The sequence below is a fragment of the Pseudonocardia charpentierae genome, assembly GCF_031845345.1.
In the GTDB taxonomy this organism is placed as follows: domain Bacteria; phylum Actinomycetota; class Actinomycetes; order Mycobacteriales; family Pseudonocardiaceae; genus Pseudonocardia; species Pseudonocardia charpentierae.
Genome location: NZ_JAVREJ010000021.1, coordinates 1 through 56,680, shown reverse-complemented (window position 1 = coordinate 56,680; position 56,680 = coordinate 1). Strand labels below are relative to the sequence as shown.

Here is a 56,680-nt window from a genome sequence, read left to right as displayed (position 1 = left end):
CTGCACGACACTTACGGCTTCCCGATCGACCTCACGCTGGAGATGGCGTCGGAGGCCGGGCTGGCCGTCGACGAGCAGGGTTTCCGCACCCTCATGGAGGAGCAGCGGACCCGCGCCAAGGCCGACGCCAAGGCCCGCAAGACCGGGCACGGCGACATGGGCGCGTACCGCGCGGTGCTCGACACGGCAGGCGACACCGAGTTCCTCGGCTACACCGACCTGACCAGCGAGTCGCGGATCGTCGGACTCGTCGTGGACGGGGTCGGCGTGCCGGCGGCGGGGGCGGGCACCGCCGTCGAGGTCGTGCTGGACCGCACGCCCTTCTACGCCGAGGGCGGCGGCCAGCAGGCGGACGCCGGCGTCATCCGCGGCGATGGTTTCACCGTGGCGGTCGACGACGTGCAGTCGCCGGTCACCGGCCTGGTCGTACACCGCGGCCGGGTCACCGACGGCGAGGCCACCGTCGACGCGGTGGTGTCGGCCGAGGTCGACACCGGCCGCCGGGGCGCGGTGTCGCGCTCGCACTCCGCCACGCACCTCGTGCACGCCGGCATGCGCAAGCACCTGGGCGACGCCGCCGCTCAGGCCGGCTCGCTCAACGCCCCCGGCCGGCTGCGGTTCGACTTCACCTCGCCCGCCGGTGCGGTGCCCGTCTCGGTGCTCGACGAGGTCGAGGACGAGGTCAACGCCGTACTGCAGGACGACGAGGAGGTGCGGGCGTTCGTCACCACCCAGGACGAGGCCCGCCGCATCGGGGCGATGGCGCTGTTCGGGGAGAAGTACGGCGACCAGGTCCGCGTCGTGGAGATCGGCGACTACTCCCGCGAGCTGTGCGGGGGCACGCACGTGCACCGCTCCGGACAGCTGGGCCTGGTCAAGCTCCTCTCGGAGAGCTCGATCGGCTCGGGCGTGCGCCGGGTCGAGGCGCTGGTCGGCATCGACGCGTTCCGCTACCTCGCCCGCGAGCACGTGCTCGTCTCGCAGCTCGCCGAGCAGTTCAAGGCCCGCCCCGAGGAGCTGCCCGAGCGGATCGGCGGCGTGGTCGAGCGGCTGCGGCTGGCCGAGCGCGAGCTGGAGAAGGTCCGCGCGGACGCCGTGCTGTCGTCGGCCGGTGCGCTGGCCGACGGGGCCGACGACGTCGGCGGGGTCGCGGTCGTCGCCGCAGCCGTGCCCGAGGGTGTGAGCGGCAACGACCTGCGCGCGCTGGCCTCGGACGTCCGCGGCCGGCTCGGCGCCCGGCCGGGTGTGGTCGCGCTGTTCTCCGCGACGGACGGGAAGGTGTCGTTCGTGGTCGCGACGACGTCGGCCGCCCGCGACCGGGGTCTGGCCGCCGGCAAGCTCGTGCCCGCGTTCGCCCCCGCGGTGGGCGGCCGCGGCGGGGGGAAGCCGGACCTCGCGCAGGGCGGCGGCTCGGACCCGTCGGGCGTGCCGGCCGCGCTCGACGCGCTGCGCCGGGCCGTCGCCGCGGCGTGACCGGCCCCGACCGGGGCCGCCGGCTGGGGATCGACGTCGGCGCCGTGCGCGTCGGCGTCGCCCTCAGCGATCCGGACGGGGTGCTGGCCACGCCGTTGGCCACCGTCGCCCGGGACGTGGGGCACGGCACCGACCTCGACACGATCGCCGGGTTCGTCGCCGAGCACGAGGTCGTCGGCGTCGTCGTGGGCCTGCCCCGCACGCTGGCCGGGCGGGAGGGCCCGGCGGCCGATGCGGCACGGGCTTTCGCCGAGGCGCTGGCGGGGCGCCTGGAGGTGCCGATCGAGTTCTCCGACGAGCGGCTCACGACGGTCGTCGCCACCCGCCAGATGCGCGAGAGCGGCCGGAAGGGGCGGCGGCAGCGGGCCGTCGTGGACCAGGTCGCGGCGGTCGCCATCCTGCAGGGCTGGCTCGACGCACGTCGCTGACCCGGCACCGGCGCCGGGGGGCATCGGCGACACCCTGGTCCGACGGTTACGCTCCGGCGTTGTGATACGGATCGGTAACGCCGACTTCCACCCGTCCGGCCGTTGCGCGGCGCACCCGTGACGCGGCGGGCCGAGGTCTTCCCGTCGCGGCGCGAGGAGCTCGCGGCACGGCGGGCGGAGCTGCGGCAGCAGGCGAGCCGGCGCCGTCGTCGGCTGGCAGCGGCGGTCCTGGCGGTGTTGCTGCTGGTCGGCGGCGTGGTCGGCGGGGGCTACCTGCTCTACCAGGAGTTCTTCGGCGTCGCCGACTACGAGGGCGACGGCGGCGCGACGGTGGTCGTCCAGGTCGCCGACGGCGCGACCGGCGCGCAGATCGGCGGGGCGCTGCAGCGCGCGGACGTCGTCAAGAGCGTCGAGGCGTTCACCCAGGCGGCCGCATCGGAGCCGCGGATCCGCGCCGTGCAGCCGGGCTACTACCTGATGCGCAACCAGATGTCGGGCGATGCGGCCGTGACGCGGCTGCTCGATCCCGCCACCCGGGTCGGCCAGCTCGAGATCCGCGGCGGCGTCCAGCTCGACGACACCAGCAACCCGGACGGCTCCACGGTCCCGGGCGTGCTGACCCTGATCTCGAACGCGACGTGTGCCGAGCTGGGCGGGCAGCGCCAGTGCGTCAGCGTGGACGACCTGCGCTTGACGATGTCGGACGCCGACCTCACCGAGCTGGGCGTGCCGTCGTGGGCGCGCGACGACGTGGCGAAGGCCGAGCCGCGGCGTCGGCTGGAGGGCCTGCTCGTGCCCGGCGTGTACGACGTCAAGCCCGGCGCCCCGGCGCTCGACGTCCTGCAGGGGCTGCTGTCGGCGTCGGTGACCCGGCTGGAGAGCGACGGGCTGGTGAGCGGGGCGCGCGAGATCGGCTACACGCCCTACAAGGTGCTCATCGTGTCGTCGCTGGTGGAGAAGGAGGGCATCACCGCGGACATGCCCAAGGTGGCCCGGGTCCTCTACAACCGGCTCGGGGCCGGGCAGCGGCTGCAGCTCGACTCCACGGTCAACTACCCGCTCGACCTGCAGGCGCTGCGGACGAACGCCAACGACCGCGCCAAGCCGGGGCCGTACAACAGCTATGCCGTCGCCGGCCTGCCGCCGACCCCCATCGCGGCGCCCGGGAAGGCCGCGATCGAGGCCGCCCTGGCCCCGGCGGACGGCCCGTGGCAGTACTTCGTGCGGTGTCAGTCCGACGGCGCTTCGTGCTTCGCGGAGACGCTGGAGGAGCACAACCAGAACGTCGCCGAGGCCGTGGCCAACGGGGCGTTCTGACGCGCCGTCGTGCCGTGTCGTCGTGCCTGGAAGGCCACCTTCACGGCGTCTCACGTCCTGAAGGTGGCCTTCCAGACATCCCCGGGCCCCCGCTCACTGCCCGAACAAGCCCCGTGGTGGTCGGGGTGAGGGGACGGCCGTCTTGTCCGTGACGACCGCGGCCGTCGCGGCGAAGGCCTCGCCCGGCTCGACGCGGGCCGGGAACGGATCCGCCGCGACCCGCCGGGCCACCTCGTCCAGCGGCAGCTCGTGGTCGTCCCCGCCGCCGGCGACGAGCACGACGTTGCCGAACCGGCGGCCGTGCAGCACGTCCGGTGCTGCGACGACTGCCACCTCCGGGAACACCGCCACGGCGTTCGCGGCCTGCCCGCGGGCGAAGTCGAGCGGGGTCCGGCGGGGTTGCAAGGTGCGGGCGCCCGTGCCGTCGGCGAGGTTCGCGGCGTAGCACCCGCCGGGGCGCAGCACCCGTGCGACCTGCTGCAGGAACTCCACCGAGGTCAGGTGCGCGGGGATCCGGGCGCCGGCGTACACGTCGAGGAGTACGACGTCGCAGGAGCCCGGCGGTACCTCGGTGAGCCCGGCGCGGGCGTCGGCGACATGCACGTCGAGGCCGAGCCCGTCGGCGGGCAGCCGGGCCCGCACCAGGTCGACCAGCGCGCCGTCGAGTTCCACGACGCGCTGCGCCGAGCCGGGACGGGTGGCCGCGACGTACCGGGGGAGCGTCCACGCGCCGCCGCCGAGATGCAGGACGCGCAGAGGTGCGGGCGGCGCGGGGTCCAGCGCGTCGAGCAGGTGACCGGTCCGGCGGACGTACTCGAACTCGAGGTGGGTCGGGTCGGCGAGGTCGACGTGGCTCTGTGCGGTGCCGTCGATGAGCAGCGTCCAGGCCGACGGGCGGTCGGCGTCGGCCACGAGCTCGGCCGACCCGTGACCGACCTCGACCCGGACGACGGCCCCGGCGAGCCGCCCTCCTCGTGCAGGATCCACCGTGGAATCCTGCCCCCTGCATGCGCCGGCCGCGCATCCGCCGCCGAACGCGTAACACGCGCGACACGTGTGCGGAACACCCCGTTCCTAGCGTGATCGCGGATCCAGGACGAGCGGGCCCCAGCCGATGAAGGTCGGGCCGAGTGGGAGGTACGTGTGCTGCTGACGCCGCACGAGCAGGAGAGGCTCCTGCTGCACGTCGCCGCGGGACTGGCGCACCAGCGCCGGGACCGGGGGCTCAAGCTCAACTACCCGGAGACGGTCGCGGTGATCAGCTCGTGGGTGCTCGAGGGTGCCCGCGACGGCCGCAGTGTCGCCGAGCTGATGTCCGGCGGGCAGCAGGTGCTCACCCGCGACGACGTGATGGAGGGCATTCCGGAGATGGTCACCTCGGTGCAGGTCGAGGCGACGTTCCCGGACGGCACCAAGCTCGTCACCGTCCACCGGCCGGTGCAGTGATCCCCGGCGAGTACCTGCTGGCCGAGGGGCCCGTGCCGGTCGACCGCGAGCGCGCCGCGCTGCTGGTGGTCAACTCCGGCGACCGGCCCGTCCAGGTCGGCTCGCACTACCACTTCGCGGCCGCGAACCCCGCGCTGCTGTTCGACCGCGAGGCGGCCACGGGGAAGCGGCTGGCGGTGCCCGCGGGGACCGCCGTGCGGTTCGAGCCGGGCGTGGAGAAGACCGTCGAGCTGGTGGAGCTGGGCGGGACGAAGACCGTCCCCGGGCTGCGGCTGCCCGAGGTGACCGCGTGACGGCGTCGCAGGGGACCGGGCCCTGGCACGTCGACCGTGCCCGGTACGCCGAGCTGTACGGGCCGACGACCGGCGACCGCATCCGGCTGGCCGACACGGATCTCCTGATCGAGGTCACCGAAGACCGCTGCCGCGGCCCGCAGGGCGGCGACGAGGTCGTCTTCGGTGGCGGCAAGGTGATCCGCGAGTCGATGGGGCAGTCCCGCGCCACCCGCGCCGAGGGCACCCCGGACCTGGTGATCACCGGCGCCGTCGTGCTCGACCACTGGGGCGTCGTCAAGGCGGACGTCGGCGTGCGCGACGGGCGGATCGTCGCGCTGGGCAAGGCCGGCAACCCGGACACGATGGACGGGGTGCACCCGGACCTGGTGATCGGGCCGTCGACGGAGATCATCGCCGGGAACGGGATGATCCTCACGGCGGGCGGCGTCGACTGCCACGTCCACCTGATCTCCCCGACGCAGATCCCCGAGGCGCTCGGGTCGGGCGTGACCACCTGGGTTGCGGGCGGCACGGGCCCAGCCGACGGCACGAAGGCGACCACGGTGACGCCGGGCGCCTGGTACGTCACGCGAATGCTCGAGTCGCTCGACGCCTGGCCGATCAACATCGCGCTGCTGGGCAAGGGCAACACCGTGGGGCACGAGGCGCTGCACGAGCAGGTGTTGACCGGCATCTCCGGCTTCAAGCTGCACGAAGACTGGGGCTCGACGCCGGCTGCGATCGACGCCTGCCTGCGCGTGGCCGACCAGACCGGCGTCCAGGTCGCGATCCACACGGACACGCTGAACGAGGCGGGCTACGTCCAGGACACCCTGGCGGCGATCGCCGGCCGGGGCATCCACGCGTACCACACCGAGGGCGCGGGCGGCGGGCACGCGCCGGACATCATCACGGTGGCCGGGCAGCCGCACGTGCTGCCGTCGTCGACGAACCCGACCCGGCCGCACACGGTGAACACCGTCGACGAGCACCTCGACATGCTCATGGTCTGCCACCACCTCAAGCCGACGGTGCCCGAGGACCTGGCGTTCGCCGAGTCGCGGATCCGCCCGTCGACGATCGCGGCCGAGGACCTCTTGCACGACCTCGGTGCGATCTCCATGATCGGGTCGGACTCGCAGGCGATGGGCCGGGTCGGCGAGGTGCCGCTGCGGACGTGGCAGACCGCGCACGTCGGCAAGAAGCGCTGGGGAGCCCTGCCCGGTGACGGCGCGGCGGACAACCTCCGGGCCCAGCGCTACGTCGCGAAGTACACGATCTGCCCGGCCGTCGCACACGGCCTGGACGGGGAGGTCGGCTCGGTCGAGCCGGGCAAGCTCGCCGACCTGGTGCTCTACGCCCCGGCGTTCTTCGGGGTGAAGCCGTCACTGGTGATCAAGGGCGGGATGATCGTCCACGCGGCGATGGGCGACGCCAACGCGTCGATCCCGACACCGCAGCCGGTGCTGCCCCGGCCGATGTTCGGTGCCGACGGGGTCACGCCGGCGGCGACGTCGGTGCACTTCGTCGCGCCGCTCGCGCTGGAGGGCGGCCTGGCCGACCGGCTGGAGGTGAAGCGGCGGCTGGTGCCCGTGCGCGACACGCGCCAGCTCACCAAGGCGGACATGCCGAACAACGACGCGCTGCCGCGGATCGAGGTCGAGCCCGACACGTTCACGGTCCGGGTGGACGGCGAGGTCGTCGAGGCGGCCCCGGCGACCGAGCTGCCGATGGCGCAGCGGTACTTCCTGTTCTGACCCGGGCGGTTCCGGCTCCCGGCGACGCCGGGAACCGGAACCCGCCGCCGCTAACCCTGGTCCGGCTGCGGCCCGATGTACCCGGCGGCCACGGTGTCGTCGTCGAACGTGATCAGCTTCGGCGTCTTCTCGCCGAGCTTGTTGCCGCCGACGTGCGCACCGATCGAGCCGTCCGACAACGAGATCGCCTTGTTGTTCTTCCCGTCGAAGAAGTTGTCGGCGATCGTGACGTCGCTGACGTTCTTGAACTGCACGGCCTGCGCGGCGCCGGTGTCGCAGTAGTTGTTGAAGAACGTCCAGCCGGTGCTCGCCCCCGGGCCGTTCACGCCCTCGTCCGGGATCTGCGGGCCTTCCGCGATGAGGCACTGCGCCGCCGCGTTCTCGCAGCGGTTGCCCTCGATCGTGATGTTGCTGCTGGTCGGGTAGTTGTCGCTGTAATAAGTCTGCATGCAGTCGGGGTGCGGGCCGTCGCCACAACCCTCGTCGCCGCAGTCCGACCCGTCGCTGACGTCGCTGATCGTGTTGTGCAGGATCGTGATGTTGTCGCCGAAGAAGCGCATGCCGTCGGTGTCGTCGCCGCCGTACACGGGGTGCGTGATCGTGTTGTCGCGGAACGTGATGTTGTCGCCCAGCAGCCGTGCGCCCATGTTGCTCGCATCCTCGGAGATGAAGCCCTCGACGATGACGTTGTCGGTGGTCACGTCGATCCCCTCGACCTTCGTGTCGCCGCCGCCCGAGTAGATGACGGGCGACTGGGGGGTGCCGCCGTGGTTGATGGTCAGCCGCGCCGAGAGCTCGCCGGTGAGGCACACCACCTCACCCGGGCTCGCGGACGGAGGGGAGGAGACGTCGGACGTGGTCGTGCAGGTGATGTCGCCGAGGGGGCGGACACCCGCGTCGCCCGCAGGCGTCCCACCAGCGGCCGCCCCGGCGGTGACCGTCGTCGTCGCGGCCGCGCCGCCGACCGTCACCTTCACGTCCAGCGGTCCCTGGTAGCCGTTCGGGACCGGCACGCTCGCGTTGAGCCGGCCTGCCTGGTCCGTGGTGCCCTCGACGGTCGTCGCGCCCTGCGGGGTGGTGCCCGCCACCGCCGCTGTGGACCTCGCCGGGAACCCGAGCGCCTCCACCGCCACGAACGAACTGCCCAACGGCCTGCCGGTCACCTGGGGCACCGGAGCAGGGGCGCTCGGCGTCCCACAGGCCGTCGCCAGGATCGCGAGGAGCAGAAGGCAGACGCCGAGCGCCGGTGCGCGCAGGCCTGGCCGGGTGTGGCGGGGTATCCGGACCGGCACCGGGGCCGCCTCCTCGATGTCGCGGTTCACGCAGGTCACGACAATGAACCTACGCCGCCCCGTCGGTCACCCGCGTGAGGTGGGTGCTCCGGACGGACGCAACCCCTGCTCTGCATGATGAACCCTTGCCCTGCGCGCGGGACGCCGGATTTGGTGATCTGCCGGAAACAGCGGGCCGGTACGTTCATCTGCGATGCTCCCCCTGTTCCTGCTCGCCGACTCGCGCCTCCCGTCCGGAGGTCACGGGCACTCGGGCGGGGTGGAGGCGCTGGTCGACCGGAGGCTCGTGCGGTCGGTCGACGACCTCGCGCTCTTCCTCGCCGGGCGGGTGCGCACAGGCGGCCGGGTGGTGGCCGCCGCAGCCGCGGCCGCCTGCACCCTCGCGTCGGGGACACCGGACTGGGCGCCCTGGGACGCCGCCGTCTCCGCCCGGATCCCCTCGGCCGCGCTCCGGACCGCGTCGCGCGCCCAGGGAGCAGCGCTGCTGCGAACCGTCGCGCTCGCGTTCCCGACCCCCGCCGTCGCCGCGCTGCGCGCACTCCCGCGGGTGCACCACCCGCTCGTCCTCGGCGCCGCCGCCGCGGCTGCCGGCGCGGACCCCGGGCAGGCCGCAGCGCTCGCGCTGCACCACCTCGTCGGCGGCGCCGCCACCGCCGCGGTGCGGCTGCTCGGGCTCGACCCGCTGCGGGTCACCGCCGTCACCGTCGGAGTCGCTCGGGCGGCCGATCCCGTGGCCGCCGACGCCGCCGCGCTCGCGACGGCGGCCGTCGCCGCGGGCGACCCGGTGCTGCTCCCGACCGAGGGCAGCCCTCTGACCGACGTCCTGGCCGAACTGCACCGCGCATCGGAGGCGACCCTCTTTGCATCGTGACGACCTCATGTCAGAGATTCAGGCAGCCCACGCCCACACCCCGCTTCCCGCGGCGCCCGGGCGTGCCGTCCGGATCGGCATCGGCGGCCCCGTCGGCGGCGGCAAGACCGCCCTCGTCGCGGCGCTGTGCCGCACCCTGCGCGGCCGGATGTCGCTGGCCGTGGTGACCAACGACATCTACACCACCGAAGACGCCGACTTCCTGCGCCGCCACGGGGTCCTGCCCGACGAGCGGATCCGGGCGGTGCAGACCGGCTGCTGCCCGCACACGGCCATCCGCGACGACATCACCGCCAACCTCGACGCCGTCGACGAGCTGGTGGCGCTGCACGACCCGGACCTCGTGCTCGTCGAGAGCGGCGGCGACAACCTCACCGCCACCTTCAGCTACGGGCTCATCGACAAGCAGATCTTCGTCGTGGACGTCGCGGGCGGCGACAAGGTGCCGCGCAAGGGCGGTCCCGGCGTCATCCGCTCGGACCTCCTCGTCATCAACAAGACGGATCTGGCCCCGATGGTCGGCGCCGATCTCGACGTGATGCGCACGGACGCCGAGCGTCTGCGCGAGGACCGGCCGACGATGCTCGTGTCGCTGCGGGAGCAGCCGGACGCGGCGCCGATCGCGGAGTGGGTCACGGCCCTGGTCCGTGCCCGCCGGTCGTGAGAGCTCTCCGCCGGTGAGGGCCGGCATCCGGGCCGCCACCCGGCTGACGGTCGAGCGTGCCGCGGGCCGGCAGGTCCTGCGCTGGGCGCACGACTGGCCCGTGGTGTTGCGGCCGACCGGCACCGGCGACGAGCACGTGCATCTCGTGCACGCTGCGGGCGGCCCGCTCGGCGGCGACGACCTCGCGCTGTCCGTGGAGGTCGGTCCGCAGGCCCGGCTCACGGTGCGCAGTGCGGGTGCGACGCTCGTGCAGCCGGGCGCCGCGGCCACGGACACCCCGGCCCGCTGGACGGTCGACCTGCAGGTCGCCGCGGACGGGCGGGTGCACTGGGCGCCGGAGCCGACCGTGGTGAGCGACCGCGCCGCACTCGAGTCCGTGCTGCGGGTGTCGCTGGCGGCAGGGGCCGCGGCGACGGTTCGGGAGATCGTGGTGCTCGGCCGGCACGCGCAGCGCGGGGGCCGCTACGGCGGAGCGCTGCACGTCGCCGTCGACGGCGTGCCGCTGCTCGCCCACACCACCCTGCTCGACGGTGCGGACGCCGCGCTGTGTGGACCGGCCGGGACGGCTGGTGCCCGGGCGGTCGGTTCCCTCCTCTGCGCCGGCGACGTGCCCGTGCCCCCCGCGACGGCGGGGGAGGGCGACGGCGTGCGGTGGGCGTGGTCGGAGCTGGACGGTCCGGGCGCGCTGCTGCTGGCGGTGGGGTCGCCCGCCGCGGTGACCGCGGTGCTGGACGCGGCGGCGCAGGCCGTGAGCCTGCTCGCCGAGCGGGTGGAGAGTACGGACGGCCCGCTCGCCGCGGCGGTCGGCTGATCCGTGCGGCTCGGCCGTCAGCGGCCCTGGATGCCGCCGTACACGCGCTCGAACGCGATGGTGAGCACCACGCGACGGTCGGCGACCATGGCCGCTCGGTACCCGTCCCAGTCCGGGTGCTCGCCGGCGAGGGTGCGGTAGAGGTCGACGAGTGCGTCGACGGTCGCGTCGTGCGGGTCGGTGGCGGGCGCCGTGAGCTCCGCGTAGCCCTCGCCGACGGCCCACCCGGTCAGGTCGGGGGAGACGACCTGGTAGCTCGCCCGCGGGTCGCGGCGCAGGTTGCGGGTCTTCGCGCGGTCGTCGGTCACCGAGATCCGGACGGCGCGCCGGTCGGGATCCCACACGTGGATGACCACCGACGCCTGCGGTCGCCCGTCGCGCTTGAGCGTGATCAGACTGCCGCCGCGAAGCTCCGCGAAGAGGGCGAGAAGAGCGGGGTCGAACGCCATGGCGCGCTCCCGGTTCGGGGACGGGGGCCACGACCGGGCACTCGACGGCGCCCACGGCGGTGGACGCTGTACCGGTCCGGTCGTCCTCGTGCGGTCGCCGCGGGGAGGGGAGGGCTGCGGCGGACGGGATCATGCTTCGACCTGCGGTAACTCCTGTCAAGAGCAGGTGGGGTACCGGTTGCACGCTGAGCTGTGACGGCTGCTACGGGGCGAGCAGGATGAAGCCCTTCCAGACGCAGAAGAGCGCGAGCACGACGAAGCCGGCCTTCCACAGCTTCCGCGGGATGAGCGTGTCGTGGGCGAGCTTCGCGGCGTCGGAGCTGTTGTCCGTGCTCGACTGGGCTGCCGAGCGGAGGCCGCCGAACAGCAGGATCCACACCAGGCCGGCGGCGTACCCCGCCTGCAACGGCGGCGCGCCGTACAACGCGACGTAGCCGGTGGCGGTCGCGAACAGCAGCACCACGAACGTCGTCCACTCCTTCTCGGCCTTGATCAGCGCGAGGACGAGCAGGACGACCACCGTCCACAGCAACGGCCACGCCTTTCCCGCGGCCAGGAGGGCGGCGCCGCCGAGTCCGAGGAGCGGGGGCGTCGTGTAGCCGGCCGCTCCGAGAAGGATCCGGCCGAGGTTCCACCCGCGGTCCTCACGAGATGTGAGGCCAGAGCCGCCCATCTTCACCTCGAAGTACTGGACGCGGTGCCCGCTCGCGGCGCTGAACACCACGTGCCCGGCCTCGTGGGCGATCGTGACCAACGCGCCGACCGCGTCGTAAGCCAGGGCGACGAGCAGCAGTGCGGCGACGGCCGCGGCGCCCACCACCGTGGGGGTCAGCGCGGCGGTGATCTCGGGTGTCACGACTGGGGCTCGGCTCGATCTCTGCTGTCGTTATCGGCCTGGTGTTATCCGAGTTGTCCCCATGCGGTTCCCGCTGTCCACAGTTCGGCGGGACGTCTGGTGGCCCGGGTGAGCAGGACCGCAGCATGGCGTCATGACGACGTCGCTCACCTCGCTCGTGCTGGTCGTGGCGGGACTGTGCGCCGGTACCGGCGCCCGCCTGCTCCTGCGCCGGCTCCGCCGCGGCACGCGGGTGCCGCCGCCGTGGTGCGAGCTGGGGGTCGCGTCGGTGTGGGGCGCGTCCGGGGCCGCCGCCGTCCCCGTGCGCTGGCTGCCGGTGCTCCTCGCGCTGGGCTGGCTCGCGGTCGTGGCCGGGGCGGTCGACGTGCTGGCCGGGCGCCTGCCCGACGCCCTGACCCTGCCGGCACTGCCGGTGGCGCTGCTGCTCCTGGTGCCCGTCGGCGGCGACACCGTGGCACGTGGGGTGGTGGGCGCGGTCGTCGCCGTCGCGGCGCACGCCGCCGTCCACCTCGTCGCGCCCGCGGCGATGGGCGGGGGCGACGTCAAGCTGGCCGCGCCGCTCGGGGCCGTGTCGGCCGCGGTGTCCTGGGAGGCACTGGCGCTGGCCGGGGTGCTGGCCGCGCTGTCCAGCGGCGTTCTCGCGGTCGCGGTGCTGGTCCGCCGGGGGAGGGGCGGTGCCGTGCCGCACGGCCCGTCGATGCTCCTGGCCGGCCTGCTCGTGGCGGCTGCCGGTGCGCGGGGCCCGTGAGGCCCGGGGGATGATGGGCGGGTGCTGCGCTGGATCACCGCCGGGGAGTCCCACGGTCCCGCGCTGGTCGCCGTGCTCGAGGGCATGGTCGCCGGCGTGGAGATCACCACTAAGGAGCTGACCACCGAGTTGGCCCGGCGCAAGCTCGGGCACGGGCGCAGCCCGCGGATGGCGTTCGAGGCCGACGAGCTCGAGGTGATCGGCGGGCTCCGGCACGGCCTGACCCAGGGCGGGCCCGTCGCGGTTCGGATCGGCAACACCGAGTGGCCGAAATGGGAGACGGTCATGGCCGCCGATCCCGTCGACCCCGAGCTGATCGCGAACCGTGCGCGCAACGCGCCGCTCACCCGGCCGCGGCCCGGGCACGCCGACCTGGCGGGCATGACCAAGTACGGGTTCGACGACGCCCGGCCCGTGCTCGAGCGGGCCAGCGCCCGGGAGACCGCGGCGAGGGTGGTGCTCGGCACTGTCGCGAAGGCGTTCCTGCGGCAGGCGCTGGAGGTGGAGATCGTCTCGCACGTCGTGGCGATCGGGGCGGTCGACGCCCCGGACGACGACCCGGTGCCCGGGCCCGGCGACCTGGAGCGGATCGACGCCAGCCCGGTCCGCGCGTTCTCTGAGGCGACGGCCGCGGCGATGATGGCGGAGATCGACGCCGCGCACGAGGACGCCGACACGCTCGGCGGCGTCATCGAGGTCATCGCCTACGGCCTGCCGGTCGGGCTCGGCTCGTACGTGCAGGCCGACCGCCGCCTCGACGCGCGGCTGGCCGGGGCGTTGATGGGGATCCAGGCGATGAAGGGCGTCGAGATCGGCGACGGGTTCCGCACCGCGCACCGACGGGGCAGTGCGGCGCACGACGAGATGCTTCCCGGGGATCCCATCACCCGCGTGTCGAACCGGGCGGGCGGCATCGAGGGCGGCATGACCAACGGCGAGCCCGTGCGCGTGCGCGTCGCGATGAAGCCGATCTCGACCGTGCCGCGGGCGCTGCGCACCGTCGACGTCGCGACGGGCGAGGCGGCCACGGCGATCCACCAGCGCTCCGACGCGTGCGCGGTCCCGCGGGCCGGGGTCGTCGCGGAGGCGATGGTGGCGTTGGTGCTGGCCGACGCGGCGCTGGAGAAGTTCGGCGGCGACTCCCTGGCGGAGACGCGCCGCAACCTCCGCGCCTACCGGGAGGCCGGTCGCGGCTGACCGGCGGCAGCGGCGCAGCCCGTCGTCACGCAGCGCCGCCGTGAGATACCGGTCGGTCGGCGGGCCCGGGTCCTCTACCCTGGACCGTCGTGAGTCCCGAAGAAGGCCCGGCGCAGCGTCGGCCCGCTCTGGTCCTGGTCGGGCCGCCCGGTTCCGGCAAGACGACGGTCGGCCGTGTGCTGGCTCGCCGGATCGGAGTGGCGTTCAGCGACGTCGACGCGCTGATCGTGGAACGGGCGGGCAAGCCGATCGCGGCGATGTTCACCGAAGACGGCGAGGACGCGTTCCGGGCGTTGGAGCGCGAGGTCGTCGCGGAGGCGCTCGCCACCACGGACGGCGTGCTCGCACTCGGCGGGGGGTCGGTGCTCGCCGCCTCCACCCGTGAGCGGCTGCGCGGCCACCGCGTGGTGCTGCTGTGGGTCGGTCTCGCCGACGGCATCCGGCGCACCGGCATGTCGACCGCACGCCCGCTGCTCGCCGGCGTGAACCCGCGTGCGACGTTCAAGGCGCTGCTGGACGCGCGCGCCCCGCTCTACCGCGAGGTCGCGACCGTCGAGGTCGACACGTCGCGGCGCAGTGCGAACCAGGTCGCGCGCGCCGTGCTGGTCGAGGTCGCACAGGCCCATCCCGGCCTCCTCGACGACGCGGTGGTGCAGGCCGCGATGGAGGCGACCCCGCCGCACGGCACCCCCCGCCCCGGGGTCGACCGGCATCCGGCGGTGGACCCCCTCGACGTGCCCACACCGGTCGCGGGTGTGCCGCTCCCGCATCCGTTCGTCCGCCAGCACCCCTGATCCGTGTCCGGCGCGCCGCCGGCCGTCTCGTAGGGTCGGTCCATGAGCGAGGAAGGGCAGAGCGCAGGGTTCGCGCGCATCGACGTGGGCGCCGAGCAGCCCTATCCGGTGCTGATCGGCCGAGGGGTGCGCGGCCGGCTCGCCACCACGGTGGCCGATCTCGGCGCCGCCCGGGCGCTCGTCGTGCATCAACCCGCCCTCGCCGACGCCGCCGAGGCCGCCCGTGAGCAGCTCGACGCGGCCGGCGTCGACGCCCACCGCGTCGAGGTGCCCGACGCCGAGGAGGGCAAGTCGCTCGCCGTCGCGGGGTTCTGCTGGGAGGTGTGCGGACAGGCCGGCCTGACCCGCTCCGACGTGATCGTCGGGCTCGGCGGCGGCGCCGTGACCGACCTGGCCGGCTTCGTCGCCGCCACCTGGATGCGCGGCGTGAGGGTCGTCCACGTCCCGACCACGCTGCTGGCCATGGTCGACGCGGCGATCGGCGGCAAGACCGGCATCAACACCGCGGCGGGCAAGAACCTCGTCGGAGCGTTCCACGAGCCGTCGGCGGTCCTCGTCGACCTCGAGACGCTGGAGACGCTGCCCTCCGACGAGCTCGCGCCCGGTTCGGCGGAGATCGTCAAGGCCGGGTTCATCGCGGACCCGGTGATCCTCGACCTGTTCGAGGCCGACCCGGCCGCCGCGCTCGACCCGACCGGCACCGTGCTGCCCGAGCTGGTCCGCCGGGCGATCCGGGTGAAGGCCGACGTCGTCGGCGTGGACCTGCGCGAGTCGAGCCTGCGCGAGATCCTCAACTACGGCCACACGCTCGGCCACGCCATCGAGCGCCGCGAGGGCTACCGCTGGCGGCACGGCAACGCTGTGAGCGTCGGGCTGGTCTTCGCCGCCGAGCTGGCGCGGGCCGCGGGCCGCCTCGACGACGCCACGGCGGACCGCCACCGCAGCCTGCTCGCCGCCCTCGGCCTGCCCGTCAGCTACCCGGCGGGCGTGCTCGACGAGCTGGTCGACACCATGCACGGCGACAAGAAGGCGCGCGCGGGCAAGCTGCGGTTCGTCGTCCTCGACGGCCTCGCGGCTCCCGGACGTCTGGAGGACCCGGGGCGCGACCTGCTGGAGCGTGCCTACGCGGCGGTGAGCACGCCGTGAGTACGCGGTGAGTTCTCAGTAGCGCTCGTCGGGCGGGTAGACGTCCTGTCGCGGCGTCACGACCGGACGGCGCTGGCGGGCGAGGGCGATGCTCGCGACCAGGCCGAGCACGCCCACGACGGCGAGGATCCACCCCACCAGCTGCAGGTTGATGGTGCCGAGGTCGAAGGGCACCGCCAGCGCGAGGATGAGTCCGACGGCGATCATGCCGATGCTGGAGCCGATGCGCATGCTTCTGTGTACCCGCGACTCCACCGGCGCAACGTCGGGAGATGTCGGGCCGGCGAGGTATCTCGGACGGGCGGATCGTCCTCTTCGGAGCAGGTCCCGCCGTGTCGGCAGAGGCTCGCGGCGAGTTCGTCCGGAGGTGCCCGGTGACCGTCTTCCTGCCACCCTCCCTCCCCGGCACCGCGCCGCGGATGGACATCCACGAGATCTCGCGGGTGCGGGCCGCGGCCGGACACGCCCGCCGTGCCTTTCCGGGCCCGCTCGGCGAACTCGCCGAGCGGAGCTGGCGGCCTACGCCGACCTGGGGCGCCGCGGCGACCGCGACGCACTCATCCCGCGGCTCGTCCGGCAGGTGCTGGCCCTGCCCGTGTCGGCGCCGCCGTAGGCTGCGCGGGTGTCCCACGCCTCCCGCCGCGCGGCACTGCGCGGCCTGCTGCGCGCCGCCGACGTGGAGGCGCTGCTGGTCACGGACCTCGTCAACGTCCGGTACCTGACCGGGTTCACGGGATCCAACGCGGCGCTCCTGATCCACACCGACGGCGACGACTCCAGCCGGTTCTGCACCGACGGGCGCTACGACACCCAGAGCGCCGCGGAGGTCCCCGACCTGGAGCGGGTGATCGACCGGGGCGGGGCCGTCGTGCTGGCCCGGTCGGCGGCCGACCTGGTCGTCACGCGGCTGGGCTTCGAGTCCGACGTCGTCACAGTCGACCAGCACGAGGCGCTGGTCGACGCGGCCGGCCGTGCGGTGCTGCAGCACCGCACGCCGGGGTTGGTGGGCCGCCTGCGGCTGGTCAAGGACGACACCGAGACGGCCGCTCTGCGCGCCGCGTGTGCCGTCGCCGACTCCGCGCTCGCCGACCTCATCTCCGCGGGCGGCCTGCGTCCGGGGCGCAGCGAGCGCGAGGTCTCCTACGACCTCGAGACCCGCATGCGCAGCCGTGGAGCCGAGGGCCCGTCGTTCCCGACGATCGTCGCCGCCGGCCCGCACTCCGCGATACCGCACCACCGGCCGACGGATGCGTCGATGCGCCGCGGCGACCTGGTGAAGATGGATTTCGGCGCGCTCGTCGACGGCTACCACTCCGACATGACCCGAACGGTCGTGCTCGGCAGGGCGGCGGGCTGGCAGCGCGACCTGCACGGGCTCGTCGCGGTGGCCCAGGAGACGGGGCGCAGGCGCCTGACCCCCGGTACGCAGGTCGTCGACGTGGACGCCGCGGCCCGCGAGGTGATCGCGAGCGCAGGGTACGGCGACGAGTTCGTGCACGGGCTGGGGCACGGCGTCGGCCTGCAGATCCACGAAGCACCGCTGCTGGGCCCCACCGGGAGCGGCGCGCTGCAGGCGGGCATGGTCGTGACCGTCGAGCCCGGGGTCTACCTGGCCGGGCGCGGCGGGGTGCGCATCGAAGACACGCTGGTCGTCCGCGACGGCACCCCCGAGGTGCTGACCCGCTCGCCGCGGGAGCTGCTCGAGATCACCTGATCGCCGTGCAACCGGATGTGGCGTCACATCCGTCCTGTCGGTACCCCGACCGAAAGGTGGCCCGGAAGGTGACGCTGCCATGAGACGCATCGCCGCACTACCCGTCGCTGCAGCACTCGCCGGCGCCCTCCTGCTCGCCGGCTGCGCGTCCGGCAGTGCTCCTGAGCTGGGACGGCCCGCTCCGCCCAGCATCACCACCCGCGGGGTCGGCACCGTCGCGGGGACGCCGGACACCCTGACGGTCGTCCTCGGCGTGCAGACGCGTGCCCCGTCGGCGGCAGACGCGCTGGCCGACAACAACGCGCGGGCGACGGGCCTGCTCGACGTGCTGCGTGGCCGCGGTGTCGCCGACCGGGACCTGCGCACCAGCGGCCTGTCGATCTCGCCGACATTCGACACGGACGGCCGGATCACCGGCTACGAGGTGGCCAACGAGGTCACGGCGACCCTGCGCGACGTCGCCGGAGCCGGATCGCTCATCGACGCCGCCGCACAGGCCGCGGGCGACGCGGTGCGCGTCCAGCAGATCGCCTTCGGCATCGACGACGACGCACGGCCACGAGCCGAGGCACGCGCCGACGCCGTGCGGCAGGCCGTCACCCAGGCCCGGCAGCTCGCCGACGCCGCGGAGGTCGGGCTCGGCCCGATCCTGTCGATCACGGAGGTGACGGACGCACGGCCGCCGGTCCCGGCCGCGCGCACGGACGCCGCGGCGCAGGCGGCGGTCCCGATCGAGCCGGGCACACAGGACGTCTCGGTGAGCGTCGAGGTGGTGCACGCGGTCGCGACCTGACCGGGCACCTCGGGGAGCGACGTGCCCGTCCGGGTAGGCTCGTCGCAGACGACGGCGCCGGTCCGGGCGCCGGCACCGACACATCCCGGCGCGTGACAAGACCGCGCCCCCGCAGCAGACGCAGGAGACATCGCCCGTGGCATCGACGAACGACCTGAAGAACGGCCTGGTGCTCAACCTCGACGGCCAGCTCTGGACGGTCACGGCGTTCCAGCACGTCAAGCCCGGTAAAGGTGGCGCGTTCGTCCGCACCACGTTGAAGAACGTGCTCACCGGCAAGGTCGTCGACCGCACCTTCAACGCGGGAACCAAGGTCGACACCGCCACCGTCGACCGGCGCGACATGACCTTCCTGTACCGCGACGGCTCGGACTTCGTGTTCATGGACGGCGACACCTACGACCAGATCCCGATCCCGGAGGTGACCGTCGGCGACGCCGCGAACTACCTGCTGGAGAACCAGACGGCGATGGTCGCGACGCACGACGGCGTGCCGCTCTACATCGAGCTGCCCACGTCGGTCGAGCTGGTGGTGTCCCACACCGACCCCGGCCTGCAGGGCGACCGCTCCACCGGTGGCACCAAGCCGGCCACGCTGGAGACCGGCGCCGAGATCCAGGTGCCCCTGTTCCTCACCACCGGCGAGAAGGTGAAGGTCGACACCCGCGACGGCCGGTACCTCGGCCGCGTGTCCTGAAGCCGGGTAGCGGCATGCCCAGAGCCCGGACGAAGGCGCGCAAGCGCGCACTCGACATCCTCTTCGAGTCCGAGGCGCGCGGCGACGACCCCCGCCGGGTTCTCGTGCAGCGCCGCGAGACCGACGACGCCCCACCGGTGTCGGACTACGCGGCGATGCTGGTGGAAGGGGTCGTCGCGCACCGCGACCGCATCGACCAGCTGCTCGCCGAGCACGCGGAGGGCTGGTCGGTCGTCCGGATGCCCGCGGTCGACCGGAACCTGCTGCGGATCGCGGTGTTCGAGCTGCTGTGGGTCGACGAGATCGACGACCCCGTGGCGATCACCGAAGCAGTCGAGCTGGCCCGGACGTTGTCGACGGACGACTCGCCGCGGTTCCTCAACGGCGTGCTGAGCCGGATCGCGGACATCGCCGAACACCTGCGCGCCACCCGCTGACGCGGCTGGCGCGCAGACAAGCGTGGGCCGAACACCTGCGCGCCACCCGCTGACGCGGCTGGCGCGCAGACAAGCGAGGGCCGAGCACCTGCGCGCCACCCGCTGATCCGTACTGCGACCGAGCCCACGCCGCGCGGCCGTCGATTCGATTCGATGACCGGTCTACCGTGGACGAGGTGCGTCTTGCGATCCTCGCCATGGCCCTCGGGGCGTTCGCGATCGGCCTGACCGAGTTCGCGATCATGGGCCTGCTGCCGCAGGTCGCGACCGACCTGTCCGTCTCCGTGCCCACGGCCGGCAACCTCGTGACGGCCTACGCCGTCGGGGTGGTCGTCGGTGCTCCGCTGCTGACCGCGGCGGGCGCACGTCTGTCGCGCCGGACGCTCCTGCTCGCCTTCATGGCGCTGTTCGCGGTGGGCAACGGCCTCGCCGCGCTCGCGCCGGGCTTCGGTACCCTGCTCGCGGCCCGGTTCCTCACGGGGCTGCCGCACGGCGCGTTCTTCGGCGTCGCCGCGCTCGTCGCCGCCGATCTCGCCGGGCCGGCCCGCCGGGCGTCGGCGGTGGGGTGGCTGTTCCTCGGGCTCACCGTGGCGAACCTCGTCGGCGTGCCCGCGGCGACCGTGTTCGGCGGAGTCGTGGGCTGGCGATTGGCCTTCGCGCTGATCGCCGGGGTCGCGCTGTTGTGCGTGGCCGGGATGCTGCTGACCGTCCCGCGCACCGCGGGCAGCGGGGGTGCGCACGTCGGGCTGCGGGCCGAGCTGGCGGTGTTCCGCCGGCCCGCGGTGTTGCTGGCGCTCGCGATGGTCGTGTTCGGCTGCGGAGGCCTCTTCACGTTCTCCACCTACATCGCGCCGATGACCACCGAGGTGACGGGCTGGTCGCCCGCCGCGGTGCCGGTGATGCTGGGCCTGTTGGGACTGGGTATGACGGCCGGGACGTTCCTGGGCGGACGCCTCGCCGACCGGATGGACAGCCGGCGCGCCGCCGTCGTCGTGCTGGCGGCGCAGTCGCTGGTGCTCTTCGGTTCCGTCGCCGCCGTGCACTCGCCGGTCTTCGCCCCGGTGGCCGCGTTCGCCGTCGGCGCGCTGAGCCTGGCGCTCGTGCCGGTGGTGCAGACCGTGGTGCTCGACGCCGCGCAGGACGCCCCGGTGCTGGCGTCGGCGTCGATGCAGTCGGGTTTCAACATCGCGAACGCACTGGGTGCGGCACTGGGCGGAGTGGTGCTGGCCGCCGGGCTGGGCTACGCCGCGCCGCCTGCGGTCGGGGCGGTCCTCGCGGCGATCGGTGTGGTCATCGCCGTGGTGGCGTGGCGACGGTCGCGAACAACGACTGCGACGTCGGCGCAGCCCGTCGCCGTGCCGGCCGCCGACTGACGTCCGCACGGGGCGTGCGACGCCCCGTGCGGGGTGCGCCGGGGTCGAGCCCCGGCGCACAGCGTCAGCCGATCGGACGCGCCTCGGGCGGGAGGACGCCCCAGTCGATGAGCTGGTCGGTCAGCTCGCCCGGCGTCTTGTCGTAGATGATCGCCAGCGACCGCAGGTCCTCGGCACGAATGGAGAGGACCTTGCCGTTGTAGTCGCCGCGCTGGCTCTGGATCGCGGCGGCGTAGCGGGCGAGCGGACCGACCTTGTCGGCGGGCAGCTGCTGCAGGCGTTCGAGGTTGATGACGATCTTCGTTGCGGGCTCGGATCCCGACGGGATGCGCCCCTCCGGAAGCAGTTCGGCGACGGGGACGCCGTAGAAGTCGGCGAGTTCGGCCAGCTTCTGCACGGTGACGGCACGGTCGCCGCGCTCGTAGGAGCCCACCACGACCGCCTTCCAGCGGCCGCCCGACTTCTGCTCGACCCCGTGCAGCGACAGGCCCTGTTGCTGTCGGATGGCGCGCAGCTTGCTGCCGAGCGCCTTGGCGTAGTCGCCCATGTGGCGACCTCCTTCTTCGCTGGCGTCGGCCGCGGGACCGACGTCGAGAGCTCCATGATGCGTGCGACCGGCGTGCGGGACCCCGGCCTCGGTGCGCCGTGTGGTGCCCCCCGCAGACCGCGGCCACCCGGACGCACCCGATCGATACGGAGAGTAATCCTCGGTGGTACCCCGCGTCTGGTCAAGCCGCGAGGCCCCTCAAGCGGTCCGAACAGGCCGAGTCCACTCGAACGGCTGATCGACATCGGTGCTCCGGGCGTTACCGGAGGAGAGTATTGGGCGGTTCGGGGCCGGTCCGGTGTGTACCGTACGCGACCATCCGGCGTCCGGTTCCGCCCTCCCGGAGCACGCGACGGCGGCTGGTATACCGTCGCCGCGGCGGCCCGGTGCCGCCCGGATCGGTTCGTTCCTCGAAGAGCAGGTCCGTTCCTTTAAGCCCGTCCCGTGAGGCGGGGAAGGAGAGTCCCGTGGCGACCGACCGCCGCGGGGACGCGCGGCGCGCTGCTGCTCCCGGCCGGGAGCTGTTGAGTGCCGCCGACGTCGCCCGCACCGTCGCGCGCATCGCGCACCAGATCATCGAGAAGACCGCCTTCGGCCCGGACCACGCCGACGAGCTCGTGATCGTCGGCATCCCCACCGGCGGAGCGGTGCTCGCCCGCCGGCTCGCCGCCGCGATCGCCGAGTTCACCGGCGTCGCACCCGCGGTCGGGACGGTCGACCCCACGCTCTACCGCGACGACCTGCGCCGCGGCCCCGCCCGCCCGCTCGGCGACACCGCGGTGCCCGACGGCGGCGTCGACGACCGGCTGGTGGTGCTGGTCGACGACGTGCTGTTCTCCGGCCGGACGGTGCGCGCCGCGCTCGACGCTCTGGGCGAGCACGGGCGCCCCCGCGCGGTGCAGCTGGCCGTGCTCGTCGACCGGGGTCACCGCGAGCTGCCGATCCGCGCCGACTACGTCGGCAAGAACGTCCCGACGGCCCGCGGGGAGCAGATCGTCGTGCTGTTCGCGGAGACCGACGGCCGCGACGGCGTCGCGCTCCGTCAGGCCTCGAACGAACCGGCCGACGGCGCGGCGGAGCCGGAGGTCGGCGCATGAGGCATCTGCTCTCGGTGACCGACCTCGACGCCGCGTCCGCGACGGCCCTGCTCGACACCGCGGACCGGCTCAAGCAGGCGCTGCTCGGCCGCGAGGTGCGCAAGCTGCCGACGCTGCGCGGACGCACGGTCGTCACGATGTTCTACGAGAACTCCACCCGCACCCGCGTGTCCTTCGAGATCGCGGGCAAGTGGATGAGCGCCGACACGATCAACGTGGCGGCGAGCGGGTCGTCGGTCGGCAAGGGCGAGTCGCTGCGCGACACCGCGGCGACGCTCGCGGCGATCGGCGCCGACTGCATCGTCGTGCGCCACCCGGCTTCCGGGGCGGCGCACCGGATGGCGCACTGGGCCGACCGCGACGCCGCGGCCGGTGCCGTGGGGCCGACCGGCCCGGGCTCCGCGACCAGCGTCGTGAACGCCGGCGACGGGACGCACGAGCACCCCACGCAGGCGCTGCTCGACGCGGCGACGGTGCGCGACCGGCTCGGCGGGGTCGCGGGGCGCCGGATCGGGATCGTCGGCGACGTGCTGCACAGCAGGGTCGCCCGCTCGAACGTCTTCCTGCTCGCGACGCTGGGCGCCGAAGTGGTGCTCGTCGCGCCCCCGACGCTGCTGCCGGTCGGGGTGGCGGCGTGGCCGTGCCGGGTGGGGACGGACCTCGAGGCGGAGCTGCCGGGGCTGGACGTGGTGATGATGCTGCGGGTGCAGGCCGAGCGGATGCACGGCGCGTTCTTCCCCTCGTCACGGGAGTACGCGGTGCGCTACGGGCTCTCCGAACGCCGGGCGGCATTCCTTCCCGAGCATGCGGTGGTGCTGCACCCGGGCCCGATGGTGCGCGGCATGGAGATCGCGCCTGCGGTGGCCGACGCCCCGTCGAGCGCGGTGCTGGCGCAGGTGCAGAACGGGGTGCACGTGCGCATGGCGGTGCTGTACCACCTGCTGGCAGGAGCGGCGGCGTGAGCGCCGTGGCCGGGCCCGCTGAGCTCAGCATGGTGGCTTTGCTGCGGTCCGAGTGCAGCAAAGCCACCATGCTGCAATTCCCCGACCCACCGCCCGGAACCGAGGCCGCCCGATGACCGCCGACCTGTTGATCCGCGGCGCCCGCCCGTACGGCGAGGGCGGCCCCGTCGACCTCCTCGTCCGCGACGGGGTCGTCGCCGAGATCGGTCAGGGCCTGGCCGGACCGGAGTCGGGGGAGACCCTCGACGCCGACGGGCTCGTGCTGCTGCCCGGGCTCGTCGACCTGCACACCCACCTGCGCGAGCCCGGCGGCGAGGAGTCGGAGACCGTCGCCACCGGCTCGGCGGCCGCGGCGCTCGGCGGCTACACCGCGGTCTTCGCGATGCCCAACACGGACCCCGTCGCCGACTCCGCGGTCGTCGTCGAGCACGTGCACCGCCTGGGCGAGGAGGTCGGGCTCGTCGACGTGCATCCGGTCGGGGCCGTGTCGGTCGGCCTCGCGGGTGAGCGGATGGCCGAGCTCGGCACGATGGCCGCCTCCCGCGCCCGGGTGCGGATGTTCTCCGACGACGGGCGCTGCGTGCACGACCCCGTGCTCATGCGCCGGGCGCTCGAGTACGCCTCGTCGCTCGACGCGGTGATCGCCCAGCACGCCGAGGACCACCGGCTCACCGCGGGCGCGCAGGCGCACGAGGGTGTCGTCGCCGCACAGCTCGGGCTCGCCGGGTGGCCGGCCACGGCAGAGGAGACGATCGTCGCCCGCGACTGCGCCCTGGCCCGCGAGGCCGGGGCCCGCCTGCACGTCTGCCACGTGTCGTCGGTGCACACCGTCGCCGTGCTGCGGGCGGCGAAGGCCGCCGGGGTCCGGGTCAGCGCCGAGGTCACCCCGCACCACCTGCTGCTCACCGACGCCGCGCTGACCGGCTACGACCCCGTGCACAAGGTCAACCCGCCGCTGCGCACCGGCGACGACACCGCGGCGATGCGGGCCGCGCTGGCCGAAGGTGTGATCGACGTCGTGGCCACCGACCACGCGCCGCACGCCACGCAGTACAAGGACACCGAGTGGGCGGCCGCGAAGCCGGGCATGCTGGGGTTGCAGACGGCGCTGTCGGTGGTGGTGCGGGCCATGGTGGAGCCCGGGCTGCTGGACTGGCGCGGGGTCGCCCGCGTGATGGCCGAGCGCCCGGCCGAGCTCGGCGGGCTGACCGATCAGGGCCGCCCGATCGCGGTGGGGGAGCCGGCGACGTTCTGCCTCGTCGACCCCGACGGGATCTGGACGGTGCGCGGCGCGGCGCTCGCGAGCCGCTCCGCGAACACGCCCTTCGAGGGCATGCGGCTGCCGGCGACGATGGCCGCGACGGTGCTGCGGGGCCGGATCACGGCGCGCAACGGAGTGGTGGCGCCCATGGACGCGGCCCGGGACGGGAAGGTAGTGGCATGAGTGCGCCTGCGGTTCTGGTGCTCGAAGACGGGCGGGTGTTCCGCGGCGAGCGCTACGGGGCGCTGGGACAGACGCTGGGCGAAGCCGTGTTCTGCACGGCCATGACCGGCTACCAGGAGACCCTGACCGATCCCAGCTACCACGGCCAGATCGTGGTGGCGACCGCCCCGCAGATCGGCAACACCGGCTGGAACGACGACGACGACGAGTCCACCCGCATCCAGGTCGCGGGCTACGTCGTGCGCGACCCGTCGCGGGTCGCGTCGAACTGGCGGTCGCGCCGGTCGCTGGACGACGCGCTCGACGACCAGGGGATCGTCGGCCTCGCCGGCATCGACACCCGCGCGCTGGTCCGGCACCTGCGTGAGCGGGGGGCGATGAAGGCCGGCCTCTTCTCGGGAGACGCGCTGGCCCCGGACGCCGACCTGGTCGAACGGGTCCGGTCCGGGCCGTCGATGGTGGGCGCCGACCTCTACGGCGCGGTCACGACCCCTCGGGAGTACGTCGTCCCCGCCGAGGGCGAGACGCGGTTTCGGGTGGCCGCGCTCGACGTCGGGATCAAGTCCAACACCCCGCGCATGTTCGCCGCGCGCGGCGTCGAGACCCACGTCCTGCCCGCGGACACGCCGATCGAGCGCATCGAGGAGCTGGCCCCGGACGGGTTCTTCCTGGCCAACGGCCCCGGCGACCCCGCGACGGCGGACGTCCCCATCGCCCTGACCGGCCAGGTGCTGGAGCGCCGGATCCCGCTCTTCGGCATCTGCTTCGGCAACCAGATCCTGGCCCGTGCGCTGGGGCGGGGCACCTACAAGCTGCGCTACGGCCACCGGGGCATCAACATCCCCGTGATCGAGCACGCCACCGGCAAGGTGTCGATCACCGCGCAGAACCATGGGTTCGCGGTCGAGGGCAACGCGGGGGAGCGGTTCGACACCCCGTTCGGCCCGGCCGAGATCACGCACACCTGCCCGAACGACGGCTGCGTGGAGGGCCTGGCGCTGCTGGACGCCCCGGCGTTCAGCGTGCAGTACCACCCGGAGGCCGCGGCGGGCCCGCACGACGCCGCCGACCTCTTCGACCGGTTCACCGACCTCATGCGACGCGAAAAGGCTCAGACTCAGAAGGGTGGGCGCTGATGCCCCGCCGCGACGACCTCCGGCACGTGCTGGTGATCGGCTCCGGCCCGATCGTCATCGGCCAGGCCGCGGAGTTCGACTACTCGGGCACCCAGGCCTGCCGCGTGCTGCGCGCCGAGGGCCTGCGTGTCTCGCTCGTCAACTCCAACCCGGCGACGATCATGACGGACCCCGAGTTCGCCGACGCCACCTACGTCGAGCCCGTGACCCCGGAGTTCGTCGAGAAGGTGATCGCCGCCGAGCGCCCCGACGCGCTGCTGGCGACCCTGGGCGGGCAGACCGCGCTGAACACCGCCGTCGCGCTGCACGAGAACGGCGTGCTGGAGCGCTACGGCGTCGAGCTGATCGGCGCGGACATCGACGCGATCCAGCGCGGCGAGGACCGGCTGAAGTTCAAGGAGATCGTCCTCGGCGTCGGCGGGGAGGTGCCACGCAGCGCCGTCTGCCACTCGATGGACGAGGTGCACGCCGCCGTCGCCGACCTGGGCCTGCCAGTGGTGATCCGGCCGTCGTTCACCATGGGCGGGCTGGGCTCGGGCATGGCGCACACGCCCGAGGACCTGGACCGGCTGGCCGGCGGCGGCCTCGCCGCGTCGCCGGTGCACGAGGTGCTCATCGAGGAGTCGGTGCTCGGTTGGAAGGAGTACGAGCTCGAGCTGATGCGCGACCGCCGCGACAACGTCGTCGTCGTCTGCTCCATCGAGAACCTCGACCCGATGGGAGTGCACACGGGCGACTCGATCACCGTCGCCCCGGCGATGACGCTGACCGACCGCGAGTACCAGCACATGCGCGACGTCGGCATCGCGGTGCTGCGCGCCGTGGGCGTCGACACCGGCGGCTGCAACATCCAGTTCGCGGTCAACCCGCAGACCGGCCGGCTGGTCGTGATCGAGATGAACCCGCGCGTGTCGCGGTCGTCCGCGCTGGCGTCCAAGGCCACCGGCTTCCCGATCGCGAAGATCGCCGCGCGCCTGGCGGTCGGCTACACCCTCGACGAGATCACCAACGACATCACCGGAGAGACCCCCGCGGCCTTCGAGCCGACGCTGGACTACGTCGTGGTCAAGGTGCCGCGGTTCGCCTTCGAGAAGTTCCCCGGCGCGGACCCCGAGCTGACCACCACGATGAAGAGCGTCGGCGAGGCGATGGCGCTGGGCCGCTCGTTCGCCGAGGCGCTGGGCAAGGCGCTGCGCTCCATGGAAGACGGCCGCGGCGGGTTCTGGGGCTCGCCGGACCCGGCCGAGCCCGCCGACCCCGCGTTCCCCACCGAAGGGCGGATCTACGCCGTCGAGCGGGCGCTGCGCGACGGCTCGGGCGTCGCGGAGCTGGCGCGGCGCACCGGCATCGACCCGTGGTTCCTCGAGGAGATCGCCGGGATCGGCGAGCTGGGCCGGGAGATCGAAGACGCGCCGGTGCTCGACGCGCCGCTGCTGCGCCGGGCCAAGCGCGCAGGCCTCTCCGACCGTCAACTGGCGGCGCTGCGTCCCGAGTTCGCCGGCGAGGACGGCGTGCGCACCCTGCGCCACCGGCTGGGCATCAGGCCGGTCTACAAGACTGTCGACACCTGTGCCGCCGAGTTCGCCGCCCGTACGCCCTACCACTACAGCGCCTACGAGACCGATCCCGCCGCCGAGTCGGAGATCGCCCCGCAGACCGAGCGGCCGAAGGTGCTGATCCTCGGATCTGGGCCGAACCGGATCGGGCAGGGCATCGAGTTCGACTACTCGTGCGTGCACGCGGTGATGGCGTTGCGCGAGGCCGGGTTCGAGACCGTGATGGTCAACTGCAACCCGGAGACCGTCTCCACGGACTACGACACGGCGGACCGCCTCTACTTCGAGCCGTTGACCTTCGAGGACGTGCTCGAGGTCGTGCACGCCGAGCAGGAGTCCGGGACCGTCGCCGGGGTGATCGTGCAGCTCGGCGGGCAGACCCCGCTGGGGCTCGCGCAGCGGCTGACGACGGCGGGTGTCCCGGTGGTCGGGACGTCCGCGGCGGCGATCGACCTGGCAGAAGACCGCGGGGCGTTCGGTGAGGTGCTGCGGAAGGCGGGCCTGCCGGCGCCGGCGTTCGGCACCGCGACGTCGTTCGACGACGCGAAGGCGATCGCCGGCCGGATCGGCTACCCGGTGCTGGTGCGGCCGTCGTACGTGCTCGGCGGGCGCGGCATGGAGATCGTCTACGACGACGCCACGCTCGCCGGCTACATCGCGCGGGCCACGGCCATCAGCCCCGAGCGGCCCGTGCTCGTCGACCGGTTCCTCGACGACGCCGTCGAGATCGACGTCGACGCGCTCTGCGACGGCCGCGAGGTGTTCATCGGCGGCGTGATGGAGCACATCGAGGAGGCCGGGGTGCACTCCGGCGACTCGTGCTGCACTCTTCCGCCGGTCACGCTCGGCCGCTCGGTGCTGGAGCAGGTGCGGCGGTCCACGGAGGCGATCGCGCACGGGGTCGGGGTGCGCGGGCTGCTCAACGTGCAGTACGCGCTGCACGGCGAGACGGTCTACGTGCTGGAGGCCAACCCGCGCGCGTCGCGCACCGTGCCGTTCGTGTCGAAGGCGACGGCGGTGCCGCTCGCCAAGGCGGCGGCCCGGATCATGCTCGGTTCGTCGATCGCGGACCTGCGGGCCGAGGGGCTCCTGCCCGCCGACGGCGACGGCGGCGAGCAGCCCGTGGACGCGCCGATCGCCGTCAAGGAGGCGGTGCTGCCGTTCAACCGGTTCCGCACGCCCGCCGGGCAGGGCGTCGATCCGCTGCTGGGCCCGGAGATGAAGTCGACCGGCGAGGTCATGGGCATCGACGCCTCGTTCGGGCCGGCGTTCGCGAAGTCGCAGGCGGCGTCGTACGGATCGCTGCCCACCTCCGGGCGGGTGTTCGTCTCGGTCGCGGACCGCGACAAGCGCGCCATGATCTTCCCGGTGCGCCGTTTGGCCGACCTGGGCTTCGAGGTGCTGGCGACGGGTGGGACGGCGGAGGTCCTGCGGCGCCACGGCATCGCGACGACCCTGGTGCGCAAGCACTTCGAGGGCGCGCCCGGCGACGAGACGGTGATCGACCTGATCATGGACGGCCGGATCGACATGATCGTCAACACGCCGTACGGGAACTCCGGGCCGCGCGTCGACGGCTACGAGATCCGCTCGGCGGCGGTGGCGCGCGGGATCCCGTGCATCACGACGGTCCAGGCCGCCGCGGCGGCGGTGCAGGGCATCGAGGCGGTGCGCGGCGACGGGATCGGGGTGCGGTCGCTGCAGGACATGCACGCCGCGCTGCGGAAGGCCCGCTCGTGACCGCGCAGCATGCGCGGCCCGCCGCGGCGTTCGGGGAACGGCTCGCCACGGCGGTCGCCGCCCACGGGCCCCTGTGCGTCGGGATCGACCCACATCCGGGCCTGCTCGCCGAGTGGGGGCTCGCCGACGACGCCCGCGGGCTCGAGCGGTTCGCGCTCACCTGCGTTGACGCCCTCGCGGGGCACGTCGCCGTGGTCAAGCCGCAGTCGGCGTTCTTCGAACGGCACGGGTCTCGCGGCATCGCGGTGCTGGAGAAGGTGCTTGCCGGGCTCGCCGCCCAGGCCCCGCCCGGAGTGCCGGCGACGCTGTCGCTGCTCGACGTCAAGCGGGGCGACATCGGCTCGACGATGGACGGCTACGCCGACGCCTACCTGGCGGTCGGTGCGCCGCTGGGCGCCGACGCCGTCACCCTCTCGCCCTACCTGGGGTTCGGCGCGCTCGCGTCGGCGATCCGGACGGCGGAGGACGCCGGCCGCGGCGTGTTCGTGCTGGCCCGGACATCCAACGCGGAGGGCGCGGAGGTCCAGCTCGCCGAGCGGGCGGGCCGCTCCGTGGCGCAGGCGATCGTGGACGCGGCGGCCGCCGCCAACCGCGACGCCCTCGCCGCCGGTGCTGCGCGGGAACAGGCCGAGTCGGGGTCGATCGCCATCGGCGACGGCTGCGGTCCGGGCATCCCGGCACTGGGGCCGGTCGGCGTCGTGGTCGGGGCGACCGCGGAACACGGCCTGGACCTCTCGGCGCTCTCGGGAGCGGTGCTGGCACCCGGGCTCGGTGCCCAGGGTGCGACACCCGCCGACCTCGCGGTCCGTTTCGCCGCCGTGCGCGGCGTGCTGCTGCCCACGGCGTCACGTTCCGTGCTCGCTGCAGGGCCCACCTCGTCGGCGGTCCGCGCGGCCGCGGCCGTGCTGCGCGACGAGCTCGCCGCCGCCCAGGCCACGGCCCACTGAGCACCCGGTGGGCAGGGTGTCGGGTGTCACGTATGTGTTGCGCCGAGGGGGTACTACCACCATGGCTGGTGCGCCGGACCCTGACGCACTCTGGGTGACGTGACGGAGGAACCGGTGGACGTGCTGATCGTCGACGACCAGCGCCCCTTCCGGTCGGTCGCCCGGACGGTCGTGAACCTGGTCGGTGGCTGGCGGGTGGCGGCGGAGGCCGAGACGGGTGAGGACGCGGTGGCCGCGGCAGAGCGCGTACGGCCGGCGGTCGTGCTGATGGACATCAACCTGCCGGGGATCAGCGGCATCGAGGCCACGCGCCGGATCATGGCGTCGCACCCCGGCACGAGGGTCGTGCTGCTCTCCACCTACGCGACGGCGGACCTGCCGCCCGACGCCACCACCTGCGGGGCGACGACGTACCTCAACAAAGAGGACCTGACCCCCGCCACCCTGCGCGCGCTGCGCTGACAGCGGCGACCGGGGCAAGGCGCCTGCATCCTGCGCTGACCGGTCCGGTGCCGCGGACGGCCGTCTTCCGGCCGACACCCCTCCGTAATGGCCACGTCGAGCGGTCGCCTCGATACGGAGAGTGGCGAAAGTCGAGATACAAGCGTGCGCCGAGCGGTGGGTGACAACCGCACGGCGGGGTAGGCGCCCTTATCGCCCGTCCGGGTGAGCGCTACGGAGAACCACCAGGTGGACCCCCGTTTTCCCATATCGATCGTGCGTGAGTACGTTCGGATGCACCCGACGGGCAGGCCCCGCGGGGGGCGGAATGTGGCCCCGGACCCACCCGGTGCCGCGCAAGTCGTACGGACAGAACGACGGAGGAGACCGTGGCCCTTCCCCAGCTGACCGAGGAACAGCGCGCTGCCGCGTTGGAGAAGGCGGCCGCGGCGCGTCGGACCCGGGCCGAGCTGAAGGACCGCCTCAAGCGTGGCGGCACCACCATCGAGGAGGTCCTCACGCAGTCCGACAGCGACGAGGTCCTCGGCAAGATGAAGGTCTCGGCACTGCTCGAGGCCATGCCCGGTGTCGGCAAGGTCCGCGCCGCGCAGATCATGGAGCGACTGGAAATCGCCCCGAGCCGCCGGCTCCGGGGCCTGGGCGACCGGCAGCGCAAGGCGCTGCTCGCCGACTTCGAGTCGTGACTCGGTTCGTCACCGAGCTGCGGGCGTGACGTCCACGTCGCACGACCCCCGGAGGGGCCGGCTGATCGTCCTTGCCGGCCCCTCCGGCGTCGGCAAGAGCAGCGTGGTGGCAGGCCTGCGGACCGCGCTGCCCACGCTGTACTTCAGCGTGTCGGCGACCACCCGCGACCCCCGGGCCGGCGAGGTCGACGGACGCGACTACCGGTTCGTCGGTCCGGCCGGCTTCGACGAGCTGATCGCCCGCGGCGAGCTGCTCGAGTGGGCCGAGATCCACGGCGGGCTGCAGCGGTCGGGCACGCCGCGGGCGCCCGTCGAGCAGGCGCTGGACGCGGGGCGGCCGGTGCTCGTGGAGGTCGATCTGCAGGGTGCGCGTGCGGTCAAGGCGGCGATGCCGGAGTCGATCACCGTCTTCCTCGCACCGCCGTCGTTCGACGAGCTCGTCCGGCGCCTGCGGGGCCGCGGTACCGAGACCGACGCCCAGCTCGCCCGCCGCATCGACACCGCCCAGGAGGAGATCGCCTCCTGCCACGAGTTCGACGTGGTGGTGGTGAACGACGACCTGCAGGCAGTCGTCGCCACGTTGGTAGAGTTGATGGTCGGTCCCGGCTCCGGTGCCGCTGCTCCCCGGAACAGCGCCGCCGTTCCGGCCGGTGCACCCCCGATCACAGGAGTTCCTGAGTGAGCATGCCGCTGACCAGCGCCCCCACGGGCGCGCTTCCCGAGGGCATCACCAACCCGCCGATCGACGACCTGCTCGACCAGGTCTCGTCGAAGTACGCGCTGGTGATCTACGCCGCCAAGCGAGCCCGGCAGATCAACGACTACTACTCGCAGCTCGGCGAGGGCCTGCTCGAGTACGTCGGCCCGCTCGTCGAGCCGGGCCCGCGCGAGAAGCCGCTGTCCATCGCCATGCGCGAGATCCAGGCCGGCCTCCTCGAGCACACCGAGGGCGCCGAGTAGCGCGCGGGCGCGTCGGCCCGGACGGGGCGAGGTGGACGGGACGCGGCCCCGTGTTCTGCTCGGGGTCGCCGGCGGCATCGCCGCCTACAAGGCGTGCGAGCTGCTCCGGCGGCTGACCGAGAGCGGGCACTCGGTCCGGGTGCTGCCCACCGCGTCCGCGTTGCAGTTCGTCGGTGCGGCCACGTTCGAGGCCCTTTCCGGGCTGCCCGTGCACACCGGGGTGTTCGCGGACGTCCCGGCGGTCCCGCACGTCAAGCTCGGCCAGGAGGCCGACCTGGTCGTCGTCGCCCCGGCGACGGCGGATCTGATGTCCCGCGCGGCGCACGGGCGCGCGGACGACCTGCTCACCGCGGCGTTGCTGACGGCGCGCTGCCCCGTGCTCTTCGTGCCCGCGATGCACACCGAGATGTGGGAGCACCCGGCGACGCGCGACAACGTGTCGCTGCTGCGCCGCCGCGGCGCGGTCGTCATGGAGCCGGCCTCGGGCCGGCTCACCGGCCGTGACACCGGGCCGGGGCGCCTCCCCGAGCCCGCCGAGATCGCCGAGTTCGCCCGGCTGCTGCTGGAGCGGTCCGACGCGCTGCCCCGCGACCTCGCGGGCCGGCGGGTGGTGGTGTCCGCGGGTGGCACCCGTGAGGCACTCGATCCGGTCCGCTACCTCGGCAACCGCTCGTCGGGCCGCCAGGGCTACGCGCTCGCCCGGGTCGCGGCGCAGCGCGGTGCGTCGGTGACGCTCGTGGCCGCGCACACCGCGGACCTGGGCGACCCGGCCGCGGTGGACGTGGTGCGCGCCAGCTCGGCCCGCGAGCTGCGGGAGGCGGTGCTCGCGGCCGCGAAGGGCGCCGACGCCGTGGTCATGGCGGCGGCGGTCGCCGACTTCCGGCCCACGGCCTTCGCGGCCAACAAGATCAAGAAAGGGTCGGCGGACCCGGAGCCCCTGACCCTGACCCGCAACCCGGACATCCTCGTCGAGCTCACCGGCACCCGCGAGCCCGGCCAGGTGATCGTCGGGTTCGCCGCCGAGACCGGCGACGACACCGGCGACGTCCTGCACCACGGCCGGGCCAAGCTCGCCCGCAAGGGTGCGGACCTCCTGGTGGTCAACGCGGTCGGCGACGGCCGCGCGTTCGAGGTGCCGGACAACGCGGGCTGGCTGCTCGGGGCCGACGGCAGCGAGGTGGAGCTGCCGTCGGGCTCGAAGGGTCTGCTGGCGTCCCGGGTGTGGGACGCCGTCGCCGCACGACTGCGTACCGGCTGAACCGCCCGGGTCAGCGGAGCAGACCGGCCACGTCCTGGCCCCCGACGCGCGCCGATCCCGGGCGCTCCGACTCACTGCCGGAGTCGGCCCGCTCGCGCGAGTTGCCCTCGCTCGAGCCCCGGTCGCCCGCGGTCTCGTCGCTGGGGGCCCGCTCGCTCGACGAGCTGCTCGCGGACTCGCTCGCCGAGGAGCTGTCGTCCGACGAGTCGGCCGCCGCCTCACCGCTCCGGTCCGCGGCGGGTGTCGCGGGCGCCGGGGCCTGGTCGGCCTTGATGAAGTCGCGCGACGCCCAGCCGCGGAGGTTCTCGAGGTACGCCCAGCCCTCCTTCTCCGGCCCGATCGTGACCTGGGTGCCGGCCTCGCACATCGCGACGATCCGCGAGTTGACGTCGGCCTCCTCGCGGACGTTGACGTTTTGCAGGCAGTGGCCGGGCTCGTCGGCGGACGCGGTGCCCGCGGCGACCGCCATGAAGGTCGCCGTGCCGGCGGCCACGACGGCACCGACGGCCGCGACCGTGCGGGTGGAACGGGTGCTCAGGTTCATGTGCTCGTCCTCTGCGGAAATCGGACGGAATGCCGTTCGGCACCCCGCGCAGCCCAACGAGCGTGTCCGTTACCGATTCGCCACCTCGGTCGTGGATCACCGGAAGTGGTGACGAACGTCGCCGGACGCTGCGGTGGGTGAGCAACGGCCGGACACCCGTAACCTTGAGGACACCGGGGACGAGAACCGGACGGCACACTCGACGACGGCGTGGGGTCCGTGGCCGGGTGCGGATTACGCTCCGGTGCGGTTCAGCGCAGATGAGGACGGAGCACGGCGTGGCGAATGCAGGTCGGCGGTTGTTCACCAGCGAGTCGGTGACCGAGGGTCATCCGGACAAGATGTGCGACGCGATCAGCGACAGCATCCTCGACGCGCTGCTCGAGCAGGACCGGCGGAGCCGGGTGGCGGTCGAGACCATGGTGACCACCGGTCAGGTGCACGTCGCCGGCGAGGTGACCACGAGTGGTTACGTCGACATCCCGGGGCTCGTGCGCGACCGGATCCTGGAGATCGGGTACGACTCGTCGGCCAAGGGTTTCGACGGCGCCTCGTGCGGTGTGAACGTCGCGATCGGCGCGCAGTCGGCCGACATCGCGCAGGGCGTCGACACCGCCTACGAGGCCCGCGTGGAGAGCGCGGACGACGAGATCGACCGGCAGGGTGCCGGTGACCAGGGCCTGATGTTCGGCTACGCCAACACGGACACCCCCGAGCTGCTCCCGCTGCCGATCGCGCTCGCCCACCGGCTGGCCCGCCGGCTGACCGAGGCGCGCAAGCGGGGCGTGCTGCCCTACCTGCGCCCGGACGGCAAGACGCAGGTCACGATCGAGTACGACGGCGACAAGGCCGTGCGCCTGGACACCGTGGTGGTCTCCACGCAGCACGCGGCGGACATCGACCTCGACGCGATGCTCGCGCCGGACATCCGCGAGCACGTCGTGATGCCGGAGATCGCCGAGCTCGCACTCGACTGCACGGACGTGCGGCTGCTGGTCAACCCGACCGGCCGGTTCGTCGTCGGCGGCCCGATGGGCGACGCGGGCCTGACCGGCCGCAAGATCATCGTCGACACCTACGGCGGCTTCGCCCGACACGGCGGCGGCGCGTTCTCGGGCAAGGACCCGTCGAAGGTGGACAGGTCGGCCGCGTACGCGATGCGCTGGGTGGCGAAGAACGCGGTGGCGGCCGGGCTGGCCGACCGGATCGAGGTCCAGGTGGCCTACGCCATCGGCAAGGCCGCGCCGGTGGGGCTGTTCGTGGAGACGTTCGGCACCGAGCGGGTCGACCCGCTGCGGATCCAGAGCGCGATCACCGAGGTGTTCGACCTGCGGCCGGCCGCGATCATCCGGGACCTGGACCTGCTGCGCCCGATCTACGCGCCGACCGCGGCGTACGGCCACTTCGGCCGCACGGACCTCGACCTGCCGTGGGAGCGCACGGACCGCGCCGAGGCCCTGCGGTCAGCCGCGAACGCCTGACAGCGCTGTGAGTTTCACCACCGGAGGCTTCACCACCGGCGGCCCGTCGCGCGGAGGCGTCACCGTCTCGCGCGCGGCGGACCCGCCTGACCTGCCGGGCCCGCCGACGCTGCGGTTCGTCGCGCCGGGATCGGTGACGGCCGGGCGGTACGGGCTGTTCGAGTACGCGATGGGTCCGCGCTCGCCGGGGCCCGGGCCGCATGTCCATCGCACGTTCTCCGAGTCGTTCTACGTGCTCAGCGGCGAGTTGACGATCTTCGCTGACGACTCGTGGACGACGTTCGGCCCGGGCGACTTCGTGCACGTCGCGGAGAACGGTGTGCACGGCTTCCGCAACGACGCCGATGTGCCCACGTCGTTCCTCATCCTGTTCGCCCCCGGGATCGCCCGTGAGCGGTTCTTCACCGAGCTGGCGCAGATGCGCGAGAAGGGTGTGGAGCTCACCCCCGAGGAGCGGGTCGCGTTCTACGCCCGCCACGACCAGGTGAACCTGGCCTAGCCGCTCCCAGTACCTCGCGCGGTCTCCCGGGCTCCGCGCGCGTCGGAACGCCGGTACCGGCCGGACGCGGCGCGCGAAGTGGCGGGTGATCGCCGACGGGCCGGGCCCGCGGGGCAGGATGCTGCCGGGCCCGGCCCTGCGCGCCGGCCCGCGGAGGAGGAGCGGTGACGCGAGCGACCCGGACGCGGGGGGAGTGGCGCCCCGCGGCGACCCTGCCCGTCGCCCGGATCGCCGTGGACGTCGCGCTCGCCCACCTGGACCGGCCGTTCGACTACCGCGTGCCCGCCCACCTCGACGACGCGGCGGCACCCGGGGTGCGGGTGCGGGTCCGGTTCGCCGGGCGGCTGGTCGACGGGTTCCTGCTCGAGCGGGTCGCCGACAGCGACCACGCCGGGCGCCTGGCGTGGGTGGACAAGGTGGTCTCGCCGGAGCCGGTCCTGACCGCCGACGTCGCGGCCCTGTGCCGGGCGGTGGCGGACCGGTACGCGGGCGTGCTGGCGGACGTGCTGCGTCTCGCGGTGCCGCCCCGGCACGCGCGGGTGGAGGCCCAGCCGCAGGTCCTGCCCGACGGCACGGGCACCGCCGCGGTGGGGGAAGGGACGGTGGGGGACGGGGCCGCGGCGTGGTCCCGGTACCCCCGCGGCCCTGCGCTGCTCGACGCGCTCCGGGGAGGCCGGGCGGCGCACGCGGTCTGGCAGCCGTTGCCCGGGGAGTCGTGGGCGGACCGGCTCGCCGAGGCCGCCGCAGCCACGGCCGGAGCCGGCCGGGGTGCGCTGCTCGTGGTGCCGGACCAGCGCGACGTCGCCGCGCTGCACGCGGCGTGCGTGGCGCAGCTGGGGGAGCAGGCCGTGGTGGCGCTGACCGCCGAGCTGGGCCCCGCCGAGCGGTACCGGCGCTGGCTGGCGGTGCGCCGCGGTGCGGCGCGGGTGGTGGTGGGGACCCGATCGGCCGTCTTCGCCCCCGTGGAGCGGCTCGGGCTGGTGGCGGTGTGGGACGACGGCGACGACCTGCACGCGGAGCCCCGCGCGCCCTACCCCCACGTCCGGGACGTGCTGGTGCTGCGGGCGCACGCGGCCGGCGCGGCACTGCTCGTCGGCGGGTTCGCCCGGACGGCCGAGGCGCAGGTGCTGGTCGCTTCGGGCTGGGCGCAGGAGGTCGTGGCCGACCGGGCGACCGTCCGGGCCGCGGCGCCGCGGGTCACGGCGATGAACGAGACCGGGAACCAGCTCGCGCGTGATCCCGACCAGGCCGCGAGCCGGCTGCCGGTCGTGGCGTTCGAGGCGGCCCGGACGGCGCTGGCCGCGGGCAGACCAGTGCTGGTCCAGGTTCCGCGGGCCGGGTACCTGCCGTGGCTGGCGTGTGCGCAGTGCCGGGAGACCGCCCGCTGCCGACACTGCGCGGGGCCACTCGCGCTGCCGGGCGGGGCACGGACGTCCGCGGACGGGGGAGGCGGAGCCCCCGGTGCGGGGCTGCCGCAGTGCCGCTGGTGCGGCCGTGCGGAGCCGGCGTTCCGCTGCCCGGCCTGCGCGTCGCGGCGGCTTCGCGCCGGCGTGGTGGGGGCCGGGCGGACGGCCGAGGAGCTGGGACGCGCCTTCCCCGGGGCGACGGTCCGGACGTCGGGCGGCAGTGCGCCGGTGCTGGACCGGGTGCCCGGACGGCCCGACCTCGTGGTGGCCACGCCCGGGGCGGAGCCGCCCGCCGAGGACGGGTACGGCGCGGCGCTGCTCCTCGACGGTTGGGCGATGCTCTCGCGGCCCGACCTGCGGGTCGCCGAGGAGACCCTGCGACGCTGGATGGCCGCGGCGGCGCTCGTGGTGCCTGCGTCCGACGGGGGACGGCTGGGCCGGGTGGTCGTGGTCGCGGACGCGGCGCTGCCGCCGGTGCAGGCGCTGGTGCGGTGGGACCCGGCGTGGCATGCCGCCACCGAGCTGGCCGCGCGGACCGAGGTCGGGTTCCCGCCCGCGGTGCGGATGGCGTCCGTCGAGGGCGCGGCCCCGGCCGTCGCCGAGGTCGTCGAGGCCCTGCTGGGCCCGGACGCCCTGCTCGGCTCGGACACCCTGCTCGATCCGCGTGCGGTGTCCGGGCTGGGCCCGCCGGGGACCGAGGTCCTCGGGCCGGTCGAGCTGGATCCCGAGCCGGGAGCCGACCCGGCCGCGCCGCCCCGGGAACGCGCGCTGTTGCGCGTACCCCGCGCGGAAGGTCGCGCACTGGCCGCCGCGCTCGCCGCCGTCGCCGCGCAGCGCTCGGCCCGCAAGGCGTCCGACGCGGTACGGGTGCGGCTGGATCCGCCCGAGGTGGGCTGACGGGCGCCGCGGACCGGTGCCGTCGGCCCGACGTGGCAGAATCGGGAGCGTCCCTGCCGCGTCGCACCTGACGGCGTCGAGGTGCCGCGTCGATCCGTTGCTGGCCGCCCCGCGCCGGCCGCGACGGCATCGACCGAGGCGCCCGACCGGCGCACCGGCCCGCTCGTGTCGAAGGAGATCCGTGCCCGTCCAGCCCGTCCGGCTCTTCGGCGATCCGGTGCTGCGCACCTCGGCTGCGGAGGTGACCACGTTCGACGCCGAGCTGCGCCGGCTGGTCGCCGACCTGACCGACACGATGCACGATGAGGGCGGTGCCGGGCTCGCCGCGCCGCAGCTGGGTGTGGGCCTGCGGGTGTTCACCTACGACTGCGACGGCTTCACGGGGCACCTGGTCAACCCGACGTGGGAGGCGGTCGGCGACGAGGAGCAGTTCGGTCCGGAGGGATGTCTCTCGATACCGGGCCTCGCGTGGGACTGCCGCAGGCACCTGCACGTGGTGGCCCACGGGTGCGACATGTACGGCGAGCCGGTCACGATCGAGGGCAGCGAGATTCTCGCGCGCTGCATCCAGCACGAGGTCGACCACCTGGACGGCGTGCTGTTCGTCGACCGCCTGGACGCGGAGACGCGCAAGCAGGCGATGGCCGAGATCCGCTCGGCCGAGTGGTTCGGTGCACCGCCCGTGGTGAAGGTCAGCCCGCACCCGCTGTTCGGGAAGGTGCGATGACGGTGGTGGACGAACCCGCCAGCGGCCTGCGCCTGCTGTTCGCCGGCACGCCGGAGCCCGCACTGCCGTCGCTGCAGGCGCTCCTCGACTCCCGGCACGAGGTCGTGGCGGTGCTGACCCGGCCGGACGCCCCCGCCGGACGGGGGAGGCGGGTGGCCCGGTCGCCCGTCGGCGCACTGGCCCACGAGGCCGGGATCCCCGTGCTGACGCCGCGGCGGCTCGTCGAGCCGGAGTTCCTCGACACGCTGCGGGCGCTGGCCCCCGACTGCTGCGCGATCGTCGCCTACGGCGCGCTGGTGCCGCGCGCCGCGCTGGACGTGCCCCGGTCCGGCTGGGTCAACCTGCACTTCTCGCTGCTGCCCGCCTGGCGGGGTGCGGCGCCCGTGCAGGCGGCCGTCCGGCACGGCGACGAGATCACCGGCGCCACCACCTTCCGGTTGGAGGAGGGACTCGACACCGGGCCGGTGTACGGCGTGGTGACCGAGGCCGTGGCGCCCACCGACACCGCAGGCGACCTGCTGGGGCGCCTGTCCGTCTCCGGCGCCGCGCTGCTGGCGGCGACGGTCGACGGCATCGCGGACGGCACGGTGGTGCCCCGCCCGCAGCCGGTCGAGGGCGTCTCGCACGCGCCGAAGGTGACCGCGTCGGACGCGCGGGTCGAGTGGGCGGCGCCCACGGCGGCCGTCGACCGGCTGGTCCGCTCCGTCACCCCCGACCCCGGGGCGTGGACGACCTTCCGCGGCGAGCGGCTGGGACTCGGCCCGGTGCGGCCGGTCGACCCCGCCGACGCCCCCGAGCTCAAGCCCGGTGAGCTGCACGTCGAGAAGCGGCGGGTGCTGGTCGGCACGGTGGCCGCGCCGGTGGTGCTCGGCGAGGTCCGCCCCGTCGGCCGTCGTCCGATGCCGGCGCCGGACTGGGCGCGCGGGGTCCGCATCACGGCGGGCGAGGTGCTCCGATGACCGCCCCACGCCGCTCCGGGCGCCCGCAGCGGAAGGGCAGGCCGGCCGGACCGCGCGGTGCCGGGCCGCCCCGGGGTCGTCAGGGCCCGTCCCGTCCGCCCGAGCTCGACCCGGCCAGGATGGCCGCGCTCGAGCTGCTCACGGCCGTCCGGGTGCGCAACGCCTACGCCAACCTCGCCCTGCCCGCGATCCTGCGCCGGCACGGGCTGCGCGACCGCGACGCCGGGCTGGCCACCGAGCTCGGCTACGGGACGCTGCGCGCCCGGGGCCTGCTCGACGCCGTGATCGACGCGTGCACCGAGCGCCCGCTGCACCGCATCGAGCCTCCGCTGCTCGACGCCCTGCGCCTGGGCGCCTACCAGCTCCTGCGGACCCGGGTCCCGCCGCACGCGGCGGTCGACACCACCGTCGAGCTCGTCCGGGTCGACGCGGGCTCCCGCTCCGCGGGGTTCGTCAACGCCGTGCTGCGCAAGATCGGTGAGCAGACGGAGGAGGCCTGGGTCGAGCAGCTCGCGCCGGACCCGAAGGAAGACCCGGTCGGCCACGCGGCGCTCGCCCACTCGCATCCGCGATGGATCGCGCAGGCGTTCGCGGACGCGCTCGGTGCGCGGGTCGACGACGAGCTCGACGCGGCGCTGGCCGCCGACGACGCCAGGCCTGTCGTGCACCTGCTCGCCCGGCCCGGAGAGATCACCGCGGAGGAGCTGGCGCTGGTCACCGGGGGCGAGCAGGCGCCGTACTCGCCCTACGGCGTGCACCTGGAACCCGGCGGCGGCGACGTCGGGGACCTCGACGCCGTGCGCGAGGGCCTCGCGGTGGTGCAGGACGAGGGCAGCCAGCTCGTGGCACTGGCCCTGACCCGCGCGCCGGTCGACGGCGACGGGCACCGGTGGCTCGACCTGTGCGCGGGGCCCGGCGGCAAGTCCGTGCTCCTGGGCGGGCTCCTCGCCCTCGAGGGCGGGACCCTGGACGCCGTCGAGTCCGCGGAGCACCGTGCCGAGCTGGTGCGGCGGGCCGTCGACGGGCTGCCGGTCACCGTGCACGTCGCGGACGGCCGGACGGCGCCGTTGCCGGACGCCGCCTTCGACCGTGTGCTGGTCGACGCGCCGTGCACCGGTCTGGGGGCGCTGCGCCGACGCCCCGAGGCGCGCTGGCGGCGCCGTCCGGAGGACGTGGCGGAGCTGACGCGGCTGCAGCGGGAGCTGCTCGCCGCGGCACTGCGGCACGTGCGCCCGGGCGGCGTGGTCGCGTACGTCACGTGCTCGCCGCACCTCGCGGAGACCGTGGGCGTCGTCGCGGCCGCGACCGGCAGCCGCGGCAAGCAGGCGGCCGGCGGCGAGGGCATCACCGTCGAGCAGATCGACGCGCGGCCGTACCTGCCGGACGTGCCGGATCTCGGCCCCGGGCCCTCGGTGCAGCTGTGGCCGCACCGGCACGGAACGGACGCGATGTTCCTGACACTGCTGCGCCGGACGCGCTGAGCGCCACCGTCGCGCCGCACCCGGCGCGCCGGACGGCGGCACCGGCGCGGCGTACCCTCGCGGCGTGCACCCGATGATCGCCCCGAGCATCCTGTCGGCCGACTTCGCGCGGCTGGCCGACGAGGCCGCGGCCGTCGCCGGCGCCGGAGGGGCGGGTGCCGACTGGCTGCACGTCGACGTGATGGACGCCCACTTCGTGCCGAATCTGACGCTCGGTCTGCCGGTGGTCGAGGCGCTGCTGGCGGCCACCGAGGTGCCGATCGACTGCCACCTGATGATCGACGATCCGGACCGGTGGGCCATCGGGTACGCCGAGGCCGGGGCGCACAACGTGACGGTGCACGTGGAGGCGGCTGCCGACCCCGTGGCGCTGGCGAAGAACCTCCGCGCGGCGGGCGCTCTGGCGGGGCTCTCGCTCAAGCCGGGGACCCCGCTGGAGCCGTACGTCGAGACGTTGCGCCATTTCGACACCCTGCTGGTGATGAGCGTCGAGCCCGGGTTCGGCGGCCAGAGCTTCATCTCCGACGTGCTCGACAAGGTCCGCTCTGCGCGGCGCCTGGTCGACACCGGGCACCTGCGTCTGCTGGTCGAGATCGACGGCGGGATCAACGCCGAGACCATCGAGGCCGCCGCCGAGGCCGGCGTCGACTGCTTCGTCGCCGGCTCCGCGGTGTACGGGGCCGACGACCCGGCCCGCGCCGTCGCGCTGCTGCGCGACCGGGTGCGCGCCGTCACGCCGCACCGGTGGACCGAGTGAGCGGCCGCGTCGCCGCGGCGGCCCCTCGTCCCACGACCGAGGGTTCGTGACCGCATGACCCGGCCGCTCCCCGGCGTCGTTCCGCACGAACCCGCCGGCACCCCCGCCGACCCCGTCGACACCCCCGTCGACCCCGCCGTCGTCGACGCGATGCGCCGGGCACTCGACGCCTCGGCCGCGGTGCTCGGGACCACCAGCCCGAACCCCCCCGTGGGCGCGGTGGTGCTCGACACCGCCGGCGCCGTGGTGGGCATCGGTGCCACGGCACCGCCCGGTGGCCCGCACGCCGAGGTCACTGCGCTGCAGGAGGCCGGGCCGCGCGCTCGCGGCGGCACCGCGGTGGTGACCCTCGAGCCCTGCGCGCACCACGGCCGCACACCGCCCTGCACCGAGGCGTTGGCGGCCGCCGGCATCGCGACGGTCGTCTTCGCGGTGCGCGACCCGCACCCGACCGCCGGCGGCGGGGCCGCGGTGCTGCGCGCCGCCGGCGTCGCCGTGAAGGAGGGGACGCTCGGCGAGGAGGTCGCGCGCGGCCCGCTGCGGGCCTGGCTGCACACTGTGCGGACCGGCAGGCCCCACGTCACCTGGAAGCTCGCGGCCACCCTGGACGGGCGCAGTGCCGCAGCGGACGGCACCAGCCGCTGGATCACCGGCGCGGACGCCCGGGCCGAGGTGCACAGGCTGCGCGCCGCCGCCGACGCGATCATGGTGGGCACCGGCACCGTGCTCGCCGACGACCCCGCACTGACGGCCCGCCGTGCCGACGGCTCGCTGCGCGAACACAGCCCGCTCCGGGTGGTGGTGGGGCACCGGGACGTCCCGCACGGGTTCGCACTGGACGCCCCGGACGTGCTGCACCTGCGCACGCACGACCCCGACACGGTGCTGGCCGCCCTGCACGCCCGCGGCGTAGTGGACGTGCTGCTGGAAGGCGGCCCACGGCTGGCCGGGGCGTTCCTCGCCGCCGGTCGCGTGGACCGGGTGCTCGCGTACCTCGCCCCGGCGCTGCTCGGCGCCGGGCCTGCGGCGCTCGCCGACGCAGGCGTGGGAACGATCGCCGACATCAGGCGGTTGCAGGTGGACGAGGTGCGCCGGGTCGGTGTCGACGTCGTCGTGGACGGACGACCCGACGGCGCCGTCGACGGGGCCGAACCGGCACGGGCCTCGGTTGCCCGGTCGGAGTCCGACGGGCAGACGCTGCGGAAAGGGGCGGTGTAGGTGTTCACCGGCATCGTGGAGGAGATCGGCGAGGTGGTGGCCGCGCGCCGCACCGACGACGTGCTGGAGCTCACGGTCCGCGGGCCGACGGTGTCGTCGGACGCGCGCCACGGTGATTCCATCGCCGTGAGCGGGGTGTGCCTGACCGTCACGGCGCTGGAGGCGCCCGGCGCCGGTGACGGCACCGGTGACGGCACCGGTGACGGCGGCGCGTTCCGCGTCGAGCTGGTGCCCGAGACCCTGGCGCGGACGAGCCTCGCCGGAGTGGGGGTCGGCACCCACGTGAACCTGGAACGCGCCATGGCGGTGGGCGACCGTCTCGGCGGCCACATCGTGCAGGGCCATGTCGACGGTGTCGCGACGCTGCTGCGTCGCGATCCCGGCACTCGCAGCGAGGAGCTGCACTTCAGCCTGCCCGCCGACCTCGCGCGATACGTGGTGGAGAAGGGGTCGATCACGGTCGACGGGGTGTCGCTGACGGTCGCGGGCACGGACGGCGCGACGTTCCGGGTGGCGCTGATCCCCACCACGCTGGCGCACACCACACTCGGTTCCCGCGCCGTGGGGGATACCGTCAACCTCGAGGTGGACGTGGTCGCGAAGTACGTCGAGCGGCTCACGGTCGGGTACGTCCCCGGTGCCCGCGCATCCAACCAGGGCGCAGCACACCGGGGAGCAGGGCCCGTGTCGTCGGGCGACGACGCGGCGGAGCAGCAGGCGGTGGGATCGTGAGTAGTGAGGTGGCAGCCCCGGAGGCGGATGCGCCGGCCGGAGGCCTGGCCGTGGCCGGTGTCCCGGCGGCGGACGTCGGCATGGACGTCGGCATGGACGTCGGCATGGACGTCGGCATGGACGCCGGCTTCGGCACGATCGAGCGCGCGCTCGCGGATCTCGCCGCGGGGCGGCCCGTGGTGGTGGTCGACGACGCGGACCGCGAGAACGAGGGCGACCTGATCTTCGCGGCGGAGAAGGCGACCCCGGAGCTGGTGTCGTTCATGGTCCGCTACACGTCGGGCTACATCTGCGTGGGGCTCACCGAGGCCGACTGCGACCGGCTGGACCTCCCGCCGATGCACCACACCAACCTCGACAGCTTCCGCACCGCCTTCACGGTGACCGTCGACGCGAAGGTGGGGATCTCGACCGGTATCTCGGCCGCGGACCGGGCCCGGACCATCGCGCTGCTGGCGGATCCCACCGCAGTGGCCGGCGACCTGGTCCGGCCGGGGCACGTGCTGCCCCTGCGGGCCCGCGAGGGCGGCGTTCTGCGGCGTCCGGGACATACCGAAGCCGCCGTCGACCTCGCCCGGCTGGCCGGACTCGCTCCGGTCGGGGCGCTGTGCGAGATCGTCTCCCAGAAGGAGGAGGGCGACATGGCCCGCGGCGACGAGCTGCGGGTGTTCGCCGAGGACCACCAGCTGACCCTGATCAGCATCGCGCAGCTGATCGCCTACCGGCGCCACCACGAGAAGCACGTGGTGCGCGTCGCCCAGGCCCGGATCCCCACCCCGCACGGCGAGTTCGTCGCGTACGGCTACGACTCGCTCCTCGACGGCATCGAACACATCGCGCTGGTCCGCGGGGACGTCGCTGAGTTGAACGGCGCCGCGGACGACGGCGAGGACGTGCTGGTACGGGTGCACTCCGAGTGCCTCACCGGCGACGTGTTCGGCTCGCTGCGCTGCGACTGCGGCCCCCAACTCGACGCCGCCCTGGCCGCCGTGGCCGCCGAGGGGCGCGGTGTGGTGCTGTACATGCGCGGGCACGAGGGCCGCGGCATCGGCCTGCTCCACAAGCTGCAGGCCTACCAGCTCCAGGAGGCGGGAGCCGACACCGTCGACGCCAACATCGCGCTCGGCCTGCCCGCCGACGCGCGCGACTACGGCATCGGCGCGCAGATCCTCTGCGACCTCGGGGTGCGGTCGATGCGGCTGCTCACCAACAACCCCGACAAGCGGGCCGGGCTCGAGGGCTGGGGTCTGCGGGTGCTGGGCCGGGTGCGGCTGCCGGTGCGGGCCGTGCCGGAGAACCTGCGCTACCTGACCACCAAGCGCGACCGCATGGGCCACGACCTGCCCGACCTTCCCGACCTGCAGGGCGCAGACGACCTGCGAGCACGGCCCCGGCCGCCGCGCGGCCGCGCCGGGATCCCCTGGTGAGCGGTTCCACCGGGACCGGGGCTCGGTACCGTGGTGGCGACGTGACGGTGTGGAACCACATGCCGACGGGCAACCGGGAGAACGGCGAGGGAATGTCATGAGCGGCGACGGACGTCCGACCCTGGAGGTGCCCGACGCGACCGGCCTGCGCCTGGCCGTGGCGGCGACACAGTGGCACGCCGAGATCGTCGACGTGCTCCTCGAGCGCGCCCTGGCCGTGGCCGGCAAGGCCGGTGTCGAGCAGCCCACCGTCGTCCGGGTCCCCGGCACGATCGAGCTGCCGGTGGTGTGCCAGGAGCTGGCCCGGTCGCACGACGCCGTGGTGGCCCTCGGCGTGGTGGTCCGCGGCGGGACCCCGCACTTCGAGTACGTGTGCGACTCCGTGACGGCCGGACTGACGCGGGTGGCGCTCGACGAGAGCACTCCGGTGGGCAACGGGGTGCTGACCTGCAACACCCACGCGCAGGCCGTGGAGCGCTCCGGTGTGCCCGGGTCCAAAGAAGACAAGGGCGCCGAGGCGGTCGTCGCCGCTCTGGTGACGGCGAATGCGCTCCGCGCGCTGCGCGACGCGTCGCGGGCCGCGGCGGTCTCGGCGGGGGACTCCGCGGGATGACCCCGGGCAGGACCCTCCTGGGGAAGTACCCGCTGGGCAGGAACTTTGTGGGGTCGCGACACGACGCCCCGCTCGCCCCGGACGGACGGCCCCCGCGCGGCCCGGTGCTGGTGGTCCGGCCCCGGCGGGTACGGCTGGCCGCCTGGCTGGCCGCCGTCGCCGTGGTGGCCGCCTTCACCGTGATCGCCTCGGTGCTGCGCACCACGGACACCGGTGTGTTCTTCCGCACCGCCGACCAGGTCGCAATGGTGCTCCTCGGTGTGCTCATCGCCGCGGGCATCCTGCTGCTGGCCCGCCCGCGGGTCCGGGCAGACGCCGACGGTGTGGAGATCCGCAACGTCGGCTGGCCGCGCTACCTGCCCTGGGAGCTGGTGCGGGCGGTCTCGTTCCCCGACGGTGCCTCGTGGGCACGGCTGGACCTGCCCGACTACGAGTACGTGGCCGTGCTCGCCGTGCAGGCCGTCGACGGGCTGCACGCCGTGGAGGCGATCCGCGGGCTGCGCGCCCTGCACGCCGCGGCGCACGCCCCGGTGTCCGGCGATCGAGAGGCAGCGGACGACAGGGTGTCCGGCGACGATGGGGCGTCGCCGGGCCGCACGTAGCATCGGGACGTGCTCCGCCGCCTGACCGACGCCGCCCGCAAGAACGACGACCGGCCCCATCCCCGTCCGTTCCGTCCCGGTGCCGATGAGGGCGTGCGGATCGGCGACATCGTGCTGCGCAACCGCGTGGTGACCTCCTCCAGCCTGCTCGGCTACGGCGTGGCCAACTCGCCCCTGGTGCCCTACGGCATGAGCCCCGTGTCGATGTTCGTGCCGCTGTCGGAGTTCGGCGCCGTCACCACCCGGACCCTCACCGTCGAGCCTCGGGAGGGGCACTTCACCACCCAAGACCGGTGGCCACTGCGCGAGGTGCCCGGCCTGTTGCGCCGCTACGGCACGGTGCTGCGCCGCACCGACGCCGGCTTCGTGAACGCCTTCGGCTGGTGCAACGTCGGCATCGACGCCTACCTGCGCGACTACTACCCGCGCACCCGCGACCAGTGGACGATCATCTCCCTCGGCGGGTTCTCGGCCGCGGAGTTCGTGACCCTGATCGACCGGGTCAACGCCGCCGTGCCCGCGGGCGACATCGCGGCGATCGAGCTCAACGTCTCGTGCCACAACGTCAACTTCGACTTCTCCACGATCCTGCAGGACGTGCTCGACGAAGCGGTGCCGCGGAGCAACCATCCCGTGCTGCTCAAGCTGTCGCCGGACTACGACTACCTGCGCAACGCCGCCCAGGCCGTCCGGGCCGGCGTGGCCGGCCTCACCGCCATCAACACCGTGAAGGCCCTGCGGCTCGACCCCCGCACCGGCCGCCCGCTGCTGGCGAACCGCTTCGGCGGGCTGTCCGGCCGGGCCGTGAAGCCGATCGGGCTGCGGGTGGTCGCCGAGCTGCGCGACGCCGGGATCACCCTCCCGATCGTCGCGACCGGCGGGATCCGGACCGCCGACGACTGCCGCGAGTACTTCTGGGCGGGCGCGGACGCGGTCAGTCTCGGCAGTGCCGTCTGGCTGGCCAGCTACCCCGGCTACGCCCTCGCCCCGCTGCGTGGACTGGCGGTACGGCGGCTGCTGCGCAGCGTCGGAGGTCACGATCCGCGACGATTCCCCTCCGCGCTGTCGCACGACGGGGGGCGTAATGGGATGATCGGCGCCCCCCGGCGCTGACCGGGGCCAGCGCTGCGTCACCGCGAGCCCCCAGGCGGGTGCGGTCCACGGTCGTCGCGGCCGGACGACTGGCCGTGACGACGAGGAGGGCACGCGATGGCAGCGGAGACGGCGGACACGGCACCGGCCGTGCGGGCGCCCGCACGACGTCCCCGTGTGGTGCTCGTGGACGTGCTCGGGACGATGCTCCGGATGGACGCGCTGGGCAGCCGCTTCGTCGACATCGGGCGCCCCGCGGAGGAGGCGCGGCTGTTCTTCGCCCGGACACTGCGCGACGGCATGGCGCTCACCTTGACCGGCGACGCGCCGCCGTTCGGCGTGGTCGCCCGGGCCGCCCTGCGCACCGTGGTGGGCCCCGAACTCGCCCCGGATGCGGTCGAGCACGTACTGGGCGGCCTGCGCGAGCTTCCCCCGCACGCCGACGTCGAACCGGCGCTGCTGGGCCTGACCCGCGCGAAGGTGCCGGTGTACGCGTTCACCCACGGCGACCCCGCAGTGGCCGCGGCGGCGCTGGACCGGGCCGGGCTCCGCACCTATCTGCGCGAGGTGCTGTCCACGCAGGCCGTGCGGGCCTTCAAGCCCGCGCCGCGGACCTACCTGTGGGCGTGCGCGAAGGTGGACTCGTCGCCCGACCGCACGGCGTTGCTCGCCGCGCACTCGTGGGACGTGCACGGTGCCGTGCGCGCCGGGCTCGTGGGTGCACTCGCCACCCGGACGGAGGGATGGGTGCCCGACGTCGTCGACCCGCCGCACGTGTGGGCCGAGCGGCTCGACGACACCGTGATCCGGTTGCTCAACCTGCCGGCGTGAGATCGCGCCCCTCGACCTGCGCGGGCAGCCCACGTCAGGCGCCCAGCGCCCGGCGCCCGTGCAACGCGCCTGCGCCCAGATCCGCCCGGTCGCCGGCGTCGGCGCCGGCCGCGAACCCGCTGCCCGACAACACCGACCGCCTGCTCCGGCCGAGCAGCGGGAACGCCTCCGCGTAAGCCCGCTCGACCTGGCCTCTGCGGTCCGCGAGCACCAGAGCCGTGCCGGTCGATGCATCCGGTGGGCCGCTCGCGCCCGCCTGCTGTTCGGCGCGGCGTTCGGCGTCGGCGAGCCGCCGGTGGACCTGCACCGCGAACCCGTGCAGCCACGACCGCCGGTACGCCGCGACCGACTCACCCGGGTGCGCGGGCCGCTGCGCCACGAGCTGCGCCGCGGCCTGCAGGAGCAGCGAGGTGAAGAGCACCTCGACCCGCTCCCGGTCCGACGCGAACCCGAACACCGTCACCGCGCCGACCCGCCCGCCTCCCGCCTGGTGCAACACGGCCCGGCACCGCAGGGCGGAGGCCGTCCACCCGAGCAGCCGCGCCTTGCCCGCGCTGTAGGGGTCGGCCACCTCCACCCGGGTGGCGCCGATCTCGTCGCACCCCGGGTCGGCTGCGGCCAGGAGCGCCATGTCGATGCCGTGGCGAGCCATCAGCTCGACGGCCTTGTCCGTGCAGGCCTGCGCCTCTTCGGGTGTTCCCGCCCGCTCGGCCCGCGCCAGCAACTTGCGGATGCGCCCCAGCGTGGTCGTCGCGCGGTCCATCCCGGCCCCCTCGAAGTCGAACACCCGTTCGGTCGCGTACAGCTCTACCGGAGGGGACCGACAGTTTCGCCGCGGCGCGCGGCACGTGGCACGGATCCCCCCGCCCGCCCCCTACACGGCGCTGCTCGGCGCGCCGAGGGGCAGGTGCCGCCCCGGCGTGTCGGGCCACCGTCATACGCTGGGAGGGCCATGGCAGATCCCGCCACATACCGTCCCGCCCCCGGCTCCATCCCGGAGGAGCCCGGGGTGTACCGCTTCTCCGACGCCGCAAGCCGCGTGATCTACGTCGGCAAGGCCAAGAGCCTGCGCAGCCGGCTGAACTCCTACTTCGCCGACCTCGCCAACCTGCATCCGCGCACCCGCCAGATGGTCACGACCGCCGCCCAGGTGCAGTGGACGGTGGTGGGCACCGAGGTCGAGGCGCTGCAACTCGAGTACAACTGGATCAAGGAGTTCGATCCGCGGTTCAACGTCCGCTACCGCGACGACAAGACCTACCCCGTGCTGGCGGTGACGGTGGGAGAGGAGTTCCCCCGGTTGCACGTCTACCGCGGTCCCCGGCGCAAGGGCGTGCGCTACTTCGGTCCGTACGCCCATGCCTGGGCCATCCGCGAGACGCTCGACCTCCTGCTCCGGGTCTTCCCCGCCCGCACGTGCAGTGCCGGGGTCTTCCGCAGGCACGGACAGATCGGGCGGCCCTGCCTGCTCGGCTACATCGACAAGTGTTCCGCGCCCTGCGTCGGCCGGGTGACCGCGGAAGAGCACCGCGACATCGTCGACGACTTCTGCGAGTTCCTCTCCGGCCGCACCGACCGCATGATGCGCGAGCTCGAACGGCGTATGGAGACCGCCGCCGAGGAGCTGGAGTTCGAGCGGGCCGCCCGGCTGCGCGACAATCTCGGCGCGCTGCGCCGGGCCATGGAGCGCCAGGCCGTCGTGCTCGGCGACGGCACGGACGCCGACGTCGTCGCCTTCGCCCAGGACGAGCTGGAGGCGGCCGTCCAGGTCTTCCACGTGCGCGGGGGACGGGTTCGCGGGCAGCGCGGCTGGGTGATCGACAAGGTCGAGCCCACCGAGACGCCCGCGCTGGTCGAGCGGTTCCTCACGCAGTTCTACGGCGAGCAGGCGGCGCTCGCGGAGTCCGCGGACGACGCGGGCCAGCCCGTGCCGCGCGAGATCCTCGTGCCCGAGCTGCCGCCGGACGTCGACGCGCTGGCGGAGTGGCTCTGCCGGCTGCGCGGCTCCCGTGTGCAGGTCCGCGTGCCCCAGCGCGGCGACAAGCGCGCGCTGGCCGAGACCGTCGAGCGCAACGCCAAGGAGGCCTTCACCCAGCACAAGCTGCGCCGGGCCGGCGACCTCACGGCCCGCTCCGCTGCGCTGCAGGAGATCCAGGACGCGCTCGGGCTCGAGAGCGCCCCGCTGCGCATCGAGTGCGTCGACGTCTCGCACGTGCAGGGCACGGACGTCGTGGCCTCGCTGGTGGTCTTCGAAGACGGGCTGGCGCGCAAGTCGGACTACCGGCGCTTCGAGGTCCGCGGAGGCGCCGACGGCGGCGACGTCGCCGCGATCGCCGAGGTCACCCGCAGGCGTTTCCGCCGGCACCTGACCGAAACGGCGGACGGAACGGCGGCCGGGGGTAACGGCGGGAGCAGCCCGGCCGACTCGGGCGGTATCGACCCGCCCACCGACATTCCGCAGGCGCGCCCGGGAATCGACCCGACCACGGGCCGGCCGCGCCGGTTCGCCTACCCGCCGAACCTGTACGTCGTCGACGGCGGCCCGCCGCAGGTCGAGGCGGCGGCCGACGTGCTGGCGGAACTCGGCGTCACCGACGTCGCGGTCTGCGGGCTGGCCAAGCGCCTGGAGGAGGTCTGGCTCCCGGCCGATCCGGACCCCGTCATCCTCTCGCGCACCAGCGAGGGGCTGTACCTGTTGCAGCGGATCCGGGACGAGGCCCACCGGTTCGCCATCACCTACCACCGGCAGCGTCGTTCCAAGGGGATGACGGCCTCGGCGCTCGACGGCGTCCCCGGACTCGGCCCCTCGCGGCGGACGGCGTTGCTCAAGCACTTCGGTTCGGTCCGCAAGCTCCGGGCTGCCGGGGTCGACGAGATCGCCGCCCTCCCGGGCTTCGGGCGTCGGACGGCCGTCGCGGTCCTGACCGCGCTGCACGGCGCGAGCGGGGAACCGTCCGACCCGCAGGCCGTCGCCGGCCCGCTCACCCCCGGCATCGAGGAGAACGCATGACCGAGCAGCCCGAGCCTGCGGCACCGTCGCAACAGCCGCACGGCACCGAGGTGACGCTCGTCAGCGGGCTGTCCGGCGCCGGCCGCAGCACCGCCGCGAAGGTCCTGGAGGACCTGGGCTGGTTCGTCGTCGACAACCTGCCCCCCGAGCTGATCGCCACGATGGTCGAGCTGGGTGCACGCGCGCAGGGCGACATCACGCGCATCGCGGTGGTCATGGACGTCCGCAGCCGCGCGTTCAGCGCGGACCTTCGATCGGTGCTCAAGGACCTCGACGCCCGCGGCTACAAGCCCCGGCTGCTGTTCCTCGAGGCGGCGGACCCCGTGCTCGTCCGCCGGTTCGAGCAGGTGCGCCGCAGCCACCCGCTCCAGGGCGACGGCCGGCTCGTCGACGGCATCGCCGCCGAGCGCGCGCTGCTCGGCCCGCTGCGCGACGCCGCGGACCTCATCGTCGACACCTCGACGGTCTCCGTCCCGGCCCTGCGTCTGCTGCTCGAGCGGACCTTCGGCGAGGACGTCCCGCAGGCGACCCGGGTCAGCATCGTCTCGTTCGGCTTCAAGTACGGCCTGCCGATGGACGCCGACCTCGTGGTCGACCTGAGGTTCCTGCCGAACCCGCACTGGATCCCCGAGCTGCGCGAGCACACGGGCCGCGACGAGGACGTCCGCGACTACGTGCTGAGCCAGCAGGGTGCCGTCGAGTTCATCGACCGCTACCTGGAGCTGCTGGCGCTGGTCGGCGGCGGGTACCGGCGCGAGGGCAAGCGCTACCTCACCCTGGCCGTCGGCTGCACCGGCGGCAAGCACCGCAGCGTGGCCGTCAGCGAGGAGCTCGGGCGCCGGTTGGCCGAGGTCGACGGCATGGCCGTGCGCGTGACCCACCGCGACCTGGGCCGCGAGTGAGCAGTAACCGATCCGACCACGACGCGTCCGTCCCGCACTCCGTGCGGGGCGGCCGCCCCGCGCCGGGCAGTGATCGATCCGACCACGACGCGTCCACCCCGCACTCCGTGCGGGGCGGCCGCCCCGCGCCGGATCCGGAGCCCCTGGCGGCTGTTGCCCTCGGCGGCGGCCACGGGCTGCACGCCACGCTCTCCGCGTTGCGGATGCTCGCCGACGCCGGCGTCGTGGACGAGATCACCGCGGTCGTCACCGTCGCCGACGACGGGGGCTCGTCCGGCCGGCTGCGCCGTGAGCTGGGTCTGCTCCCGCCCGGCGACCTGCGCATGGCCCTCGCCGCACTCGCCGGCGAACAGCTCGCCACCGGCCCGTCGGACACGACGGCGCCCACCAGGCCTGCCGACGACCAGCCCTGGACCCGGCTCCTGCAGCACCGGTTCGGCGGCAGCGGCGCACTGGCCGGGCACGCCGTCGGCAACCTCCTGCTCGCCGGCCTCATGGAGGTCCTCGGCGACCCGGTCGCCGCATTGGACGAGGTTGCCGCGTTGGTCGGCGCCCGCGGCCGGGTACTGCCCATGTCGTGCGAGCCGTTGGACATCGAGGCCGAGGTGACGGGCCTCGAGGACGACGACCCGCGCCGCGCCCACCGCATCCGTGGTCAGGTGGCCGTCGCGTCCACGCCCGGCCGGGTCCGCCGGGTCCGCCTGCTGCCCGAGCGGCCGCAGGCCTGCGCCGAGGCCGTCGAGGCGGTGCGGTCCGCGGACCTGCTGCTGCTGGGCCCCGGGTCGTGGTTCACCAGTGTGTTGCCGCACCTGCTGGTGCCCGAGCTGCGCGATGCGCTCGTGGCCGCCCGGGGGCGACGGGTGATCGTCCTCAACCTGGCGCCCGAGCCCGGGGAGACGGCCGGGTTCTCTCCCGAGCAGCACCTGGCCGTGCTGGCCGAGCACGCCCCCGAGCTGCGGGTCGACGCCGTTCTCGCGGACACGGGCGCCGTACCGGTGCCGGACCGGCTGCACCGGTCGGCGGCGGTGCTGCTCGCCCCGGGAGGGCGGGTCCACCTGGCGCCGGTCGCCGCGGCCGACCCCATCACCCCGCGGCACGACCCGCGGGCCCTCGCCGACGCGCTGGCGGCGGTCGTCGCCGGTCCGGACCGGAGGCGGACGACGACGGCGGCGGCGTCGGCGGGGGCCGGAGGGCGACGCGGGACGTGACGAGCAGGGGGGACCGCACGGAGTGCACGAGGGGGAGCAAGGGGAGGGGCTGCACGTGGCGATGACGGCGGCGGTGAAGGACGAGCTGAGCAGGCTCGCGGTGACCAAGCCGTGCTGTCGGCGGTCGGAGGTGGCTGCCCTGCTGCGCTTCGCCGGCGGCCTGCACATCGTCGGGGGTCGCGTCGTCGTCGAGGCCGAGGTCGACACCGGATCGGTGGCGCGTCGGCTGCGCAAGGAGATCCACGAGCTCTACGGCCACGTGTGCGAGGCGCACGTGATCAGCGCGGGAGGTCTGCGGCGCAGCGCGCGCTACGTCATCCGGGTCGTCCGCGACGGCGAGGGGCTGGCCCGGCAGACCGGGCTGCTCGACGCCCGTGGGCGCCCCGTGCGCGGCTTGCCGCCGCCCGTGGTCTCCGGTGGGGTGTGCGACGCGGAGGCCGCGTGGCGCGGTGCGTTCCTCGCGCACGGGTCGCTGACGGAGCCGGGCCGCAGCTCCGCCCTGGAGGTCACCTGTCCTGGGCCGGAGGCGGCGCTGGCGCTCGTCGGCGCGGCCCGGCGCCTCGGAGTCACCGCGAAGGCCCGGGAGGTCCGGGGCGCGGACCGGGTGGTGATCCGCGACGGCGACGCCATCAGCGCCCTGCTCACCCGGATGGGCGCGCACGAGAGCATGCTGGCCTGGGAGGAGCGGCGGATGCGCCGCGAGGTCCGGGCCACGGCGAACCGGCTGGCCAACTTCGACGACGCGAACCTGCGTCGCTCGGCGCGTGCCGCCGTCGCCGCCGCCGCGCGGGTGGCGCGGGCGCTCGACATCCTCGGCGACGACGTGCCGCAGCACCTGATGGCCGCCGGGCGCCTGCGTGTCGAGCACACGCAGGCCTCGCTGGAGGAGCTCGGTCAGCTCGCCGATCCGCCGATGACCAAGGACGCCGTCGCCGGCCGGATCCGCCGTCTGCTGCACATGGCGGACAAGCGGGCGGCCGACCTCGGCATCCCGGACACCGAGTCGGCGGTCACGGCCGAGATGCTGGAAGAGGCCTGACCGGCGGGCCCGACCCGTCGCCGTCCGGGGTGCGGGCGGCCGGGACGGCCGGGAGGCCGAGGCGGCGCGGCTCGGCCATCAACCGGTGCGCCGGTGCGACCGGCCGCCCGGTGAACAGCTCCTCGGGCCGGCCGGTCTCCAGCGCCTTGCGGTAGGCGAGCGTCGCACCGCGCGCCGCCTCCACGGTCTGCTCGACGTCGACGTCGGTGTGCGCGGCGGAGATCACGTACGACTGCCCGAGCACGCCCCGGTGCAGGATCTCCTGCAGGAACAGGGTGCGCATCGCCTGCGACGGGTTCCCCACGGCGTCGGTCGTGCGGAAGATCTGGCACGACGGACGGCCCAGGACGGACAGGAACTCGCCGATGCCGGCGTCCGCCGCCGCGGCGTTGACCCCGTCCGCCAGCGCCTGGCCCTGCCGCTCCATCGCCGCCACCGGATCGGGGCCGGCCGTGGGGTCGGTGTAGGCGCGCACGACCGCGCGGAACGCCGCCAGGCCCGTGGTCTCGGCCCCGTTCGTGCTCGAGAGCAGGAACGCGCGCGGGCGGTCCGTCCGCAGGCCGCCGAGCTCCATGAGCTCACGCCGCCCCGCGAGTGCCGCGACCGAGAACCCGTTGCCCATCGCCTTGCCCCACGTCGACAGGTCCGGTGTCACGCCGTACACCGCCTGCGCCCCGCCCGCGGCCCAGCGGAACCCCGTGATCGTCTCGTCGAACACGAGGACGGTGCCGTACCGGTCGCACAGCGCCCGCACACCCTCGAGGTATCGCGGAGCCGGCTCGGCCAGGGCCGAGGCCGCCTCGAGGATCACGCACGCCACGGGCTCCGCCTCGAGCACGGCCTGCAGCGACTGGAGGTCGTTGTAGCGGAAGGTCCGCACCAGCGACCGCACCGCCGCGGGCACCCCGGTACTGATCGGAAGGGTGCCGATGAACCAGTCCTGCGAGGAGAAGTACGGCTGGTCCTGGCACATCGCCACGACGTCGCGGCCCGTCGCCGCCCGGGCCAGGCGCAGGGCGGCGCTGGTGGCGTCGGAGGCGTTCTTGCAGAACTTCACCATGTCCGCGCCGGGCACGACCGCCACGAAGTCCTCCGCGGCCGCCAGTTCCAGCACGGCGGGGCGGGTGAACGACACCCCGTCGACCAGTGCGGCGCGTACCGCCTCGAGCACCGGCTCGTAGCCGTGGCCGAGCGTGACCGCCCGCATGCCCATCCCGTACTCGACGAACTCGTTACCGTCGGCGTCCCACACCCGCGCACCCCGTCCGCGGACCAGCACGGGGGCCATGCCCTCGGGGTACTGGTCGGAGCCCTTCGCGAAGGTGTGCGCCCCGCCGGGGACGACCTCGTGCAGGCGCGCCTGCAGGGCGTTCGAGCGCTCGAAGCTCGGGGTCATCTCGGGTGTCGCCTCTTCTCGTCGGGGTGCACGCACGGTGACTCTCCACGATGACTCTCTCGTCGTCCGGGACGTGTGTCCCGCTTCCCGGTTGCCCGGATCGTCCCCGATGGGGGTCGGGCCCCGATCGGGCCGGGCCGGGCGCGCGCCGACCCCGTGTCGACCGGCGCGGAGCGGGTACGCCGTCCACGGCGCCGCAGGTCGCGTCGGCCCGTCGCGGAGACGACGGGCGACGTCGCGCGACGGCAGCAGGTGGCGGTGCGGGTCGATAGGGTGATCGCGACGACGCGACACGGCGGCGCACGACACCGTCACCGCGGACAAGACAGCAGAGCTGACGAGACGGGCTCGGGTCGGACGACACCGCGAGCTGCGAGGAAGCGAGGAGAACGCATGACCGTGCGGGTAGGCGTGAACGGGTTCGGGCGGATCGGCCGCAACTTCTGGCGTGCGGTGGCGGCGCAGAAGGCGGCGGGGACGTCGGACATCGAGATCGTGGGTGTCAACGACATCACCGACAACAACACCC

57 protein-coding genes (1 of these 57 cut by a window edge) are annotated in these 56,680 nt (G+C 74.3%); 48 read left to right on the top strand and 9 right to left on the bottom strand.

Annotation, left to right across the window (positions count from 1 at the left end):
• The 3 genes from alaS to mltG all read left to right on the top strand — a co-directional run.
• A protein-coding gene (gene alaS / locus RM445_RS24975) for an alanine--tRNA ligase (RefSeq protein WP_311559282.1) crosses the window boundary here: on the top strand, positions 1-1,473 show its 3' portion. Its footprint begins 1,191 nt before the window's first position; only the last 1,473 of its 2,664 coding nucleotides appear in the window; its start codon lies beyond the left edge, outside the window; the stop codon is at positions 1,471-1,473.
• Positions 1,470-1,901, top strand: coding sequence for a Holliday junction resolvase RuvX (gene ruvX, locus RM445_RS24970; protein ID WP_311559281.1), 432 nt, complete (start codon positions 1,470-1,472; stop codon positions 1,899-1,901). Before alaS ends, ruvX begins: the two co-directional genes overlap by 4 nt.
• Before the next feature lie 117 nt (positions 1,902-2,018).
• A complete protein-coding gene (gene mltG, locus RM445_RS24965) occupies positions 2,019-3,218 on the top strand; it encodes an endolytic transglycosylase MltG (RefSeq protein WP_311559280.1) in 1,200 nt (399 codons plus the stop codon).
• Positions 3,219-3,311: 93 nt separating this feature from the next.
• Here the strand turns inward: mltG and RM445_RS24960 are convergent, their stop codons facing one another.
• Entirely contained in the window at positions 3,312-4,205 is an 894-nt protein-coding gene (locus tag RM445_RS24960) for a spermidine synthase (RefSeq protein WP_311559279.1), read from the bottom strand.
• Positions 4,206-4,361: 156 nt separating this feature from the next.
• Between RM445_RS24960 and RM445_RS24955 the strand changes: the two genes are divergently transcribed.
• The 3 genes from RM445_RS24955 to RM445_RS24945 are packed head-to-tail and all read left to right on the top strand — an operon-like array spanning position 4,362 to position 6,696.
• Positions 4,362-4,664: an urease subunit gamma gene (locus RM445_RS24955; RefSeq protein WP_311559278.1), complete on the top strand. Its 303-nt coding sequence runs from the start codon at positions 4,362-4,364 to the stop codon at positions 4,662-4,664.
• On the top strand, positions 4,661-4,957 hold the full coding sequence (locus RM445_RS24950) for an urease subunit beta (RefSeq protein ID WP_311559277.1): 297 nt from the start codon (positions 4,661-4,663) through the stop codon (positions 4,955-4,957). The genes RM445_RS24955 and RM445_RS24950 overlap by 4 nt, the downstream gene beginning before the upstream one ends.
• Positions 4,954-6,696: an urease subunit alpha gene (locus RM445_RS24945; protein WP_311559276.1), complete on the top strand. Its 1,743-nt coding sequence runs from the start codon at positions 4,954-4,956 to the stop codon at positions 6,694-6,696. The genes RM445_RS24950 and RM445_RS24945 overlap by 4 nt, the downstream gene beginning before the upstream one ends.
• A gap of 50 nt (positions 6,697-6,746) precedes the next feature.
• Here RM445_RS24945 and RM445_RS24940 read toward each other — a convergent pair whose 3' ends face one another.
• A complete protein-coding gene (locus tag RM445_RS24940; RefSeq protein ID WP_311559275.1) occupies positions 6,747-8,027 on the bottom strand; it encodes a right-handed parallel beta-helix repeat-containing protein in 1,281 nt (426 codons plus the stop codon).
• Between the two features lie 154 nt (positions 8,028-8,181).
• On the opposite strand from RM445_RS24940, the gene RM445_RS24935 reads away from it, so the two are divergent.
• The 3 genes from RM445_RS24935 to RM445_RS24925 are packed head-to-tail and all read left to right on the top strand — an operon-like array spanning position 8,182 to position 10,334.
• Complete coding sequence (locus tag RM445_RS24935; RefSeq protein WP_311559274.1) at positions 8,182-8,859, top strand: urease accessory UreF family protein; 678 nt, start codon at positions 8,182-8,184, stop codon at positions 8,857-8,859.
• 7 nt (positions 8,860-8,866) lie between these two features.
• The gene (gene ureG, locus RM445_RS24930) at positions 8,867-9,523 is read left to right on the top strand and encodes an urease accessory protein UreG (protein ID WP_311559273.1); all 657 of its coding nucleotides are present in this window, start codon (positions 8,867-8,869) and stop codon (positions 9,521-9,523) included.
• Between the two features lie 13 nt (positions 9,524-9,536).
• Positions 9,537-10,334 (top strand): urease accessory protein UreD, encoded by a 798-nt coding sequence (locus RM445_RS24925; protein ID WP_311559272.1) that lies wholly within the window; start codon positions 9,537-9,539, stop codon positions 10,332-10,334.
• A gap of 17 nt (positions 10,335-10,351) precedes the next feature.
• Here RM445_RS24925 and RM445_RS24920 read toward each other — a convergent pair whose 3' ends face one another.
• Both RM445_RS24920 and RM445_RS24915 read right to left on the bottom strand, forming a co-directional pair.
• The gene (locus RM445_RS24920) at positions 10,352-10,783 is read right to left on the bottom strand and encodes a PPOX class F420-dependent oxidoreductase (protein WP_311559271.1); all 432 of its coding nucleotides are present in this window, start codon (positions 10,781-10,783) and stop codon (positions 10,352-10,354) included.
• Positions 10,784-10,985: 202 nt separating this feature from the next.
• Positions 10,986-11,639 (bottom strand): M50 family metallopeptidase, encoded by a 654-nt coding sequence (locus tag RM445_RS24915; RefSeq protein WP_311559270.1) that lies wholly within the window; start codon positions 11,637-11,639, stop codon positions 10,986-10,988.
• Between the two features lie 133 nt (positions 11,640-11,772).
• Here RM445_RS24915 and RM445_RS24910 point away from each other — a divergent pair, with 133 nt between their 5' ends.
• From RM445_RS24910 to aroB, 4 genes are all read left to right on the top strand, one after another.
• Positions 11,773-12,387, top strand: a complete 615-nt coding sequence (locus RM445_RS24910) for a prepilin peptidase (protein ID WP_311559269.1) — start codon at positions 11,773-11,775, stop codon at positions 12,385-12,387.
• A gap of 21 nt (positions 12,388-12,408) precedes the next feature.
• Positions 12,409-13,584 (top strand): chorismate synthase, encoded by a 1,176-nt coding sequence (gene aroC, locus RM445_RS24905; protein ID WP_311559268.1) that lies wholly within the window; start codon positions 12,409-12,411, stop codon positions 13,582-13,584.
• An 89-nt stretch (positions 13,585-13,673) separates the two neighbouring features.
• On the top strand, positions 13,674-14,378 hold the full coding sequence (locus RM445_RS24900) for a shikimate kinase (protein WP_311559267.1): 705 nt from the start codon (positions 13,674-13,676) through the stop codon (positions 14,376-14,378).
• A 42-nt stretch (positions 14,379-14,420) separates the two neighbouring features.
• Positions 14,421-15,524: a 3-dehydroquinate synthase gene (aroB, locus tag RM445_RS24895; RefSeq protein WP_311559266.1), complete on the top strand. Its 1,104-nt coding sequence runs from the start codon at positions 14,421-14,423 to the stop codon at positions 15,522-15,524.
• 15 nt (positions 15,525-15,539) lie between these two features.
• Here the strand turns inward: aroB and RM445_RS24890 are convergent, their stop codons facing one another.
• Entirely contained in the window at positions 15,540-15,755 is a 216-nt protein-coding gene (locus RM445_RS24890) for a DUF6458 family protein (protein WP_311559265.1), read from the bottom strand.
• Positions 15,756-16,146: 391 nt separating this feature from the next.
• Between RM445_RS24890 and RM445_RS24885 the strand changes: the two genes are divergently transcribed.
• The 5 genes from RM445_RS24885 to RM445_RS24865 all read left to right on the top strand — a co-directional run bounded on the left by RM445_RS24885 (position 16,147) and on the right by RM445_RS24865 (position 20,538).
• On the top strand, positions 16,147-17,238 hold the full coding sequence (locus tag RM445_RS24885) for a M24 family metallopeptidase (RefSeq protein WP_311559264.1): 1,092 nt from the start codon (positions 16,147-16,149) through the stop codon (positions 17,236-17,238).
• A 79-nt stretch (positions 17,239-17,317) separates the two neighbouring features.
• On the top strand, positions 17,318-18,031 hold the full coding sequence (locus RM445_RS24880; protein ID WP_311559263.1) for an SIMPL domain-containing protein: 714 nt from the start codon (positions 17,318-17,320) through the stop codon (positions 18,029-18,031).
• A gap of 136 nt (positions 18,032-18,167) precedes the next feature.
• Complete coding sequence (efp, locus tag RM445_RS24875; RefSeq protein WP_311559262.1) at positions 18,168-18,728, top strand: elongation factor P; 561 nt, start codon at positions 18,168-18,170, stop codon at positions 18,726-18,728.
• Positions 18,729-18,742: 14 nt separating this feature from the next.
• Positions 18,743-19,165, top strand: coding sequence for a transcription antitermination factor NusB (nusB, locus tag RM445_RS24870; RefSeq protein WP_311559261.1), 423 nt, complete (start codon positions 18,743-18,745; stop codon positions 19,163-19,165).
• A 176-nt stretch (positions 19,166-19,341) separates the two neighbouring features.
• Complete coding sequence (locus tag RM445_RS24865) at positions 19,342-20,538, top strand: MFS transporter (RefSeq protein WP_311559260.1); 1,197 nt, start codon at positions 19,342-19,344, stop codon at positions 20,536-20,538.
• A gap of 64 nt (positions 20,539-20,602) precedes the next feature.
• Here the strand turns inward: RM445_RS24865 and bldD are convergent, their stop codons facing one another.
• Positions 20,603-21,085, bottom strand: a complete 483-nt coding sequence (gene bldD / locus RM445_RS24860; RefSeq protein WP_311559259.1) for a transcriptional regulator BldD — start codon at positions 21,083-21,085, stop codon at positions 20,603-20,605.
• A 467-nt stretch (positions 21,086-21,552) separates the two neighbouring features.
• Here bldD and pyrR point away from each other — a divergent pair, with 467 nt between their 5' ends.
• The 11 genes from pyrR to coaBC all read left to right on the top strand — a co-directional run bounded on the left by pyrR (position 21,553) and on the right by coaBC (position 33,330).
• Positions 21,553-22,182 carry a bifunctional pyr operon transcriptional regulator/uracil phosphoribosyltransferase PyrR gene (gene pyrR, locus RM445_RS24855; RefSeq protein ID WP_311559258.1) on the top strand — a complete coding sequence of 210 codons (630 nt, stop codon included), beginning with the start codon at positions 21,553-21,555 and terminating at the stop codon, positions 22,180-22,182.
• The gene (locus RM445_RS24850) at positions 22,179-23,144 is read left to right on the top strand and encodes an aspartate carbamoyltransferase catalytic subunit (protein ID WP_311559257.1); all 966 of its coding nucleotides are present in this window, start codon (positions 22,179-22,181) and stop codon (positions 23,142-23,144) included. Before pyrR ends, RM445_RS24850 begins: the two co-directional genes overlap by 4 nt.
• Before the next feature lie 112 nt (positions 23,145-23,256).
• Positions 23,257-24,588 carry a dihydroorotase gene (locus tag RM445_RS24845; protein WP_311559256.1) on the top strand — a complete coding sequence of 444 codons (1,332 nt, stop codon included), beginning with the start codon at positions 23,257-23,259 and terminating at the stop codon, positions 24,586-24,588.
• Positions 24,585-25,724, top strand: coding sequence for a glutamine-hydrolyzing carbamoyl-phosphate synthase small subunit (gene carA, locus RM445_RS24840; RefSeq protein ID WP_311559255.1), 1,140 nt, complete (start codon positions 24,585-24,587; stop codon positions 25,722-25,724). The genes RM445_RS24845 and carA overlap by 4 nt, the downstream gene beginning before the upstream one ends.
• Positions 25,724-29,020, top strand: a complete 3,297-nt coding sequence (gene carB, locus RM445_RS24835; protein WP_311559254.1) for a carbamoyl-phosphate synthase large subunit — start codon at positions 25,724-25,726, stop codon at positions 29,018-29,020. Before carA ends, carB begins: the two co-directional genes overlap by 1 nt.
• The gene (gene pyrF / locus RM445_RS24830) at positions 29,017-29,967 is read left to right on the top strand and encodes an orotidine-5'-phosphate decarboxylase (RefSeq protein WP_311559253.1); all 951 of its coding nucleotides are present in this window, start codon (positions 29,017-29,019) and stop codon (positions 29,965-29,967) included. Before carB ends, pyrF begins: the two co-directional genes overlap by 4 nt.
• 99 nt (positions 29,968-30,066) lie before the next feature.
• A complete protein-coding gene (locus RM445_RS24825) occupies positions 30,067-30,429 on the top strand; it encodes a response regulator (protein ID WP_311559252.1) in 363 nt (120 codons plus the stop codon).
• Positions 30,430-30,797: 368 nt separating this feature from the next.
• The gene (gene mihF / locus RM445_RS24820; RefSeq protein ID WP_311559251.1) at positions 30,798-31,112 is read left to right on the top strand and encodes an integration host factor, actinobacterial type; all 315 of its coding nucleotides are present in this window, start codon (positions 30,798-30,800) and stop codon (positions 31,110-31,112) included.
• Between the two features lie 25 nt (positions 31,113-31,137).
• A complete protein-coding gene (gene gmk, locus RM445_RS24815) occupies positions 31,138-31,794 on the top strand; it encodes a guanylate kinase (RefSeq protein WP_311559250.1) in 657 nt (218 codons plus the stop codon).
• Between the two features lie 2 nt (positions 31,795-31,796).
• On the top strand, positions 31,797-32,072 hold the full coding sequence (rpoZ, locus tag RM445_RS24810) for a DNA-directed RNA polymerase subunit omega (protein ID WP_311559316.1): 276 nt from the start codon (positions 31,797-31,799) through the stop codon (positions 32,070-32,072).
• Positions 32,073-32,103: 31 nt separating this feature from the next.
• The gene (coaBC, locus tag RM445_RS24805; RefSeq protein WP_311559249.1) at positions 32,104-33,330 is read left to right on the top strand and encodes a bifunctional phosphopantothenoylcysteine decarboxylase/phosphopantothenate--cysteine ligase CoaBC; all 1,227 of its coding nucleotides are present in this window, start codon (positions 32,104-32,106) and stop codon (positions 33,328-33,330) included.
• Between the two features lie 10 nt (positions 33,331-33,340).
• Here the strand turns inward: coaBC and RM445_RS24800 are convergent, their stop codons facing one another.
• Positions 33,341-33,874, bottom strand: a complete 534-nt coding sequence (locus RM445_RS24800; protein ID WP_311559248.1) for an SH3 domain-containing protein — start codon at positions 33,872-33,874, stop codon at positions 33,341-33,343.
• 278 nt (positions 33,875-34,152) lie between these two features.
• Here RM445_RS24800 and metK point away from each other — a divergent pair, with 278 nt between their 5' ends.
• The 14 genes from metK (at position 34,153) to RM445_RS24730 (ending at position 48,596) form a co-directional block, all read left to right on the top strand.
• A complete protein-coding gene (gene metK, locus RM445_RS24795; protein ID WP_311559247.1) occupies positions 34,153-35,355 on the top strand; it encodes a methionine adenosyltransferase in 1,203 nt (400 codons plus the stop codon).
• Positions 35,356-35,362: 7 nt separating this feature from the next.
• On the top strand, positions 35,363-35,854 hold the full coding sequence (locus RM445_RS24790) for a cupin domain-containing protein (protein ID WP_311559246.1): 492 nt from the start codon (positions 35,363-35,365) through the stop codon (positions 35,852-35,854).
• A gap of 164 nt (positions 35,855-36,018) precedes the next feature.
• Positions 36,019-38,157: a primosomal protein N' gene (locus tag RM445_RS24785; protein ID WP_311559245.1), complete on the top strand. Its 2,139-nt coding sequence runs from the start codon at positions 36,019-36,021 to the stop codon at positions 38,155-38,157.
• Positions 38,158-38,338: 181 nt separating this feature from the next.
• Positions 38,339-38,884 (top strand): peptide deformylase, encoded by a 546-nt coding sequence (gene def / locus RM445_RS24780; RefSeq protein ID WP_311559244.1) that lies wholly within the window; start codon positions 38,339-38,341, stop codon positions 38,882-38,884.
• A 26-nt stretch (positions 38,885-38,910) separates the two neighbouring features.
• Entirely contained in the window at positions 38,911-39,843 is a 933-nt protein-coding gene (gene fmt, locus RM445_RS24775; protein WP_311559315.1) for a methionyl-tRNA formyltransferase, read from the top strand.
• The gene (locus RM445_RS24770; protein WP_311559243.1) at positions 39,840-41,324 is read left to right on the top strand and encodes an RsmB/NOP family class I SAM-dependent RNA methyltransferase; all 1,485 of its coding nucleotides are present in this window, start codon (positions 39,840-39,842) and stop codon (positions 41,322-41,324) included. Before fmt ends, RM445_RS24770 begins: the two co-directional genes overlap by 4 nt.
• 73 nt (positions 41,325-41,397) lie before the next feature.
• Positions 41,398-42,081 (top strand): ribulose-phosphate 3-epimerase, encoded by a 684-nt coding sequence (rpe, locus tag RM445_RS24765; RefSeq protein WP_311559314.1) that lies wholly within the window; start codon positions 41,398-41,400, stop codon positions 42,079-42,081.
• A gap of 150 nt (positions 42,082-42,231) precedes the next feature.
• Entirely contained in the window at positions 42,232-43,299 is a 1,068-nt protein-coding gene (gene ribD / locus RM445_RS24760; protein ID WP_311559313.1) for a bifunctional diaminohydroxyphosphoribosylaminopyrimidine deaminase/5-amino-6-(5-phosphoribosylamino)uracil reductase RibD, read from the top strand.
• Entirely contained in the window at positions 43,300-44,031 is a 732-nt protein-coding gene (locus RM445_RS24755; RefSeq protein WP_311559242.1) for a riboflavin synthase, read from the top strand.
• A gap of 80 nt (positions 44,032-44,111) precedes the next feature.
• On the top strand, positions 44,112-45,458 hold the full coding sequence (locus RM445_RS24750; protein ID WP_311559312.1) for a bifunctional 3,4-dihydroxy-2-butanone-4-phosphate synthase/GTP cyclohydrolase II: 1,347 nt from the start codon (positions 44,112-44,114) through the stop codon (positions 45,456-45,458).
• A 97-nt stretch (positions 45,459-45,555) separates the two neighbouring features.
• Positions 45,556-46,071, top strand: a complete 516-nt coding sequence (gene ribH, locus RM445_RS24745; RefSeq protein ID WP_311559241.1) for a 6,7-dimethyl-8-ribityllumazine synthase — start codon at positions 45,556-45,558, stop codon at positions 46,069-46,071.
• On the top strand, positions 46,068-46,673 hold the full coding sequence (locus tag RM445_RS24740; RefSeq protein WP_311559240.1) for a PH domain-containing protein: 606 nt from the start codon (positions 46,068-46,070) through the stop codon (positions 46,671-46,673). The genes ribH and RM445_RS24740 overlap by 4 nt, the downstream gene beginning before the upstream one ends.
• A gap of 9 nt (positions 46,674-46,682) precedes the next feature.
• Entirely contained in the window at positions 46,683-47,786 is a 1,104-nt protein-coding gene (locus tag RM445_RS24735) for a beta/alpha barrel domain-containing protein (RefSeq protein ID WP_311559239.1), read from the top strand.
• Between the two features lie 96 nt (positions 47,787-47,882).
• Positions 47,883-48,596: an HAD-IA family hydrolase gene (locus tag RM445_RS24730; RefSeq protein ID WP_311559238.1), complete on the top strand. Its 714-nt coding sequence runs from the start codon at positions 47,883-47,885 to the stop codon at positions 48,594-48,596.
• A 34-nt stretch (positions 48,597-48,630) separates the two neighbouring features.
• Here the strand turns inward: RM445_RS24730 and RM445_RS24725 are convergent, their stop codons facing one another.
• Positions 48,631-49,359 carry a DUF2786 domain-containing protein gene (locus RM445_RS24725; RefSeq protein WP_311559237.1) on the bottom strand — a complete coding sequence of 243 codons (729 nt, stop codon included), beginning with the start codon at positions 49,357-49,359 and terminating at the stop codon, positions 48,631-48,633.
• Between the two features lie 189 nt (positions 49,360-49,548).
• Between RM445_RS24725 and uvrC the strand changes: the two genes are divergently transcribed.
• The 4 genes from uvrC (at position 49,549) to whiA (ending at position 54,755) form a co-directional block, all read left to right on the top strand.
• Positions 49,549-51,606, top strand: coding sequence for an excinuclease ABC subunit UvrC (gene uvrC / locus RM445_RS24720; RefSeq protein WP_311559236.1), 2,058 nt, complete (start codon positions 49,549-49,551; stop codon positions 51,604-51,606).
• Positions 51,603-52,508: an RNase adapter RapZ gene (rapZ, locus tag RM445_RS24715; RefSeq protein WP_311559235.1), complete on the top strand. Its 906-nt coding sequence runs from the start codon at positions 51,603-51,605 to the stop codon at positions 52,506-52,508. The genes uvrC and rapZ overlap by 4 nt, the downstream gene beginning before the upstream one ends.
• 143 nt (positions 52,509-52,651) lie before the next feature.
• The gene (locus RM445_RS24710; protein WP_311559311.1) at positions 52,652-53,716 is read left to right on the top strand and encodes a gluconeogenesis factor YvcK family protein; all 1,065 of its coding nucleotides are present in this window, start codon (positions 52,652-52,654) and stop codon (positions 53,714-53,716) included.
• A gap of 55 nt (positions 53,717-53,771) precedes the next feature.
• Positions 53,772-54,755, top strand: coding sequence for a DNA-binding protein WhiA (gene whiA / locus RM445_RS24705; RefSeq protein ID WP_311559310.1), 984 nt, complete (start codon positions 53,772-53,774; stop codon positions 54,753-54,755).
• Here whiA and RM445_RS24700 read toward each other — a convergent pair.
• Positions 54,727-56,151: a glutamate-1-semialdehyde 2,1-aminomutase gene (locus tag RM445_RS24700; RefSeq protein ID WP_311559234.1), complete on the bottom strand. Its 1,425-nt coding sequence runs from the start codon at positions 56,149-56,151 to the stop codon at positions 54,727-54,729. The two genes, whiA and RM445_RS24700, sit on opposite strands and share 29 nt — an antisense overlap.
• Positions 56,152-56,544: 393 nt before the next feature.
• Here RM445_RS24700 and RM445_RS24695 point away from each other — a divergent pair.
• Positions 56,545-56,680 (top strand): glyceraldehyde 3-phosphate dehydrogenase NAD-binding domain-containing protein (locus tag RM445_RS24695; RefSeq protein WP_311559309.1); only part of this gene is annotated, 136 nt, incomplete at its 3' end.

What these genes read in the sequence shown, in the direction of transcription:
- ribD (WP_311559313.1), top strand. Translation starts at nt 42,232, where the DNA reads ATGCGCCGGGCACTCGACGCCTCGGCCGCGGTGCTCGGGACCACCAGC.
- rpoZ (WP_311559316.1), top strand. Translation starts at nt 31,797, where the DNA reads ATGCCGCTGACCAGCGCCCCCACGGGCGCGCTTCCCGAGGGCATCACC.
- rpe (WP_311559314.1), top strand. Translation starts at nt 41,398, where the DNA reads ATGATCGCCCCGAGCATCCTGTCGGCCGACTTCGCGCGGCTGGCCGAC.
- uvrC (WP_311559236.1), top strand. Translation starts at nt 49,549, where the DNA reads ATGGCAGATCCCGCCACATACCGTCCCGCCCCCGGCTCCATCCCGGAG.
- aroB (WP_311559266.1), top strand. Translation starts at nt 14,421, where the DNA reads ATGAGCGAGGAAGGGCAGAGCGCAGGGTTCGCGCGCATCGACGTGGGC.
- RM445_RS24910 (WP_311559269.1), top strand. Translation starts at nt 11,773, where the DNA reads ATGACGACGTCGCTCACCTCGCTCGTGCTGGTCGTGGCGGGACTGTGC.
- RM445_RS24770 (WP_311559243.1), top strand. Translation starts at nt 39,840, where the DNA reads ATGACCGCCCCACGCCGCTCCGGGCGCCCGCAGCGGAAGGGCAGGCCG.
- nusB (WP_311559261.1), top strand. Translation starts at nt 18,743, where the DNA reads ATGCCCAGAGCCCGGACGAAGGCGCGCAAGCGCGCACTCGACATCCTC.
- RM445_RS24800 (WP_311559248.1), bottom strand. Translation starts at nt 33,874, where the DNA reads ATGAACCTGAGCACCCGTTCCACCCGCACGGTCGCGGCCGTCGGTGCC.
- ureG (WP_311559273.1), top strand. Translation starts at nt 8,867, where the DNA reads ATGTCAGAGATTCAGGCAGCCCACGCCCACACCCCGCTTCCCGCGGCG.
- RM445_RS24920 (WP_311559271.1), bottom strand. Translation starts at nt 10,783, where the DNA reads ATGGCGTTCGACCCCGCTCTTCTCGCCCTCTTCGCGGAGCTTCGCGGC.
- RM445_RS24750 (WP_311559312.1), top strand. Translation starts at nt 44,112, where the DNA reads ATGGACGTCGGCATGGACGTCGGCATGGACGTCGGCATGGACGCCGGC.
- bldD (WP_311559259.1), bottom strand. Translation starts at nt 21,085, where the DNA reads ATGGGCGACTACGCCAAGGCGCTCGGCAGCAAGCTGCGCGCCATCCGA.
- RM445_RS24740 (WP_311559240.1), top strand. Translation starts at nt 46,068, where the DNA reads ATGACCCCGGGCAGGACCCTCCTGGGGAAGTACCCGCTGGGCAGGAAC.
- RM445_RS24725 (WP_311559237.1), bottom strand. Translation starts at nt 49,359, where the DNA reads ATGGACCGCGCGACGACCACGCTGGGGCGCATCCGCAAGTTGCTGGCG.
- RM445_RS24890 (WP_311559265.1), bottom strand. Translation starts at nt 15,755, where the DNA reads ATGCGCATCGGCTCCAGCATCGGCATGATCGCCGTCGGACTCATCCTC.
- RM445_RS24850 (WP_311559257.1), top strand. Translation starts at nt 22,179, where the DNA reads ATGAGGCATCTGCTCTCGGTGACCGACCTCGACGCCGCGTCCGCGACG.
- ribH (WP_311559241.1), top strand. Translation starts at nt 45,556, where the DNA reads ATGAGCGGCGACGGACGTCCGACCCTGGAGGTGCCCGACGCGACCGGC.
- RM445_RS24700 (WP_311559234.1), bottom strand. Translation starts at nt 56,151, where the DNA reads ATGACCCCGAGCTTCGAGCGCTCGAACGCCCTGCAGGCGCGCCTGCAC.
- RM445_RS24730 (WP_311559238.1), top strand. Translation starts at nt 47,883, where the DNA reads ATGGCAGCGGAGACGGCGGACACGGCACCGGCCGTGCGGGCGCCCGCA.
- carA (WP_311559255.1), top strand. Translation starts at nt 24,585, where the DNA reads ATGAGTGCGCCTGCGGTTCTGGTGCTCGAAGACGGGCGGGTGTTCCGC.
- carB (WP_311559254.1), top strand. Translation starts at nt 25,724, where the DNA reads ATGCCCCGCCGCGACGACCTCCGGCACGTGCTGGTGATCGGCTCCGGC.
- rapZ (WP_311559235.1), top strand. Translation starts at nt 51,603, where the DNA reads ATGACCGAGCAGCCCGAGCCTGCGGCACCGTCGCAACAGCCGCACGGC.
- RM445_RS24845 (WP_311559256.1), top strand. Translation starts at nt 23,257, where the DNA reads ATGACCGCCGACCTGTTGATCCGCGGCGCCCGCCCGTACGGCGAGGGC.
- RM445_RS24880 (WP_311559263.1), top strand. Translation starts at nt 17,318, where the DNA reads ATGAGACGCATCGCCGCACTACCCGTCGCTGCAGCACTCGCCGGCGCC.
- RM445_RS24935 (WP_311559274.1), top strand. Translation starts at nt 8,182, where the DNA reads ATGCTCCCCCTGTTCCTGCTCGCCGACTCGCGCCTCCCGTCCGGAGGT.